This window comes from Streptomyces sp. NPDC056734 (assembly GCF_042790455.1).
Classification (GTDB): Bacteria; Actinomycetota; Actinomycetes; order Streptomycetales; family Streptomycetaceae; genus Streptomyces.
In genome coordinates, this window is record NZ_JBHTZD010000008.1 from 255,551 (window position 1) to 307,691 (window position 52,141).

Here is a 52,141-nt window from a genome sequence, read left to right on the forward strand (position 1 = left end):
CGAGCGCGCGGTCAAGGGCTTCCAGGACAAGCGCGGGCTGCCGCCCACCGGCGAGACGGACACCGTCACCTGGCAGCGGCTGCTGGGCATGACCAAGGAGCCCGGACAGTGGGAGCTGTATCTGATGGGCGGCCAGGAGCCGGACGCGCCCGACCCGCGCTGTCTGACCGGACGGGTGCTGTGCGTCAGCAAGGCCAGCCGCACACTGCGCTGGATGGTGGACGGACGGACCGTCACGACCACCGAGGTGCGGTTCGGCGCGGAGTACACCCCGACCCGCGAAGGTGTCTTCCAGGTCTACTGGAAGTCCCGCGACCATGTGTCGACGCTCTATGACTCCCCTATGCCGTACGCCATGTTCTTCAGCGGCGGCCAGGCCGTCCACTATTCGTCCGACTTCGCCGCCCAGGGCTACGCGGGCGCCTCGCACGGCTGTGTCAACGTCCGGGACGAGAAGCTGATCGCCGACCTGTTCACGCAGGTGAGGAACGGGGACAAGGTCGTCGTCCACTGGTGACGCCGAGGGGGCGGGGGCGGGGCCAGGGGGGGGGAGATGGGGCGCGGACGGGACCGGGGGAACGTGTCCCGCCCGCGCCGAGTGCACGTGCCGCAGGTACGGGGGGAACCCCGGCACTGTGCAAAGGGCCGATGACCAGTCGGCTCACCTACTACTGCGTCACCCGGCCCGAAAGTGTCACACCGTGCGAGAAGAAACTTTTCTCCACCGTGAAATCGCAGGTCAGGGAGGGGGAGGGAGGGGGTTCTCAAGGTTGTGCGGGTCGACCGACAGCGTTGTCAGGGTGACGCTACGGCGATGGGGGCGGGGCTCGTGCCCGAGGCGGGGCTCGTGCCCGAGGCGGGGCTCGTGCCCGAGGCTGACACCGGGGTCGAGGCTGAGGCCGATTCACCGGCGCCGGACTCGCCGCGCCGCTGCTCGGCCTCCCGCTCGATGCCCTGCGCGGCCGGTGACGGCGCGCTGCGGTCGGCTTGCGTGCCCCAGCGGCCGGTTTCTCCGTCACCGTCGGCCTTCTGGGACATACCGACGACACCGTCCGCGCTCTTCGCTTCCTTCGTCTCCTTCACCTCCTTCACCTTCTTCGCTTCCTTCGCCTCCTTTGTTTCCTTCACCTCCTTCTTGTCCTCTTTCTCCTTCTCCTCCTTCTTCTCTTTCTCTTCTTTCGTCTCTTTCGTCTCTTTCGTCTCCTCCTGCTCCGCGCTGCTGTCTCCGGACGGGGTGTCGCTGTCCGGGACGGTGTCCGCCGCGGGGGCGGACGGGGCGGTGGAGGGCCCGCTGCCCGGCTGGGGGTCGGCGTCGGGGTCGCCGGGCGTCGGGGAGGGCGTGGGCGGCGGGGTGCCGGTGGGTGGTTGGGCCGGGACGGTGGCGGCGGGGCCCGGGTCGACCTTGTCGTCGAACGGCGTCGGCAGCACTCCGGTTCCGGCGGCGGCGGTGATGCCGCCGATCATCACGACGGCCAGCGCGGCGGCCAGGCCGAGCCGCAGCTGACGGCCCCGGCGCGGCACCGGATCGCAATCCCCGCGGGCCGCCGTACCGCCCCGGCGCGAACGGCCGCCGATCCGGATGAGCCCGGCGTCGGAGGCGCGCGGGGCGGCGAGATCGCCGGTGAAGGGACAGTCGGCCTCGCCGAGATCGGCGCGCGCTTTGCGGAAGGCGGCCAGCGCCGCGGCCTCGCCGGGGAGTTCGTCGCTGGTCAGAGGGGTGGGCACGGACAGTGAGCCCAGTGCTTGGGCGAGCCGGTCGGCCTGGTCGCGGGCGTCGTCGTCGAGAGCTTCCAGAGGCTCCCCGCGCAGCAGGCGCTCCACCGTTTCGCGGTCCAGCCATCTGAAGTGCTCGTCGGCCATCACATGTCCTTCTGCGTCCGCGATCGCGAATGCGTCACACTCGCGGACGTCACCGCACGATGGTGCGGTTCCCGCTGGGCGGGGAGGGCGTCGAGGGCGGCGGCCGATTCCGGATCGTCGCCGATGAGTTCGGCGAGCCGCTTGAGCCCCCGGTGAGCGGCGGTGCGGACGGCGCCCGCGCGTTTGCCGAGTGTCTCGGCGGCGGTCTTGGCATCGAGTCCCACGACGACCCGCAGGACGACGGCCTCGGCCTGGTCCTGCGGCAGCCGGGCGATGAGGGAGAGGGTGCGGTCGGTGGCGAGGGCCTCGATGGCCTCGCCCGCGGTGTCGGAGTCGGCCGGTCTGCCGGTCAGTTCGGCCTCGTCGCCGCCTATCGCGGGGCGGCGGCCCCGCATACGTATGTGGTCCAGCGCGCGGTTACGGGCTATCCGGGCGGCCCAGCCACGGAACCGGTCGGCGTCCCCGCTGAAGCGTTCCAGATCGCGCGCTATCTGGAGCCATGCCTCGGAGGCCACATCCTCGGCGTCGGGATCGCCGACGAGTGTGCGTATGTATCCGAGCAGCCGCGGGTGCACCGTGCGGTACACAGTCCGGAACGCGGTCTCGTCCCCGTTCTGTGCCGCAAGCACGGAGGCAGTCAGCTCGGCGTCGTCCCCCAGCACACGCGCGCCCTCTCTGCGCCTGGACCCGTGCCGCGCTTGCGGTACGGGTGCTTGCCGTCGTGGTCGGTCGGTGGGTCCCCTGGTCCGTCGCCCCTCTTGGCCTTCGGTGCTCGGCGTTCGGCGCGAATGGCACGTTACGTCTTGAAACCGCTCCCCGTCCATGACCGTAAAAGATGCAACTAACTCGTGACGAGGTGGGGTGTGACAGAAAACGCACCTATGGCGCTGAAGGTAGTACGGGCCGCCGCGCGGCCCGTACCGCGCGACGGCCGGGGCCTCTCCTGTGGGGGGTGGCGGCCTCGGCCGTCTCCGCGGTGTTCACGCCCCGCGGTGTCCACGCCCCGCGGGCTCCCGCGGCCCGGCGTACGCGGAGATACGATCTCCCGTCAGCGGCAGGATGCGTGACGACGACGGCGAAGGTGTGATCTCTGCATGGCGGCCCCCTCCACACCCGGCGAAGCCAGTGCCGCCGGTGCGGCCGAAGCCTCCGGCACCTCCGAAGCCTCCGGCACCTCCGGCGGAGCCCGCACGCCCAAGCCGCGGCGCGATCGCGAGCTGAACCGCCGCAAGCTCCTGGCCGCCGCCCGCGAGGTGTTCGCTGATCGCGGCCTGAAGGCAACCCTGGACGACGTCGCCCGCCAGGCCGGGCTCGGAGTGGGGACGGCCTATCGCCACTTCCCCAACAAGCAGGCCCTGATCGACGAACTCGTCGACGACATGTTTGCGCGGGTCGAGGAGGCCACCCGGGAGGGGGCCGAGGACACCGACGCCTGGCGCGGGCTGACGGTCAGTCTTGAGCGCGTGGCCGAACTACAGGCGCTCGACCGCGGCCTGCGCGAGGTCGTGCTCCAGAGCGACCGGGTGGCGTCGGCGGGGCTGCGGCACCAGGAGCAGATCAGGCGAAACGTCGATTTCGTGGTCGAGCGGGCCAAGGAGCAGGGCGTTCTGCGCGCGGACGCCGAGCCCTGGGACCTGGTCGTGATCCAGCAGATGCTGACCGCGGTGACCGAGCGGAGCGGGGAGCCGGAGCTGTGGCGGCGCTATCTGAGGCTGTTGCTGGACGGGTTGCGAGCAGGGCCCGAGCGCGCGGAACCGCTGCCCGGCGCGGAGTACGGCAAGCGGTTCGACGCGCGGCGAGCGAAGAGGACCGGACCGGCGTCACCGGGCGCTGACGTCCCGGGCCCCTTGGGCGACTGAAGGAAACTCCCCGTGTCCGGCTCCTGACGGCGGCTCCTTCAGCCTTCCGCCCTCACGGCCACGGACCGCACTCACGGCCACGGTCGACCTGATCAACGCGGGCGGAGTCGTCGGCATGCCCGCCTCCGGCCGCACGGCTGTGCGGTCGCACGGCTGTGCGGTCGCACGACCGATCGCCGACACCGCCGCCCCGGCATCCGGGCCCTTGCACGGATACCACCCCGACCGTACGGCTCACCCCGCGTACGGCAGAGGTCGTACGGGCCAGTGACGGTGCCCGGGGGATGTGTGGGTGGGCGGCGGACGACACCTTTGGCAGGTCGAACCCGACGCCATGTGGTGACCCCTCACCTTTCTCCCCGACACATTCCCTTGCGTGCGGACCGGCCGGAATCGCTCGGCGACGGCCCGGCCCGCGAAAGGACAGACCATGCAGCGACCATTGGCCGGCATCGCCGCCGCCCTCCTCCTCGGCGCCACCGCCTGTGGATCCGGCGACTCCGCCGGCTCCGCGCCCGACGGCGACGGCATCACCGAAGTCAACGTCGGAGTCATTCCGATCGTCGACGTGGCCGCCCTCTATCTCGGCGAGCGGGAGGGGATCTACGAGAAGCACGGTCTCGACATCACGATGACCACGGCGCAGGGCGGCTCGGCCATCGTGCCGGGCGTGGTGAGCGGCCAGTTCCAGTTCGGTTTCAGCAACACGACGTCGCTGATGGTCGCGCAGAGCAACGGCGTACAGGTGAAGGCGGTCTCGGGCGGTGTGGCGACCACCGGCGTGGACGGCGAGGACTACGGCGCGCTCGTCGTGAAGGAGGGCGGTTCCCTCAAGTCCGCGAAGGACCTGGAGGGCAGGACGGTTGCCGTCAACACACTCAAGAACATCCTCGACACCTCGGTCCGCGAGTCCGTGCGCAAGGCCGGGGGCGACCCGTCGAAGGTGAAGTTCGTGGAACTGGCCTTCGACCAGATGCCCGCCGCCCTGGAACAGGGCCAGGTGGACGCCGCGATGGCGGTCGAGCCCGCGCTGACCACCATGCTGGACCAGGGGGGTGTGCAGCTCGCGTCACCCTACGTGGACGTGGCCGAGGACCTCACCGTCGCCCTGTACTTCACCTCGCAGGAGTACGCGGAGCGGAACCCCGCGGTGGTGGAGAAGTTCCAGCAGGCCACCGCGGAGGCGCTGGCCTACGCGAACAGCCATCCGGACGAGGTCCGCGACATCGTCTCCACGTACACGGAGATCCCGGCGTCCGTCCTGGCGGAGATGACGCTCCCGAAGTGGCCGGCGGACATCAGCCGGTCCTCGGTGCAGAGGCTGGAGCGACTCGGCGAGCAGGACGGTCTGTTCAAGACCGCCCCCGACCTGGACGAGCTGCTGCCGTGAACCGTCCCCACCTCACCCTCGGGGCGGCTGGGCTCGCGGCCTTCCTCGCCGTCGGCGAGGCCGTGCCACGGCTCGGTCTCGTCAGTACGGACCACTTCCCGCCGCCCAGCAGGATCGCCGGCGCGCTGGGCGGGGAACTCGGCGACGCCGCCTTCTGGTCGGCACTCGGGGACACGCTGACCGGCTGGGTGATCGGCCTGGGGATCGCGTCGGGCGCGGGCATCCTGTGCGGTCTGCTCATCACCCTCGTACCGCTCCTGCGGGACGTGACGGCGTCGACGATCGAGTTCCTGCGCCCCATCCCGTCCGTGGCACTGATCCCGCTGGCGGTGCTGCTGTACGGCTCCGAACTGCGCTCGGTGCTGCTGCTGGTGGTGTACGCGTCGTTCTGGCAGGTGCTCCTCCAGGTGCTGTACGGCGTCCAGGACGTGGACCCCGTCGCCGAGGAGACGGCACGGTCGTACGGGCTCGGGACCTGGGCCCGTATCCGGTACGTCGCCTGGCCGACGGCCCTGCCCTACGTCATGACCGGCATCCGGCTCGCCGCGGCGGTCGCCCTGGTGCTCGCCATCACGGCGGAACTGGTCATCGGGGCACCGGGACTGGGCTCACTGATCGCCGTCGCCCAGGCGTCGCAGGCCGTGCCCGACATGTACGCGCTGATCACGGTGACCGGAATCCTGGGGCTCCTGATCAACCTCGGTGCCCGGACGGTGGAGCGACGGGCCCTGGCCTGGCACCAGTCCGTACGCGGGGAGGCCGTGTCGTGAAGGCCGTGAAGGCGCTGACCCGACATGTGCTGTTCGCGGTGGGCCTGCCGGCGGTGCTGCTGGGACTGTGGTGGGTGGCCTCGGACGGGAGCACCGACCCGTTCTGGCCGCCGCTGCGCACGATCCTGGAGACATTCCCCTCGGTGTGGACCGGCGAGCGCCTGCGCGCCGACCTGGTGCCCAGTGTGCTGCGGCTGACCGGCGGCTATCTGCTCGCGGCCGCCGTGGGCGTGGGCCTGGGCACGCTCATCGGCTCCTACCCCGGGGTGCGGGCCTTCTGCGAGCCCGTGCTGGAGTTTCTGCGGGCCGTGCCGCCCCCGGTGCTGATTCCGGTGATCATGCTGTTCGCGGGCATCGGCGACACCATGAAGATCGTGGTGATCGCGAGCGGCTGCGTCTGGCCGGTCCTGCTCAACACGGTGGAGGGCGTACGGGCGGTCGACCCGGTCATGCTGGATACGGCGCGTTCCTATCACCTCCGCGGTGCCGGGCGGCTGCGCCACCTGGTGCTGCGCTCGGCGAGTCCGCAGATCGTCGCCGGCCTGCGCCAGGCCCTCTCCGTCGGCATCATCCTCATGGTCATCAGCGAGATGTTCGCGGCGAACAACGGCATCGGCTTCACCGTGGTGCAGTTCCAGCGCGGTTTCGCCATCCCCGACATGTGGACCGGGATCCTGCTCCTGGGTCTGCTCGGATTCCTGCTCTCCCTCGCCTTCCGGTTCGCCGAGCGCCGGGTGCTCGGCTGGTACCACGGCCTGCGCGCGTCCACCCGGCGGTCGTGAGTGAACACTGTGAAAGGGCGCACCATGCTCGATGTACATGGCCTGAGGAAGGTCTACCAGGGGTCCGGCCGGCAGGTGGAGGCGGTCCGCGATCTCACCTTCACGGTGCGGGCCGGTGAACTCGTCTGTCTGGTGGGCCCATCGGGCTGCGGCAAGACGACCCTGCTGAAATGCATGGGCGGACTGCTCGAACCGTCCGGGGGACAGGTGCTCCTCGCCGGTGAACCGGTGACCGGGCCACCGCCCGGCATGGCGATCGTCTTCCAGGAGTACGGGCGCAGCCTCTTCCCCTGGATGAAGGTCGGCGACAATGTCGGCCTGCCCCTGAAGCAGAAGGGGATACCGAGGGCGAGGCGCCGGGAGCTGGTCACCGACGCCCTGCGGTCGGTGGGGCTGCCGGACGCCGCCGACGCCTATCCCTGGCAGTTGTCCGGCGGCATGCAGCAGCGCGTGGCGATCGCCCGTGCGCTGGCCTACGAGCCCCGGGTCCTCCTGATGGACGAGCCGTTCGCGGCGGTCGACGCCCAGACCCGGGCCGATCTGGAGGATCTGGTGCGCACCCTGTGGCAGGAGCGCGGGATCACCATCCTGTTCGTCACCCACGACATCGACGAGGCGGTCTACCTCGGCGAGCGGGTGATCGTCCTCTCCGCGTCACCCACCGTCGTACAGGACGAGTTGCGCATCGACCTGCCCGACGAACGCGATCAGCTGCACACCCGTATCGCTCCTCGCTTCACCGAACTGCGGACCCAGGTCTACGAGCAGATCCAGGCGGCGAAGCGAGCCGTCCGGGCGGACCCGTCCAGGACATGGCCCGCAGCAGCCGCACCGGCCGCCGACCGGCATGGTGACCGGGCCGGCTGAGCCCGGTCACCGGTCACCGGCCCCGCCGATCACCGCCGTAGCCGGAGACGAAGTCTCCGTTTTGCCGTAGGGTGACGGCATGAACGACGCCTCGATCCGGGTGGTCCTCGCCGACGATCAAGCTCTGCTGCGCGGCGGATTCCGCATTCTGATCGACACGGCGGACGACCTGGAGGTGGTCGGCGAGGCCGAGACGGGCCGCGAGGCCATCGAGGTCGTCCGCCGCACCACCCCGGATGTGGTGCTGATGGACATCCGCATGCCGGAGCTGGACGGGCTGGCCGCCACCCGGGAGATCGCCTCGGATCCGGCGCTGGACGGCGTCCGCATCGTGATTCTCACGACCTACGAGGTGGACGAGTACATCCTGACGGCCCTGCGGGCGGGGGCCTGCGGCTTTCTGGGGAAGGGGATGCGCCCCGCGGAACTGCCGGAGGCCGTCCGGGTCGCGGCGCGCGGCGAGGCCCTGCTGTCGCCCAAGGCCACCCAGACCTTGATCACGAGGTATCTCGCGCTGCCCGACGGGCCGCCGCCCGCCACGCTCGGGGAACTGGCCGATCTCACCGACCGTGAGCGGGAGATCGTGGCGCTGGTGGCCGAAGGGCTGTCCAATGAGGTGATCGCCGATCACCTGATCATCTCCCGCCAGACCGTCCGCACCCATGTGCACCGCGCCATGGCCAAGCTCGGGGCCCGGAACCGGGCGCAGCTGGTGGTGTTCGCCTATCAGACCGGGCTCGTCCGCCCTGCGTCCGCAGATCGGTGACCAGTAGTCAGTTATTCCGGCCACTCTCCGGTTCAGGGTTCCGTCCGCTGGGCGGGAAGGAACGCGTCCACGCTGAACCGCTCGCGGCCCTCCTCCACGTCGAGGCGACCGCCGACGGACGCCGCCCGTTCACGCAGGCCCAGCAGGCCACGACCGGTGCCCCGGCGTTCCGGGGACGACGCCGGGGAGGACGGCCCCCGGACCACCCCGCGGGTCACCGGGTTGACCACCGTGATCCGGAGCCGGTGTGCGGCGCGGGACAGGCGGACCGTCGCGGTCCGGGGCGTGGCGTACTTGAGCGCGTTCGTCAGTGACTCCTGGATGATGCGGTAGCCGGCCATGCTGACGGCCGGGCTCAGACCGAGGATCTCGCCGCCGTGCTGTACATCGACGGCCAGACCGGCGGCCCGGAAGCCGTCGAGGAGTTCGTCGAGGCGGTCGAGACCGGGCATGGGCTCCGGCGGGCACGGCTCGCCGTCGGGCCGGCGCAGGACGGTCAGCATGGTGCCGAGTTCGGTGAGCGTGGCGCCGCTCGCCGTGATGACGTTCTCGATGGCCGCCTCGGCCGCGTCGGGCTGTCGGCGCAGCAGCTGGGCGGCCACCCCGGCCTGGAAGTTGATCACCGTGATGCTGTGGGCCACGATGTCGTGCAGTTCGCGGGCAAGCCGCAGGCGCTCCTCGGCGACCCGCCGGGACGCCTCCGCCTCCCGGGTCCGCTCAGCACGCGTGGCGCGGTCCTTGATGGCCTGGATGTAGGCGCGGCGACTCCTGACGGCATCACCGATGGCGGTGGCCGCGCCGAGCCAGGCGATCAGGAGGAGGTTGGCCGGGTCGAGGAAATGACGCCCGGTCACCACGAGCGTGACGACCGGGACCACCATCGCGGTGACCGTGCCGACGATCAGCGCGCGGGTGCGCGGGACCGCCACGGCCGCGGAGTACAGGGCCACCAGACAGCACACGATGCCCGGTCCCGGCTCCCCCATCCACAGGAGGGCGACAAGGAAACCGGCGGTTGTCATCGCCAGTGCGGCCAGCGGCAGTCTCCGTCGCACGGTCAGCGGCGCCGCCGAGAACAGGGTGAGCGGCGTCGCGAGCGAAGCCGGGACGCCCTCGCCCAGGAATCCCGGGTGGACGACGGCCGCGCAGACAGCCGCCAGCGACCCGTCGACAAGGAACGGAGTCCCTCCGGCCCGTCTTTTCCCGCGAACCAGCGCGTCCCCACAGTTCACGCCGTTCACCGTACGCGCCACCGCCCCGCCTCGGCCCTACGGCGGCCCACGTAGGCCACGCGGCACGGTACGGCGGACACCGTACGCGCGAGTGACGGCATCCGGGGGACGTGCGAACGGGTTCCCGGACGGCAGTTTGAGCACCCCTGACCCGCGCCCCCGACCCGCACCCCTGACACTCCACCCCAAGAACGGAGATCCAATCTCCGTTTCATGTACAGTAGGCGAACGGAAACGGAGATGCGATCTCCGTTTCTCCGTTTCACTACCGCTGCCCGCGCCGACCCATAGGAGAAACCGTGCTGCCAGCACACGACCAGCCCACCAACCTCGACACCGAACAGCGACGGCAACAGCGACAGGCCCAGCCACGACGCCGGGCGAAGGGCACCGTTCTCACGGCCCTCACCCTGGTCACCGCACTGGCCCTGTCCGCCTGCTCCTCCGACGACTCCTCGGACGACTCGGCCGCCCCGCCCGCCTCGGCGTCACCGTCCTCGTGCCCGACCGCCGAAATGGCCGCACCGCAAGGCGGCGACCTGCCCGAGGGGATGCCGAGCGACATGCCGAGCGACATGCCCGACGGAGCCCAGAGCCTCGGCGAGGCCACCAGCATCAAGGAGACCGACAACAGCACCAGCACGGTCATCGACCCCCAGGGCGCCGCCATCACCTGCGACACCTCTGCGGTCACGACCGTCAACGACCTCACCTACGCCACACCGACCACCGACGGCACCCCGACCGAGCTGAAGCTCGACCTCCAGACGCCCAAGGAGTCCTCCGAGGCCACCCCCCTCGTCGTCTACATCACCGGCGGCGGATGGCAGCGCGCCGAGCGCACCGGCAACCTCGACCAGCGCACCTACGTGACCAACCAGGGCTACGCCGTCGCCAGCATCCAGTACCGCACCACCGTCGACGGCGCCACCTACGCGGACGCCCTGACGGACGTGAAGTCCGCGATCCGCTACCTGCGCGCCAACGCCGACACCTACAACATCGACACCGACCATGTCTTCGTATGGGGCCAGTCGGCCGGCGGCTACCTCGCCTCCATGACCGGCGTCACCAACGGCGACGACACCTATGACGCCGGGGACAATCTCGACCAGAGCAGCGACGTCCAGGGGGTCATCGACGAGTTCGGTCCGGCCAACCTCTCGACGATCGCGGACGACTACGACCAGGCCGCCAAGGACACCAACTACGCGGCCGGCAACGCCGCCGCCCAATGGGTCTACGGTCCCGGCACCACCGAGTCGACCGAGGACTACACCGGTGAGGTCGCCGCCGCCGACCCCGCGACCCACATCTCGTCCGCCACGGCGCCCTTCCTCCTCATGCACGGCAGCGCCGACCCGCTCGTCTCGCCCAGCCAGACGCTGAACCTCTTCAACTCCCTCACGGAAGAGGGCATCGACGCCGAGCGAGTGGTCCTCACCGGAGCGGGCCACGGCGACATGACCTTCGGCCCCGCCGCCACAGCGTCCGAGGGCGGCGAGAGCGTCCTGCCCTGGTCCACCGAGGAGACCATGAGCCACATCACAGGCTTCCTCGCCACCCACACCGGCTGAGCCACCGCCCGTACCGCTAACGCCCCGCCGTGGCGTCCCGGCACAGCAACCGCAGCGACCCGTCCTCGGTGAAACATCGCCGCGCCTCGTCGATCGGGTCCCACAACCGCCCGTCCGGCGTACGGACCCAGTGGTCACCGCCGCTCGCCCACCACTCGCCGCCGGTCTGCCGCACGATCACCTCACCCGCGTACGCGCCTAACCCGCGCAGCACCTGTTCGGCGGCGGCGTACGGGGTGCCCTCCCGGCGCAGTTCGGCGATCAGCCGGTCCGCGCGCCACAGGGACTGTGCGGTGTAGTCGAGGCGCAGCCGGGCGCCCTCGCGCAGCGTGGACACGACGTCGGCGGCCCACCGCACGGGCTTGGCCGCGGCGGAGGGCCGGGGGGAGGCGGCACCGGTACCGCTGTCGGTCTCACTCGAACTCGAACTTGAACTCGAACTGGAACTGGAACTCGTCACATTCACAAGAGCGCTGCGGCCAGGCATTTCGTCACAGCGATCATGGGGCGGGGACCGTAGGGCCCGGGCCTTACGCGTGCCGGGCCCGGCGGGAAACCGCCGCGCGCAGCACCCGCCGTCCCTCCGTGGACACCTCCAGCGCCCGGCGCAGTCCGCCGCCGCCGTGCTGGGAGAGCAGTTCCAGGACGGTGATCTGGCGGCGCAGTTCGGCGGCGACGAGCGGTGACATGACCTCCGTACGGCCCCCGCGGCGGGCGTCGGCCGATGCGCTGCCGTCCCCGGCGGCATCGAGGAGGCGATGGATCCGCAGGGCGGCCACCGAGCAGCCGTCGGCCCAGATCCGGGCGGGGGCGGCGGAGCGTACGGCGGGAGCGGCGGCCAGCATCCGCCGTACCAGGAGCACGGCCTCGTCCACCGTCCCGTCGGCACCCACCCCAGCGGGGTCCGCCACCCCGAGACGCTCACGCGCGATATCCACCAGCCCGCGCCACGCGCCCGCGTCGCCGTCGTCGGCGAGGTTGGACCACAGCGGCCGCAGCACCTCGTCGTCAGCGCCGCCGAGCAGCGGTACGCAGCGATCCAGACAGGCCAGACCGCTGACGGCCAGTCCGCGCTCGTCGGCCTGGGCGATCAGTTCCACAAGGCTCATCCACGCCTCCGGGTCCGGGGCACCGTCCTCACGGAACCCGCACGTCCCCTACTGCGTGCGACCGGCGAGGAGTGTCACAGCGGCCGGTGACGGCATCCGGTCTACGGGGCGTACGGGGCGTACGGGGTGTACGGGACGACGCCCAGCCGGTCCAGCAGCCGGAAGAACAGCGCCTCGGCCAGCGGCTCGGCATCGGAGGCATGAGATGCGTCAGATGCCTCGGAGGCACCGGAGGCATCAGCACCTCCCGCAACACCCCCGCCCGCACCCCTCCCGTCCCCGGCCCCCGCGATGAACACCTCGACCAGATCCCGCGCCCCCACCGTGTGCCCGGCCTCCGCCGCCCAGGCGACCGCCCGCTCGGCGGCGTCACGCGGCTCCAGGAAGTAGTCCTCCAGGGTGAGCCCCTCCGACTCGGCGCCGAGATACCCGGCCATCGCGGCCCGCACCAGACAGCTGCTCCACGCCCCGCTCTCCGGCGCCGCCGCCTCCACCACCACACACGCGCTGTCCATGACGTACCCGAAGAGGGCGGGCGCCCCGCTCTCCAGCGCGAGCGCGTTCATGCTGCCGATCTCGCCGTCCCCGCCCGGGTACTCCCACACCTGCCAGCCGCCGGGCGCCGACCGGTACGGCCGAAGCTCCGAAACCCCCGCCAGCGCCGCGTACTCCCCGAGCGGTCGCTCGCCGCGCCCCACGACGAAGTACCCCCAGTAGCCCATCTCCGGTTCCCCCCGGTCTCGGCCCCGCACACCCGCACGGAACACCGCACAACGGTCGTACGGAATACATCACAGCCGCACACGGCTCCGCAGCCGGATCCGCCAATCCCCGCCCGATCGAACACTCGCGACCCCTCCCCTCCCCACCCCTCCCCGCCCCTCAGCCCAGCCGGTCGGCCAGGGTCCGGAACTCCTGCCAGGTGAGGTCCGGCCGGTCGGGGTCCCACAGTTTCTGGACGGTGGCCCGCAGCGGCATCCGGATACCGGCGGCGACCTGGTCCTGGGTCTGGGCACCCGCGATGTCGCACCACACCGCGAAGGAGCCGCCGAGTATCTGGTCCTCGTAGCGGGCGGCGACGGCACCGGTGCCGCGCAGCACCCGGGGGGTCCACTGCTCGTAGATCCGCTGCCCGGTCGGGTAGACGAAGGTCTGCGGTTCGCCGAGCACGTAGTAGAGGAACTCGTCGTTGTAGTTGAGCACGTCCCGGCCGGTGCGCAGGTACTCCACGGGCTCCCGGGCGCCGATCTCCTTGCCGGTCCAGTACGCGGCGACGATGTCGTCGTCCGGGGTCACCGACGTACCGGCGTAGAAGCCGTCGTTCCAGGCGCGGGGGGTGCGGTCGTGGGTGCGGACGGTGGCGGCGCGGTCGTTCAGCCAGCCGGTGGCGAGATCGGCGACGGTCCCGCCGGGCCCGTACTCGGCTCGCGCGGCGGTCGCCAGGCCCGGGTAGGACGCCTCGGGGTCGGACACGGTCAGCGCCCGGTACTCGTCACCCCCCAGATGCCACTGCCCGCCCGGGAACAGCCCGGCGTACTCGTCGAGCAGTTCGTCGATGAGGACCACCGCGTCCGGATTGGCGATGTCCACCGCGCCCGTCGCCGCCACCCCGCTCGCGTTGCGCAGTTGCAGATCGGGATGGGCCGCCAGCACCGCGCCGAGATGCCCCGGCGAGTCGATCTCCGGTACGACGGTGATGTGCCGGCTCTCCGCCAGCGCGACGATCTCACGCACTTGTGCCGTGGTCAGATGGTCCTTGGACACGATCTCCGGGTGGGTGTCCGACGCGATCCTGAAGCCCTGGTCGTCGGAGAAGTGCAGGCCCAGTTCATTGAACTTCAGATCGCCGAGTTCCCGTATCCGGTCCTCGATCCAGTCCGCGGTGAACGGCTTGCGCGCGATGTCCAGCATGAACCCGCGCCGAGGCTTGGCCGGCTCGTCCCGCACGACGCCCTCCGGCGCCGTACCACCGCCCGCCACCTCCTGCTTCAGCGTCCGCGTCCCGTAGAACACGCCCGCCTCCCCCGGCCCGCTGATCACCACCCGTCCCCCGCCCACGGTCATCGCGTACGACTCCGGGTTCGCCCCCTCCTCGCCGCCGAGCGCCAGCCGTACGTCCCCGGCGCGCACATCCGTCCGCTCCCCGGCGTACGTCAGTCCCAGCTCACCGGCGAGCAACTGTCCCTCGTCGGCCAGCGCGGCATCGTCGACCACGACGCGGTAGCCGCTCGCGGGCTGCCAGCCGGGCCCGCGGGCCGCGGTGTGGGAGCGCACGGCGGGTATGGTCCGCGGCGCCTGGGACAGCGCGTAGGTGCGCGACGGGGTGGGACTCGGGCTGGGGCTGGGCTCCGCGCTGGGGGTGACCTGGGCGGACGCGCCCGTACCGGCCGGGTGGTCGTCGCCCCCGGTGGCCCACAGTCCGACGCCGACGCCGAGGACGACCACGGCAGCCGCGATCAGCAGCGCCCTGCGCCGCACGATCCGCTCCGTCTCCGCCGGTTCCCGGCTCTGCTGCTCGCCCACACCGTCAACGTAATGCCGACCGGTCCCCCGTACGTTCTGAAACTCTTCCGTCCGAGTGAAATTCGGATAACCGTCGGACGCCGGATGACCACTCTCGATAGCGTGACGGCACCTCTTTCCCCCGCCCGTCCCGCCCCATCCCTCTGCCGACATACGACGTGACACGCCTCCTTCCCGAGCAGACCCGCCCCGCGCCGGCCACGCCCGCCACGCCGACCGCGCTCCAGCGCTTCAACAGCGCACCGGCCCCCGAGGCGCGCCGCACCCTGCTGACCTGCCTGCGCAGCCCGCGCTGGGCCGAGCGGATCACCGCCCACCGCCCCTACCCCGACCTGGACTCCCTGCGCGCCGCGTCGGACGAGGCCGCCTACGACCTGACCTGGCCCGAACTGGCGGAGGCCCTGACAGGCGAGTCCCTCCCGCCCCTGCCGGACGACACCTACTCCGCCGCCCACACCGCCCTGGACGCGGCCCACGCCGCGTACGCCTCCCGCTTCGGCCATGTGTTCGTCATATGCCTGGACGACGTCCCCCCGAACGAATCCCTGAATCACACCCTCACCGCCCTCCGATCACGTTTGACGAACGATGAGGAGGACGAACGAACAGCGACAGCAGAGGAACTCCGACGACTGGCCAGGGGACGGCTGACCCGCGTTCTTTAGGGGCGCGGGGAACTGCGCGACCAGCCACCACGGCGCCGCACCCGGCAAATCACAACAACCCCACCCCTAGTAGCCGCAATCCCCCATCCGCGTGCCACTTTGATCACACAGCCACACCCCCGCTAAGCGGCAAGCGCAACCGTGGATACCATGCGGGGGGCCGGTGGACCGTACCCGGCCGGGCCCGACCGACAGCACAAGCCGGCGCGGCTCCAACCCCCGCTCCCGGAGGACTTCCGTGCCGGCTGGAACGCTGTACCGCGGCCGGGAAGGAATGTGGTCATGGGTGGCTCATCGAGTCACCGGCGTCCTCATCTTCTTCTTCCTGTTCGTACACGTGCTGGACACCGCTCTCGTACGTGTCTCCCCCGAGGCCTACGACGACGTCGTGGCCACGTACAAGACGCCGATCGTCGCCGTGCTGGAGTACGGCCTCGTCGCCGCCATCCTCTTCCACGCGCTCAACGGCCTGCGTGTCATCGCCGTCGACTTCTGGTCCCAGGGCGCGCGCTATCAGAAGCAGCTGCTCTGGACGGTCGTGGGCATCTGGGTGGTGCTGATGCTCGGGGCGATCTACCCCGTCCTCGGCCACGCCGCTCGTGAAGTGTTCGGGAGCTGACGCGCATGTCCACGACTGAGAACCTCGCCTCCGGGATCGGTCCCGTCGAGAGCGCGCCCGTCTACACGGTCGACAACCCCGCGCCGCTCATCGAGCCGCCGCGGCAGCGCACCAGGAAGACCCCGCGTTCCACGCGCGGCAACTTCGAAATGGCCGCCTGGCTGTTCATGCGGCTGTCCGGTGTCGTGCTGGTCGTCCTGGTCATCGGCCATCTGCTGATCCAGCTGGTGCTGGACGGCGGTGTCTCCAAGATCGGCTTCGCCTTCGTGGCGGGCCGCTGGGCGTCCCCGTTCTGGCAGGTCTGGGACCTGCTGATGCTGTGGCTCGCGATGCTGCACGGCACCAACGGTCTGCGCGTGATCATCAACGACTACGCGGAGCGCGCCGGCACACGGCTGTGGCTCAAGGGCCTGCTGTACACCGCCACGGTGTTCACCATCCTGCTGGGCACGCTGGTGATCTTCACCTTCGACCCGAACATCCGCTAGGCACGGGGTTACGAGACTCATGAAGATCCACAAGTACGACACCGTCATCGTCGGCGCCGGTGGCGCGGGCATGCGCGCCGCCATCGAGTCGACCAAGCGCAGCCGCACCGCCGTGCTGACCAAGCTCTACCCCACCCGCTCCCACACGGGCGCCGCGCAGGGCGGCATGGCCGCCGCGCTGGCCAATGTGGAGGAGGACAATTGGGAGTGGCACACCTTCGACACGGTCAAGGGCGGTGACTACCTGGTCGACCAGGACGCCGCCGAGATCCTGGCGAAGGAGGCCATCGACTCGGTCCTCGACCTGGAGAAGATGGGCCTGCCGTTCAACCGCACCCCGAACGGCACCATCGACCAGCGCCGCTTCGGCGGGCACTCCCGCAACCACGGCGAGGCACCGGTACGCCGCTCCTGCTACGCGGCCGACCGCACCGGCCACATGATCCTCCAGACGCTGTACCAGAACTGTGTGAAGGAGGGCGTGGAGTTCTTCAACGAGTTCTACGTCCTGGACCAGCTGATCACCGAGGTCGACGGCGTCCAGCGGTCGGCGGGCGTGGTGGCCTACGAACTGGCCACCGGCGAGATCCATGTCTTCCAGGCGAAGGCCGTGATCTACGCGTCCGGCGGCTGCGGCAAGTTCTTCAAGGTGACGTCGAACGCGCACACGCTGACCGGCGACGGCCAGGCGGCCGTGTACCGGCGCGGGCTGCCGCTGGAGGACATGGAGTTCTTCCAGTTCCACCCGACCGGCATCTGGCGCATGGGCATCCTGCTGACGGAGGGCGCCCGCGGTGAGGGCGGCATCCTGCGCAACAAGGACGGCGAGCGCTTCATGGAGAAGTACGCGCCGGTCATGAAGGACCTGGCGTCCCGTGACGTCGTCTCGCGGTCCATCTACACGGAGATCCGCGAGGGGCGCGGCTGCGGTCCCGAGGGCGACCACGTCTACCTCGACCTCACGCACCTGCCGCCGGAGCAGCTGGACGCCAAGCTGCCCGACATCACCGAGTTCGCGCGGACCTACCTGGGCATCGAGCCGTACACCGACCCGATCCCGATCCAGCCCACCGCGCACTACGCGATGGGCGGCATCCCGACCAATGTCGAGGGCGAGGTGCTGTCCGACAACACCACCGTCGTCCCCGGTCTGTACGCGGCCGGTGAGGTCGCCTGTGTGTCGGTGCACGGCGCCAACCGGCTGGGCACCAACTCCCTGCTCGACATCAACGTGTTCGGGCGCCGGGCCGGGATCGCGGCGGCGGAGTACAGCCAGCGGGCCGACTACGTGGAGCTGCCGGAGAACCCGGAGTCGGTCGTGGTCGCGCAGATCGAGCGGCTGCGCACCTCCACCGGCACCGAGCGGGTCGCGGAACTGCGCCGTGAACTCCAGGAGACGATGGACGCCAACGTCATGGTGTTCCGCACCGAGCAGACCATCAAGACGGCGGTCGAGAAGATCGCGGAGCTGCGCGAGCGCTACCGCAATGTCTCGATCCAGGACAAGGGCAAGCGGTTCAACACGGACCTGCTGGAGGCCATCGAGCTGGGCAACCTGCTGGACCTGGCCGAGGTCATGGCGGTCTCGGCACTGGCCCGCAAGGAGTCGCGCGGCGGTCACTACCGCGAGGACTACCCCAACCGCGACGACATCAACTTCATGCGCCACACCATGGCGTACCGCGAGGTGGGCGCCGACGGAACCGAGTCGATCCGTCTCGATTACAAGCCGGTCGTCCAGACCCGCTACCAGCCGATGGAGCGTAAGTACTGATGGCAACCCCCGTTCTGGACAAGGTGGAGGCGGAGGCCGCGGCGTCGCCGTACATCACGGTCACCTTCCGCGTCCGCCGGTTCAACCCCGAGATCTCGGCCGAGGCGACCTGGGAAGACTTCCAGCTGGAGATCGACCCCAAGGAACGCGTCCTCGACGGTCTGCACAAGATCAAGTGGGACATCGACGGCACGCTGACCTTCCGCCGCTCCTGTGCGCACGGCATCTGCGGCTCGGACGCCATGCGGATCAACGGCAAGAACCGGCTGGCCTGCAAGACGCTGATCAAGGACCTCAGCCCGGACAAGCCGATCACGGTCGAGCCCATCAAGGGCCTGACGGTCCTGAAGGACCTGGTCGTGGACATGGAGCCGTTCTTCCAGGCGTACCGGGACGTGATGCCGTTCCTGATCACCAAGGAGACCAACGAGCCGACCCGCGAGCGCTACCAGTCCGCCGCGGACCGTGAGCGGTTCGACGACACCACGAAGTGCATCCTGTGCGCGGCCTGCACCTCCTCGTGCCCGGTGTTCTGGAACGACGGCCAGTACTTCGGCCCGGCCGCCATCGTCAACGCCCACCGCTTCATCTTCGACTCGCGTGACGAGGCGGGCGAGCAGCGCCTGGAGATCCTCAACGACCGCGACGGCGTGTGGCGCTGCCGCACCACCTTCAACTGCACGGACGCCTGCCCGCGCGGCATCGAGGTGACGAAGGCGATCGCCGAGGTGAAGAAGGCGCTGATCACCCGGCGGTTCTGACCGTCGCACCGGCCTTTTTCCGAGGGTCCTGCTCCCCGCCGTCGTGAGGGTTCTGTTCCCCCGCTGTCCTGGGGGAGCAGGACCCTTCGGCATGTCCGCCGTCGCTACAGCTGGCTCAGGATCGTCGGGTCGGTGATCTCCGTGTCCGCCGCCAGCATCATCGCCTTGCTGAGGATCACCGCGAGCATCCGGTCGCCCTCGTACGGCAGATAGCCGGCCTGCGCCCCGGCGGTGCCGCCGCCGGACTTCGGGACGATGCACAGGTACTGGTCGTGCGGTGTCATCAGGATGTTGCCCGAGCCGAGGTGGATCTTGTACGTGTGGCGCTCGCCCTCGACATGCAGAAAGCGGCCCTCCAGCCGGCAGCGGCCGGCTATCGCGAGCCGGGGTATCAGCCGCTCCAGGAGGATCCGGCGGGTCTGCGCGCTCTGGCTGAGTTCACCGAAGCCGTACGACGTCCAGTACTCGCGGTAGCGGCCCTCGGGTCCGCCGTCCTGCCAGGTCGGGTCATTGCCGACGCTGGCGACGCCGACGAACAGGTCGACGTCCCGCAGGACTTCCGACAGCACCAGGGGCGGGATCCCGGACAGGGGCAGGGCCTCGACGGGATCGGCGCCGTCGCCCAGCCACATCCCGTACTCGCCGCCGCAGCAGTGCGCCCAGTTCCCCGGCGCGTCGATCGGGTAGAAGCGGACCTGGTCGGTGCGCAGCCGCAGGAAGCTGCCGGACTCGGTGGTGTCGACGCCGTACTCCCGGCCGTCGCCCTCGATCCAGTACTCCGCGCGCAGTCCCCATTCCGGCAGTTCCCGGACGGCGGGCGGGGCCTGGTCGTCGACGCACAGCCGCAGCTTGTTGCTCCAGCCCCGGACGGCGGCCAGGGAGTGGAACTGGTGCTGGCGCAGGATGTGCGCGGCGAACCGGTTGGAGTAGGTGCCGGTGGCGCGCTCGGCGTCGGTGAGGAGGTAGACCTCGCGGTGGGCCTGCTTGAACGGCTGGGTGATGCCGTGCCGCTCCAGCCAGTCGCGCCAGGCGACGATCCGCGCCGGTTCATGGTCGACCGGGTGCCATACGGTCACCTCGCGGCCCTCGGTCACCGGGGTGCCGGCGAGGGTGCGCAGCTCGCCGTCGGCGAATCCGACGGTCGTGTTCCCGTCGATGGTCCAGAGCAGGCGCCGGGCCAGGGTGCCGACCAGGGGGTGGTCCAGGTAGCGCTCGCGCCAGGCGGCGTACGGCCAGCTGCGGCGGGCCAGGAACTGGCGGTCCAGGCGCTCGCTCTGCGCCGAGAGCATCTTGTCGATGTCCTTGACCGCCGCCTTCAGCTCCTTCAGCTCGTCGGCGTGGTCGCGGCGGACGGCGGCGGGGACGCCCTTGACGGTCTTACCGGATGCGTTGGACCAGGTCAGGGTGGCCTTGGCACCGTGCACCGCGAGGACGGCGGTGGCCTCGCCCAGCCGGTGTTCGGCGCGGCCGACGTCGGTCAGGCCGTAGGCCGGGACGGCGAGTTCCTCGATCTCCTCGCGGCTGAGGCCGAGCGCCTGCGCGCGGGTGTCCAACGCGGCGTCCACCAGCTTGAGGGTGCCCTTGTAGGTGACGCGGGTGGCGAGTCGGGCCAGCTCGGCGAGGGCCGCCTCGTGCTCGATCCGGGCGAGGGCGTTGACGGCGGCGTTGGCGACCTTGGGGTTGACGGGGCCGACGCCGGGGACCCGGCGGAGGGAGATCTCCACGAGGGCGCCCAGGGTGCGGGCGGTGAGGGGGGCGTGGGAGGTATCAGTGGCGTCGGCTGCGCCCTCGGTCGGCAGGAACGACACCAGCCAGATCAGCCCCCGCAGCGCGGTCGCGTTGTACGGGTCGAAGGTGGCGGCGGGGTCGTTCCCGTACTGCCCCGGTTGCAGGGGCGCCGTGCGGGGACGGCCCATCAGGGACAGCCAGTCCAGCAGCCGTGCGCGCGCCTCGTCCGCGCCCACGGCGTCGATCAGTGTCCGCCCCGCGCGCTCCCACTTGGTGGAGGGGCGGGCGGAGTGCGCGGTGATGGCGTGGGCGAGCAGCCGCCGCCAGTTTTCGCCCTTGCCCTCCTTAGCCGCCTTATCCGCCTTGTCTGACGCCGCGAGTTCCTCCAGGTCCGCCAGGGCCCGGTCCGCCCATGCCTCGCCGGGGTTGAGCACCGGGGCGGTCGGGGCGATGCGCTCCACCAGGGGGGCCAGCTCCGCGCCGCCGTACCACATCGTCAGCTGTGAGCGGCGGATCAGGGCGACGAACAGGCCCGGCAGCGCGCGTCCCTCGTCCAGCTCGGCCTCGGCGAGCAGGATCAGATCGGCGGTGTCGTAGCTCATCTCCTGCACGGCGGCCAGCGCCATGAGGGCCTCGCGGGTGTCCCGGGACGACTCGCTCACCAGGTCCGTGATGTCGAGGTTGGCGAACAGGATCGCGATGCGGCGCGGGTCGGACGAACCCCGCTCCGCCTCCTGGTAGCGGGCGGCGAGGCGGCGCACGAGTCCGCCCCGGAAGGACCGGTCGCTCCAGCGGACGGCGTCGATGACCTGACGGGCCGTCCTCCAGTCGTCCGCGATCACCTCGGCGAGGGCGAGCAGCTCGGGCACCAGCCCGTCGAGCTGCCCGTCGGCGATCAGCTTCAGGCTGGGGGCGGCCTCGTCGGCGTACCGCTCGGGTGTGCCGGTCATCAGCCACCCACCAGGGCGACGAGCTTCAGGAAGGTGACCTCGGTGCCGAGCGCCAGGTCGATCTCCTCGTCCGGGTCGGTGACCTGGCGGTCCCCCACCAGCACCAGGAACCCATTGCCCGCGAACGCCGTCAGCGCCAGCTCCGACTGGGCCTCGGGGTCTATCCGGCGGGGTGTGCGCAGCGCGTAGCCGTTGATCACGCGCTCGGTGTCCGTGGGCTGCACCAGGCCCCGGAACACCGCGGGCGTCCGCGCGTTGAACTCGGCCACCTCCTGGAACACCCGGCGCCGGATCAGCTCACGCACGGTGAGCCGCTCCTCGGCGATCTCCAGTCCCCAGGACGCCGAGCGGTCCCCTGTCGTCGTCTCGTCGACGAACGTCACCATTCCCATGCCGACGACAGTACGGGCCACCACTGACAATGCCGGGCTGCGGCCGATCATCGGCCTACTCTGACGGTATGTCAGACAACCAGTCGTACGAACTGCTCGGCTTCGACAACGTCCTGCTCCCCGTCGGGGACCTCGGCGAGGCGGTGGCCTTCTACGAACGCGCCGGATTCGCGGTCGGGTTCCGCTTCGACGAGGCCGGGATCGCGCTGCTCAAGGTCGGCGCCGAGGCGCCCGGCATCCTGCTGCGGCACGAGGAGGGGGTGGGGCACCGGCCACCACCGTGGCCGTCGGCGCGGGTGTGGCTGGAGGTGCCGGACGCCCGCGCCGCCGCCGAACGGCTCGCGGGGGCGGGCATCGCCCCGCTCGACCCGCCGTTCCCGGTGGCCACCGGCTGGACGGTCGAGATCGGCGACCCGTGGGGGAACGTGCTCGGCTTCACCGACTACTCCAAGCGGCCCGGGCTGGGGCGTACGGCGTCGGCCCACGCGGCGGCGTCCTGAGCCCTCGGTGAGCGGACCGCGCCGGTGACGGCCACCCGACTCCGGTCTACGACCGGCCCGCTTCCGGGTGCTCCGTCCGCTGGTCAGAGAGGTGCATGAGCTGTTCACGGACTTCTTGCCGGGGATGACGAAGGCGGGGGGAACCCGTTCGGGTGAACGGCCCCGGAACGGGACAGAGGGCTTGCCGCCTGTCTACGATGATGCTCTCGATACCAGCCCACAGGAGGCACGCGATGTCCGCAGCATCCATCGAGCGGCCCCACGGAGACCGTCCGCTGACCGCCGAGGCCAACCGCCTCATGGACCGCCTTCCGGGGTACCGCGTCGAGATCATCGGAGGCAAGCTCCTCGTGACCCCGCCACCGGACGGCGCGCACGCCCGCGCCCTGACCAAGCTCATGCGTCCCTTCATCGCAGCAGGTCTGGACGACAACGAGACGAACGTGTTGCAGGGAATCGGCCTGTGGCTTCCCACCGGCACCGAGGACTACGCCATCCCCGATCTCGTCGTGGTCGACTCAGACTTCGAGGACCACTTCGCCGAGAACAACAGCTACGACCCCGTCTGCTTCCGTCTGGTCCTGGAGGTCACCTCCAGCAACTACCGGAGCGACCTGCGCGACAAGGTGAAGGCGTACGCCCTCTCCAAGATCCCGGTCTACGTCATCCTCGACCGCAAACACCAGCGCCTGCACGTCCTGACCAACCCGACCGGCGACGACTACGAGAGCCACCGCCCGTACTCCCCCGGCGAGATGGCCACCCTGCCCGGCTCCATCGGCGCTGACATCACACTCGACGTCGACGCCCTCCTCAAAGCCGGTCAGTCCCGCGCCCGTTGACCACGCCCGGTCAGATCCAGTCGAGCCGCCACAGCCGGAACACCCCGGTGCCGTCCACCAGGTCCTGCCCGCCGGCCACCGCCTCGTCGGTCACCACGTACTCCTTGCGCTGCCACAGCGGGATCACCGGTACGTCACCGGCGACGGCGTCCTGGAGGTCGCTGAAGGCGTCGGCGGCGCGGGCCCGGTCGGCGTACTGCTGGCCCTCCTTGATCAGCCGGTCCACGGTCTCGCTGCTGTAGCCGGTGTTCATCGAGGAGCCCGTGCCGACGAGCGGGGCGCCGAAGGTGTCCGGATCGGGATAGTCGGCCACCCAGCCGACGGCGTACGCGTCGAGTTCACCGGCGGCCCAGCGCTCCTGGAACTCGCTCCACTCGTACCCCTTGACCGTCACCTCGAAGAGCCCGTCGGCCTCCAGCTGCCGTTTCAGCTCGGCGGCCTCCTCGGCGGCGGCGCCCCGTCCCTGGCCGTAGGAGAGGGTGAAGCGGACGGGGAGGGAGACGCCCGCCTCGGTGAGCAGTTCCCGGGCCTTGTCGGCGTCCTGGGCGGGGTACTGGTCGAAGAAGGACGTGGTGTGGCCGGTGATCCCGGCCGGGATCAGCGAGTACAGCGCGTCGACCGTGCCCTGGTACACGTCGGCCGCCAGCTTCTCCCGGTTGATCAGCCAGGCGAGCGCCTGCCGCACCTGTACGTCGCCCAGCGGCGCGTCCTCGCGGGTGTTGAGGTACAGATTGCGGGTCTCGGAGCTGTCCGCCTCGGAGACCCGCTGGTCGGGATCGCTGGCGGAGAGCCCGGCGAGGGTCTCCGGGGGCAGCTGGCGGGTGGCGACCTGGACCTGCCGGGCCTGGTAGGCGCGTTCCAGGGCGGCGGAGTCGGTGTAGTAGCGCAGCTCGATGGGGCGGCCGGAGCCGTCCACCGCGCCCCGGTAGCCGGTGTTCGGCGTGAGGACCGCGCTCTTGTCCTTCGTGTACGACGTCAGCAGATAGGGCCCGGTGCCGTCGGCGCCGGGTTCGGTGCGCAGGGCGTTCGCCGGGTACGTGGTGGAGTCGACGATGGCGGCCGCGCCGGTGGCCAGCCGGTACGGGAAGGTGGCGTCGGACGCGGAGAGGCGGAAGGTGACCGTGTTCTCGCGCGTGCTGACCGCCTCCAGCGTGTCGAAGAGGGACGCGGGGCCGACGTCGGAGTTGATCCTCTGCACCCGCTCGATGGAGAACTTCACATCGTCGGCCGTCATCTCCCGGCCGCTCGGGAAGGTCAGGCCCGAGCGCAGCTCACAGCTGTAGGTGCGCAGACCGGAGTCGGTGAAGGCGCAGCTCTCGGCCGCGTCGGGCACGGGCGCGGTGCCGCCGGGGTCGAAGGTCAGCAGTGACTGGAAGACATTGCTGAACAACGCCCAGGACCCGGCGTCGTAGGCGCCGGCCGGGTCGAGCGAGGTGACCGTGTCGGTGGTGCCGACGGTGATCGCCTCGCCGTGGTCGGCCCCCGACGGCACCAGTTGCCAGGCCGCCGCTCCGGCCGCCGCCAGCACCAGTGTCCCCGCGAGTATCCGCATCCGGACGGATCGCACCGCCAGCCCTCCCCAGGCCCCAGCGAAGCCACCTCAGCCGGTGGCTCGGCCACCCAATCACAGCGGTTTCCGGCAGGGGAAGGGCCTTTTGCCGACCATGGGAGAAAGTTGAAGAAGGGCAGGTTACCGGCGTGTTTCGGCCACTCCTGCCGACGGTTCCCCCGGCTTCAGGCTTGCCCGGACGCCAGCTCGATCACCGTGATGTCCGACTCGGCGCCGACGCGGGTCGGCGGGCCCCAGGCGCCCGCGCCCCGGGTCACGTACAACTGCGTGTCGCCGTACTGCTCCAGGCCCGCCACGGTCGGGTTCGCCAGCTCGGCGAGGAAGTTGCCGGGCCAGAGCTGGCCGCCGTGGGTGTGGCCGGAGAGCTGGAGGTCGACGCCATGGTCGACGGCATCATGGATCTGCACCGGCTGATGTGCGAGCAGCACACACGCGCGGTTCCGGTCGCGGTCACCGAGGGCCTGCGCGAAGTCCGGTCCCTGGCCCTCGCTCTCCCCGGCCACGTCGTTGACGCCCGCGAGGTCGAAGTGGGGCAGTTCGGTACGGGCGTTCTCCAGCGGGTTCATGCCCAACCTGCGTACTTCCTCGACCCACTGCTCCGCGCCGGAGAAGTACTCGTGGTTGCCGGTGACGAAGTGCGTGCCGTGGCGTGCCTTGAGCCCGGCGAGCGGGGCGGCGGCCGGGCCGAGGTCCTTGACGTTGCCGTCGACCAGGTCACCGACCACCGCGATCAGGTCGGGCTGGGTGGAGTTGATCGTGTCCACGACCCGCTGGGCGAAGCCCCGGCCCAGCACCGGGCTCAGATGGATGTCGCTGACGACCGCGATCCGGAAGCCGTGCGCCGCGCGCGGGAGCTTGGCGAGCGGCACGGTGACCCGCTTGACACCGGGGCCGTTCAGGACGCTGTACGTGCCGTAGCCGACGGTCCCGACGGCCGCCGCGGCGGCGGCACCGGCCACCACGCGGGAGACGAACAGGCGCCGGGAGGGCGCGGCCACGAGACGCTGGGACGGCGTGTCGCCGGTGTGTCGTGGCGTGTCGCCGGAGTGTCGCAGTGTGTCGCCGGGGTGGCCCTGCGTGTCATCCGTAGGGGCAGGGGGCGCGGGGGGTGTCCCGGCGGGCCGCTCGGCGGGCGTCGCCGTGGCGGGCACCGGCCGGGTCTCGCGCGCGGCGGCGGGCACGGCGGGCTTGCGCCGCTCCAGATACCGGCGCAGCAGCGGCCGTACGACCTCGCCCAGGAGGAGGGCGAGCAGCAGATAGAGCGACAGCGGGAGCCACAAGAAGCCCGGCCAGGCCAGGATCTGCTGGGCCACGAACGGGGCACCGGTGCGCTCGGCGACCAGGGCGCCGATGGCCACGGCCCAGCCGCCCGCTATCAGTAAGACGCCGCCCCGGCGCACCCAGCCGGGACCACTCGTCGTGTCGCGGAACAGGCGGCGCCACAGATACCAGTTCGCCGCCACCAGGATGCCCACGACGGCGAGCATGAAGACGAAGACCACGCTGTTGTTTTCCCTTGCTGTGCGGCGCTTCTGGGGAGGCGCTGGGGTGAGGCGGTTGGTGAGGCGGTTCTCGCTGGGGCCCTGTGGTGAGGCGCTCCCTATGACGTGCGACGCAGTGCCCGCACTCCACGCAACCCGATGCCACCGACGACCGTCCCCCATACGAAGGAGACGATCGCCAGGGTCAGGTGTACCCAGAAGTACGCCGTGGGCCGGCCGTCGTCGAACGCGAGCCCGCTGCCGTCGTTGATCAAATTCTTGACGAAAGTGACCCAGATGATCCAGCTCCACACCCCGAAGGCGAGCAGGAACCAGGAGACGGGGCGGCTCAGTGTCATACCTTCAGTATCACCGCCGGGTGTCCGAATCCATGCCCGGGGTCGGGAGCGGGGTGGGAGGTCCACAGGTCGCGCATGTACGTTCTCGGTCGTGTCCGCTCCCCAGCAGACCGTCAGGCGCAGCCTGTTGGTCACTTCTGCCGCATTTTTGACGATTTCGCTGACCGCGCCCGTGGCGTTCGCGGCACCGGACCCATCAAACAGTCCGTCGACGACCCCGTCGACCACACCCTCGACGACTCCCTCCGGCACCCCGTCGACGACTTCGTCAGGCACCCCGTCGACGACTCCCTCCGCGACCCCTCCGGCGGACATGTCGACGGTCGGCGGTGAGCGGCTCGGGCAGCCCGGTACGCAGGTCGAGCTGGCGCCCGGTGTCCCGGTGATCCCCAAGGACGTCACCGCGCGGTCGTGGATCGTGGCGGACGCCGAGTCCGGCGAGGTGCTCGCGGCGCACAATGCGCACTGGCGGCTGGCCCCGGCGAGCACCCTGAAGATGCTGTTCGCGGACACCCTGCTGCCGCAGTTCCCCAAGGACCAGGAACACAAGGTCGTCCCGTCGGATCTGGCGGGCGTCGGGGTGGGCTCCAGCATGGTCGGCATCAAGGAGGACGAGACCTACACCGTCCACGACCTGTGGCTCGGCGTCTTCCTGCGCTCCGGCAACGACGCGGTGCATGTGCTGTCCGCGATGAACGACGGTGTGGAGAACACCGTCCAGGAGATGAACGACCACGCCGAGGAACTCCAGGCGCTCGACACCAACGTGGTCAGCCCGGACGGCTACGACGCCCCCGGCCAGGTCTCCTCCGCGTACGACCTCACCCTGTTCGCCCGTTCCGGGTTGCAGAAGAAGGACTTCCGCGAGTACTCCTCGACGGCGACCGCCCAGTTCCCTGGCGAGACGAAGACGGACGACAAGGGCAAGACGACCCGGGAGTCCTTCGAGATCCAGAACACCAACCGGCTGCTGACCGGCGACTACGGCCTGCCCCAGTACGACGGCATAGCGGGCGTCAAGAACGGCAACACGACGAACGCGGGCGCCACCTTCACCGGGGTCGCCGAGCGCGATGGCCGGGTGCTGCTGGTCACCGTCATGAACCCGGAGAAGGACGAGACCAACCAGGTCTACACGGAGACCGCGCAGCTGTTCGACTGGGGCTTCGAGGCGGCGGGCAAGGTCGAGCCGGTCGGTGAACTCGTCGCCCCGAAGGGCGCGGAGCCCCAGCCCGGCGCCACCGCCTCCGACGCCGGGGGCGAGGCCGGGGGCGCCGGAAACACCCCGGGCGACCCGGTGGCAGCCGACGTCACGCAGAACGCCTCCGACGGCATCGGCGTCGCCCTGGGCATAACCGGCGCGGTGCTGCTCCTCCTGGCCACCGCGGCCTTCCTGGTCAACCGCCGCTGGCCCCTCCCGGACCTGGTACGCCGCCGGAAGTGACGCCGGGGTGGGATCGGCCGGGTCGGGTGCGGCAGGTACGCCGCCGAGGGTGACTCCCGGCGCCGGGGGCTCCCGATTCCGGGGGCTCCCGATTCCGGGGGCTCCCGATTCCGTAGGGCCCCCCGGCCACTACTCCCTCTTGCCCCCACCCGCCCCTTCCGGCCCTCGCCCTTCCTGCTCCTCCTGCCCCTCCTGCTCCTCCTGCCCCTCCCGCTCCTCCTGCCTCTCCTGCCCCTCCGGCGCCGCCCGCTCCCCCGGCCCGGCGGGCCCCTCGGACAGCTCGCGCCGGACCGGCTCGCCCGCCCCCGCAGCGCCTCCCGGCCTCGCCCGCGCCCCCGCCTCCCGTGACTCCCCTGACTCCCCCAGCCCATCCGCTCCCCGCGCCTCGCGCGTCTCCACCCGCGCCCCCTCCACTTCCTCCACTCCCTCCACCCCCTCCGCCTCCCCGTTACGCGTAGCCGTCCACGCGGCGCAGAAGAGGACGAGTTTCGCGGTGAAGTTGATCCACAGGAGCAGGGCGACGGGGACGCCGAACGCGCCGTACATGCTCTTCGCGGCCACGCCCTGGATATAGCCGCTGAGCAGCAGCTTCAGCAGTTCGAAACCGACCGCGCCGATCAGCGCGGCCTCGATCAGGCGGCGGCGCCGGGGCTCCACTCCGGGCAGCAGGGTGAGGACGTACAGGAGGACGAGGAAATCCGTGAGGACGGCGACGGCGAACGCGGCGGTCCGCAGCAGCACGCTGCCCCAGCCGCCCTCGTCGATGCCGAGGTGCCGGACGATCCAGTCGACCAGCGCGGAGGCGACGGTCGAGGCGGCGAGGGTGACCAGCAGCGCGCCGCCGAGGCCGAGCAGTACGCCCGCGTCCTTGCCCTTGCGCAGGAAGGGGTTCTCCTCGGGGTCCGGCAGCTCCCACACCGCGCGCAGACAGTCGCGCACCGAGCTGACCCAGCCGATGCCGGTGAACAGCAGCACGGCACCGGCGATGAGCCCGACGGTTCCGGCGTTGTCGACCAGGCCGCCGATGTCGAGCTGGTCGGAGATGCCGGGCACCTGGTCGGCGATCTTCTCCTCCAGCTCGGCGCGCTGACTGGTACTGAGCGTCAGGGCGGCCACCGCGGCGACCACGGTCAGCAGCGGGAACAGCGCGATGAAACTGATGAACGTCATCGCGGCGGCCAGGCGCGTCCACTTCACGCGGTCCAGACGTTCGTACGACGACCACGCGTGCGTGGTCATCAGGCGCGCGACGAGCGGCCCGACGATTGGGAGCCTTTTCAGCCAGTCCATGATCCGACTCTGCCCCCGTTGCGGGTGACCGATGTCCGAGCGCGCCGAGAAGAAGACCCGCAAACTCCGTCAATATAGAGCGACATACCACTAATCACCCATTTCGGGGAGAGGTGTCGCGGTTCGCTGCGTCGACCAACTGAACTCCGTCATACAGGGCGATACGGTCACCGACATGTCTGCCGACACCGCTCTCGTCCCCGTTCCCCGGAGCCTCCTGAAGGACGCCCCCGACCTGCCCCGGACCCTGCTCGTCCTCGGCGGTACGTCCGAGATCGCGCTGGCCACCGCCCGCCGTCTGATCGCCCGCCGCACGCGTACCGTGTGGCTCGCCGGACGCCGCTCCCCGGCCCTGGAGGAGGCGGCGCGGGAGCTGCGCGCGCTGGGCGCGGACGTCCGTACCGTCCCCTTCGACGCCCTCGACCCCGGCGCCCACGAGGATGTGCTCGGCAAGGTCTTCGCGGAGGACACCGTCGACATGGTGCTGCTCGCCTTCGGCGTCCTGGGCGATCAGGCCCGCGACGAACGCGAACCCGTCGACGCGGTGCGCGTCGTCCAGACCAACTTCTCCGGCGCCGTCTCGGCGGGCCTGGTCAGCGCCCGCGCGCTCCAGGACCAGGGCCGCGGCTCCCTGGTGGTGCTCTCCTCGGTCGCCGGGGAGCGCGCCCGCCGCTCGGACTTCATCTACGGCTCCAGCAAGGCGGGCCTGGACGTCTTCACCCAGGGCCTGGGCGACGCCCTGTACGGCACCGGCGTGCACGTCATGGTCGTACGCCCCGGCTTCGTCCGTACGAGGTCCACCTCCGCGCGGGAGGAGATCCCCCCGGCGACCACCCCCGAGGCCGTGGCCACCGCCATCGAACTGGGCCTGCGCCGCCGCTCGGAGACCGTGTGGGTGCCGGGTGTGCTGCGCGTGATGATGTCGGCGCTGCGGCACCTGCCGAGGGCGGCTTTCAGGAGACTGCCGCTCTGACACGCCGCGCGCTCAGTGCGCCGGCAGCGACCCCCGCTCGGCCGGCGCGGACGCCTGCGGCGGTACCACCGGCGTGCCGAAGGCGAACTCGCGGAGCTTGCGCCACACGCCGTCGGCACCCTGCTCGTAGAGGGCGAAGCCGGTGCAGGGCCACTTGGCCTCGTAGCCGGACAGCTCCTCGTAGGCGCGGTCCATGGCGGCCTCGTCGATGCCGTGGGCGACCGTGACATGCGGGTGGTAGGGGAACTGAAGCTCGCGCGCGACGGGCCCGGAGGCGTCACGGACCTGCTTCTGGAGCCAGGTGCAGACCTCGGCGCCCTCGACGACCTGGACATAGACGACCGGCGAGAGCGGCCGGAAGGTGCCGGTGCCGGACAGCCGCATCGGGAAGGGGCGCCCGGTCTGGGCCACCTGGACCAGATGCGCCTCGATCGCCGGGAGCAGCGCGGCGTCCGCCTCGGTCGGCGGCAGCAGGGTGACATGGGTGGGAATGCCGTGCGCCGCGGGGTCGCCGAAGCCCGCGCGCCGCTGCTGGAGCAGGCTGCCGTGGGGCTCCGGGACCGCGATCGACACACCGATCGTTACGGTCCCCACGTCGTCTCCTGTCGTCGTGTCGGTCACATCTGTGCGGGTCGCCCGGCGGGGGCTCTACGCGCGCGGGTGGCCGCTCACGCGGCCATCCGGCTATCGACTGTACGACCACGGCCGGGCTCTGGGCAGGCGCAGGCATGGTGATATGCAGCGCTGTGCGGTGGTACGGGGCACACGACCCGGCTCCCGGGCCTTCGGTCAGCGCTTCGCCGGCAGGAAACCCACCCGGTCGTACGCGTTTGCGAGGGTCTCGGCGGCCACCGCGCGGGCCTTCTCGGCGCCCTTGGCCAGGATCGAGTCGAGCGTCTCGGAGTCGTCCAGATACTGCTGGGTGCGCTCCCGGAACGGCGTGACGAACTCGACCATCACCTCGGCGAGGTCGGTCTTGAGCGCGCCGTAGCCCTTGCCGTCGTACTTCTTCTCCAGTTCCTCGATGCCCGCGCCGGTGAGGGTCGAGTAGATGGAGAGGAGATTGCTGACGCCCGGCTTGTCGGCGGCGTCGTAGCGGATCACGGTGTCGGTGTCGGTGACCGCGCTCTTGACCTTCTTGGCGGTGGCCTTGGGGTCGTCGAGCAGATTGATCAGGCCCTTCGGCGTGGACGCCGACTTGCTCATCTTGACCGACGGGTCCTGAAGGTCGTAGATCTTCGCCGTCTCCTTGAGGATGTACGGCTCGGGGACCGTGAAGGTCGCGCCGAAGCGACCATTGAAGCGCTCGGCGAGATCACGGGTCAGCTCGATGTGCTGGCGCTGGTCCTCACCGACCGGCACCTCGTTGGCCTGGTACAGCAGGATGTCCGCGACCTGGAGGATCGGGTACGTGAACAGACCGACCGACGCGCGGTCGGCGCCCTGCCTGGCGGACTTGTCCTTGAACTGGGTCATACGGGACGCTTCGCCGAAACCGGTCAGGCAGTTCATGACCCACGCCAGCTGGGCGTGCTCGGGGACATGGCTCTGGACGAAGAGCGTGCAGCGCTCGGGGTCGAGACCGGCGGCGAGCAGCTGGGCGACGGCCAGGCGGGTGTTGTCCCGCAGTTCCTTCGGGTCCTGCGGGATCGTGATCGCGTGCAGGTCCACGACCATGTAGAACGCGTCGTGGGTCTCCTGGAGCGCCACCCACTGGCGCACCGCGCCGAGGTAGTTGCCGAGGTGGAACGAGCCTGCGGTGGGCTGGATCCCGGAGAGCACGCGGGGACTGTCAGAGGCCATGCTCACCATTCTCTCAGGTGCCCGGCACCGATCCGGAACGGACCGCGACGCCACGACGGCGGCACTTCCGGGGCCTCGCGCCCTGGCTGCTGTCCTCGTCGCCGATGAGACGAGGAACACAGTGCCTCCGAGGAGCACCGCCCCTGAGCCCCCCACCCCCCACCCCACCCCACCTGCCCGGCGCCCGGACCGGACGCACCGACCGAACCGAGCAGACCGGGCAGACCGGGCAGACCGAGCAGACCGACCGGGCCCTCAGCCCAGGTCGATCTCGGGGTAAAGGGGGAACGCGGCGACGAGATCGGTGGCGCGGCGCGAGATCTCGTCGGCGATCTTCGGGTCCAGGATGTGCTGGGCCTTGGAGGGGGCGCCCTTGCCGGTGGTGCCGGGTTCGGTGGTGGACAGGACCCGGTCGATGAGGGCGGCGACCTCGTCCATCTCGGCGGTGCCCAGGCCACGGGTGGTCAGGGCGGGGGTGCCGACCCGGATGCCGGAGGTGTACCAGGCTCCATTGGGGTCGGAAGGGATGGCGTTGCGGTTGGTGACGATGCCGGAGGAGAGAAGGGCCGCTTCCGCCTGGCGGCCGGTGAGGCCGTAGGAGGTGGCGACGTCGATCAGATTGAGGTGGTTGTCGGTGCCGCCGGTGACCAGGGTGGCGCCGCGGCGCAGCAGGCCCTCGGCGAGGGCGCGGGAGTTGTCGACGATGCGCTGGGCGTAGTCACGGAAGGAGGGCTGACGGGCCTCGGCGAGGGCGACGGCCTTGGCGGCCATGACATGCGGGAGCGGGCCGCCGAGGACCATGGGGCAGCCGCGGTCGACCTGGTCCTTCAGGGAGTCGTCGCACAGGACCATGCCGCCGCGCGGGCCGCGCAGTGACTTGTGGGTCGTGGTGGTGACGATCTGGGCGTGCGGTACCGGGTCGAAGTCGCCGGTGAGGACCTTGCCGGCGACCAGGCCCGCGAAGTGGGCCATGTCGACCATCAGGGTCGCGCCGACCTCGTCGGCGATCTCCCGCATGATGCGGAAGTTCACCAGCCGGGGGTAGGCGGAGTACCCGGCGACGATGATCAGGGGCTTGAACTCGCGGGCGGAGGCGCGCAGGGCCTCGTAGTCGAGGAGCCCGGAGACGGGGTCGGTGCCGTAGGAGCGCTGGTCGAACATCTTGCCGGAGATGTTCGGGCGGAAGCCGTGGGTGAGGTGACCGCCGGCGTCGAGGGACATGCCGAGCATGCGCTGGTTGCCGAAGGCGTGGCGGAGTTCGGACCAGTCGGCCTCGGTGAGGTCGTTGACCTGGCGGGCACCGGCCTTCTCCAGGAAGGGCGCCTCCACCCGGTCGGCGAGCACGGCCCAGAAGGCGACGAGGTTGGCGTCGATGCCGGAGTGCGGCTGGACGTAGGCGTGCCGGGCGCCGAAGAGTTCGCGGGCGTGTTCGGCGGCGAGGGACTCGACGGTGTCGACATTGCGGCAGCCGGCGTAGAAGCGGCGGCCGACGGTGCCTTCGGCGTACTTGTCGCTGAACCAGTTGCCCATGGCGAGGAGGGTGGCCGGGGAGGCGTAGTTCTCGGAGGCGATCAGCTTGAGCATCTCGCGCTGGTCGTGGACCTCCTGGCCGATCGCGTCGGCGACCCGGGGCTCGACGGCCCGGATCACATCGAGGGCGGCGCGGAACGCGGTGGATTCGGTGGAGAGGGGCTGCTGATCGGACATCTCGGCCTCCGGGTGGCGTGGCTCGACGCGGTCACGGTTCGGCCCAGGCGCACGGCACTCGCTCATCAGGTCCACGGCGGCGGTGCACCGCAGCGGGTCCTGCTGGAGCCGCTCCCCGATGGTCGGTCCCATCCCAGCGCGCCAGTCACGGCTCGCCGTCAGCCTACCGGCGGCAAAGACCCGGCGGGCCGTCACGTCCACCATGCGGGCGAGGGCGGCGAGCCCCAGGGAGGGTCGCGGAGGGCGCGGCGGGCGCCGGACGGTTCTCAAGGGGTGGGGCGTGGCCGACGATTCCGATAGGAGCCGAGGTAGGAGCCGAGGTCAGTCTTCCGGAGGTCCGCATGTCCCCGTCGTCCCCGCAGTCACCGTCATCCTCACCCTCGTCCCCCTCACCCTCGTCCCCCTCCCCCACGGAAACCCTCATCGCCGCCGCCGAGGAGCACACCGCGCACAACTACCACCCGCTGCCCGTGGTGGTGGCCACCGCCGAGGGCGCGTGGATGACGGATGTGGAGGGCCGGCGCTATCTGGATCTGCTGGCCGGGTATTCGGCGCTCAACTTCGGGCACGGCAACCGGCGGCTGATCGAGGCGGCGAAGGCCCAGCTGGGGCGGGTGACGCTGACCTCGCGGGCGTTCTACCACGACCGGTTCGCGGCGTTCTGCGGGGAGCTGGCTGAGCTGTGCGGGATGGAGCTGGTGCTGCCGATGAACACCGGCTCGGAGGCGGTGGAGACGGCGGTGAAGACGGCACGGAAGTGGGGGTACCGGGTGAAGGGGGTGCCGTGGGAGATGGCGAAGATCGTGGTGGCGGCGAACAACTTCCACGGGCGTACGACGACGATCATCAGCTTCTCGACGGACCGGGAGGCGCGGGCGGACTTCGGGCCGTACACGCCGGGGTTCGAGATCGTGCCGTACGGAGATCTGGCGGCGATGCGCAGCGCGCTGACGGAGAACTCGGTGGCGGTGCTGCTGGAGCCGATCCAGGGGGAGGCGGGGGTGCTGGTGCCGCCGGCGGGGTATCTGGCGGCGGTGCGGGAGCTGACGCGGGAGCGGGGGGTGCTGTTCGTCGCGGACGAGATCCAGTCGGGGCTGGGGCGGACGGGGAAGACCTTCGCGTGTGAGCACGAGGGCGTGGTGCCGGACATGTATGTGCTGGGCAAGGCGCTGGGCGGGGGGATCGTGCCGGTGTCGGCGGTGGTGTCGAGCGCCGAGGTGCTGGGGGTGTTCCGGCCCGGGGAGCACGGGTCGACGTTCGGCGGGAATCCGCTGGCGTGCGCGGTGGCGCTGGAGGTGATCGCGATGCTGCGGTCGGGGGAGTTCCAGGCGCGGGCGGCCGAGCTGGGCACCTATCTGCACCGCGAGCTGGCCGCGCTGGCCGAGGGCGGCCGCGTCACGGCGGTACGGGGGCGCGGTCTGTGGGCGGGCGTGGACATCGCGCCGGAGCACGGCACGGGGCGGGAGGTGTCGCAGAAGCTGATGGATCGGGGGGTGCTGGTGAAGGACACCCATGGGTCGACGATCCGGATCGCACCACCGCTGGTGATCAGCGAGGAGGATCTGGAGTGGGGGTTGCATCAGTTGCGGGGGGTGTTGGGGGCCTGAGGACAGTTACGGGGGGGGTGTTGGGGGCCTGAGGACGCTTGAAGAGGCGGGGTGGCGGCCCCGACACCACCCCCGTGACGTCGGCGCCGCCGCCCCGAGCCGCCCCCGGTCAGCCCCCTCGGCCCGCCCCCGGTCAACCCCCGGTCAGCCCCCTCAAGGCAACGCCCGGCACAACGCCTCCAGCGCCTCCGCCCACCCATGATCCGGCGGCGTCGCGTACCCCACCACCAGCGCGTCCATCGAGCGGGCGGGCGCGTCGGGATGCCGGAACCGCGACAGCCCGTGCACCGACAGCCCCTGCCACGCGGCGGCCCGGATCACCGCCTCCTCCGTCCCGGGCGGCAACCGCAGTACGGCGTGCAGCCCGGCGGCGATCCCGGTCACCGTCACCTCGGGCGCGCGGGCGGTGAGCGCGGCGACCAGCGCGTCCCGGCGCCGCCGGTAACGCGTCCGGGCGGCGCGCACATGACGGTCGTAGCCCCCGGAGACGATGAACTCGGCGAGCGTGAGCTGTTCGACGACCCCCGTGGCGCTGCTGCCGAGGGCGTCCGTCACCTCGCTGACCAGGTCCGGCGGCAGCACCAGCCAGCCCAGCCGCAGCCCGGGGGCGAGCGACTTGCTGGCGGTGCCGAGATACACCACATGGTCCGGCCCGAGGTCCTGCAAAGCACCGACCGGCTGCCGGTCGTACCGGAACTCGCCGTCGTAGTCGTCCTCCAGCACCAGCCCGCCGGTCCGCCGCGCCCAGTCGACCAGGGCCGCGCGCCGCTCGGGCAGCAGCGCGAGTCCGAGCGGGAAGGAGTGCGCGGGGGTGGTCAGTACAGCGCCGGGGACCGGCAGTTCATCGACCGGGACGACCGTGCCGAGGCGGTCGAACGGCATCGGGCGGACCGTCAGACCGGCCCGCTCGACCAGATTCCAGTGCACGTCGAGGCCGTACGCCTCCACGGCCAGCGCGTCCAGCCCCCGCCTGCGCAGCACCCGCGCCAGCAGGCCGAGGCCGTGGGCGAAGCCGGAGCAGATCACGATCCGCCCCGGGTCGGCCCGGACGCCCCGGGCGCGGGCGAGGTAACCGGCGAGGGCGGTGCGCAGCTCGGGACGGCCGCGCGGATCGCCGTAGCCGAAGGCGTCGTTGGGGGCGGCGGCCAGTGCGCGGCGGGCGGCCTTGAGCCAGGCGGCGCGCGGGAAGGAGCCGAGGTCGGGGGAGCCGGGCTCCAGGTCGTGGACAGGGCGGCCGGGGGTACGCGGGACGGCCGCCCGGCGGACGACGGGCGCGCTCGGCGGACGCTCGGCGACCCGCGTGCCGGACCCCTGCCGCGCGGTGAGCCAGCCCTCGGCGACCAGATCGGCGTACGCGTCGGCGACGGTGTTGCGGGCGATCCCCAGATCCCCGGCGAGCGTACGACTGGACGGCAGCCGGGTGCCGGGCGCCAGCCGACCGGTCCGCACGGCCTCGCGCAGGGCGTCGGTCAGCCCCCGGCGCAGCCCGCCACCGGAGGGCGCCACATGCAGATCGATCCCGAGCCCGCCGGGAACCGGCCCGGCGGCCCCCGGCGACTCCCCAGAATTGGCCCAGCCATTCTCCATGAAAATGGACCATACCCCCGGGCCGGATCCTCCGTAGGGTCAAGCACATGACCACACAGAAGCCCCCCGCAGAGCCCGAAACCGAGCCCGAAACTCCCCGCTACGCCCCCGAGGTACCACCCCGCCTGAAGATGGCGGAACACGCCCCTGAGGTCTACAAGGCCATGATCCGGCTCGACACCGCCGCCAAGCAGGGCCTGGACCCCACCCTGTACGAGCTGGTGAAGATCCGCGCCTCGCAGCTCAACCACTGCGCCTTCTGCCTGGACATGCACACCAAGGACGCCCTCGCGGCCGGGGAGAGCGTGGAGCGGATCATCCAGCTCAGCGCCTGGGAGGAGTCCCGCCACTTCTACACCGAGAAGGAACTCGCGGCGATCGAGCTGACCGAGGCGATCACGGTCCTCACCGACGGTTTCGTGCCGGACGAGGTGTACGAGCGGGCCGCCAAGCTGTTCGAGGAGCCGGAGCTGGCGCAGCTGATCGCCGCGATCACGGTGATCAACGCCTGGAACCGGTTCGGCGTGACCAGCCGGATGACCCCGGGCCACTACCACCCGGCCGGGTCCAGGTGACGCCCCGTACCACCGCGCTGGACGCGGGCGTCCGTACGGCGATGCAGTCGGTCAGCGCCGCCGCCAAGCGCGGCCTGGGGGACCCGGCGCTCGCCGAACTGGTCCAGATCCGGGCCTCGCAGCTCAACCACTGCGCGTTCTGCCTGGACATGCACCTCACCCTCGCCCGCAAACAGGGGGTCGGCGAACGGCAGCTCGATCTGCTGGCCGCGTGGGAGGAGGCGGGGGAGGCGTTCGACGCGCGCGAGCGGGCGGCGCTGGCGCTGACCGAGTCGATCACCGTCCTCACCGACGGCTACGTACCGGACAAGGTGTACGAGGAGGCGTCCCGCCACTTCGACGCCCCGGGCCTCGCCCATCTCATCGCCCTGATCACGGCAATCAACAGCTGGAACCGCCTGATGGCCAGCCGCCGCATCCCACCGGGCAGCACGAACTGGTGAGCCCCGAGCGCCCTCACCCGCAGCTCCCGCCCGGCTCGCAGAACCACTCCACGCCGGTCGCCACCAGCTCCAGCTCGTCCTCCCGGCCGTCCGAGTCCCGCCCATAGGCGGCGATCGCGTACCGCCCGCCGTCCGGCGCCGTGAACCGGGCGTCCACCACATGCCAGGTCCCCATGTCCGGCTCCCCCCGGATGGAGTCGGCCAGGTATGCGAGCCGCGCGCCCGTCACCCGGTCGGAGACCAGCTCGTCGTACGAGAGTTCCCGGAAACCGGACGGCTTGAGGGTGTCCGGCGACAGGAACAGCTCGAAGGACTCGTACGCCGACGCCTCCTCGACCTCGAACACCTGGACCCGCTGGTCCCCCTCCGGGGAGCGGAAGTTGACGACGTCCATGCCGTACTGGGAGGGCACGGCCTCCCGCGACCAGCCCTCGGGCACGGCGATCCGGAACCCCTGCGGGTCATCGACGGCCTCGTACCCGAAGGGCGGCGCGGTCGTCTCGGCCCCGGTCACCGTCTCACTCGGCGAGGCAGAGGCAGAGGCAGAGCCAGGGGCAGAGGCAGAGGCGGAGCCAGAAACAGAGGGCCCGTCCGGCGAATCCGAAGGCAGGACATTGCTCACACCCGGCGACACAGGGACGGAGACGCTCCCGCCGGGGTCGTCCCGCAGCTGTACGAGGACGAGAGCCACCGTCGCCCCCACAACCGCCGCCGCGACGACCACCACCGCCCACACCCGGGGCGGCTGACGCCAGGAGCCGGAGGCCGGGGCGGTGGCCGGGGCGGTGGCCGGGGCGGGCGGAACGGGGACCCTCCAGGTCTGATCCCCCGCCCCCTCACTGATCCCACCCTCACTCCCGGTGGACGGCATCCCCGCCGGTCGAGGCGGTGGAGGCGGCGTCACCTGCGCCGCCCGCTCCGCTCCGACCTCCCAGCGCTGCGTCTCCTCGTTCCAGTACCGCTCCCCGGAATTCATCCCCCGCCCCTCCCCCTCGGCCCCCTCACAACAACCCCGCCACCGCCGTCGCCACCGCACCCGCCGACGCCAGCAGGCTCATCAGCGCCTCGGAGTCGGTGAGCAGTTGCCGCAGCCGCTCCAGCCGGGTCCGGCCCACGCCCCCGGTGCGGTCGATCTCCTCCTCCGCACCGGCGAGTTCCCCGTCCAGCTCCGCCGTACGGTCGTCCGCGCGGACCCGGGTCAGATCGGCGCGCAATTCCCGTACCGCCGCGAGCAGTTCGGCCACGGCCGGATCGACGCGCGGGGCGCCGCCCGTGCCGTGGTGGCTCTCGGCGCGCGCGTGGCTGCCGATCGCGAACGTGCTGCCGGACACATCGCCGATCCTGACGGTCGGCTCGCCCTCAGTCGTCATCGTCCCCGGATCCCTTCTTGACGGTGGAGTGGGCCTGCGCCTGGTCACCGACAGCGAACGTGCTGTCGTTGACGGAGTCGATGTGGACGCCGCCGTTGCTGATGTTCACGACCTTCTGCACGAACTCGCCGGTCTGATAGCCGTGCGCGGCGAGCGCGGTTTTCACGCCGTTCGCGATCCGGTCCTGGATGCTCTGGAGATAGCGGTCGACGTCCATCTGCTGGAAGAGCGATCCGGCGCGGGCCGCGCCCAGCTCGCGCACGGACGCCGCAGGCCCTTCGGGCAGCGCCCCGCCGTGCCCGGCGGTGAGCAGCTCCCAGCCGTGGGCAACGCCCTGGAACAGGTTGAGCACCGACCGCACGGCCGACACCGGCACCTGCCCGACTGCCCAGGTGGCCTTGCCGAAGCCACTGTTGTTGCGGAAGCGATGGGCCGCACGGTCGCTGTCCTTGAAGTCGGCGCGGATCGGCTGGAGGACGTGCGGGGCGATCTCCAGCATCAGCATCCGGCCCTGGGTGTGGACCCGTACGAAGACGGTGACCACGAGTTCCTCCTCCCAGCCACCGACCCGCACCCGCAGGAAGTGCCGGCGCTTCTCGCCGCCCTCCTCCACCGCGCGGGCCCGGTGCCGTGCGAAGTCATCCGGCCCGTAGGGGGCGTCCGCGCGCCGCCCGAGCCCCTCGGCGGGCAGGAACACGCACTCGTCGATCTCCAGCCAGCGCAGCCGGTCGCGCACTCCGTCGCCCGCGTGCTCGGCGGACTGCCGCAACCCCGCGAGCAGCGGATGGATGGCGTCGAGAACGGTCCGGTTGCTCAGCGGCTGCGCCTTCTTCGCATCCGTCGGACGCAGTTCGACGGCGAGCACCCAGGTGTCGTACGCGGCGCCCGCCCCGCAGAACGGATGGGCCTCGTGGTACATGATCAGCGGCTTGTGCTGCTCCAGCCGGATACGGTCCTTGAGGCGCTGGAACCGCTGTCCCTCGGCGCTCTCCGCCGGGTCGGACATCGCGTCCGGGAACCGTCCCGGCGCCAGTTCGGCCCCGAGCGCGCGGGCGAACTGACCGCGCTGGGCACCGCTGCACAGCGCCACGCCGATGAACAGCACCAGCGCCAGCCACGCCGGGAGCGGCTCGACGATCTCCCCGATCAACCGAACGCGACCAGGAGGGTGATCACCAGGAGGGCGGCGAAGACGATCCGCCCGACCCAGCGCAACGCGAACGCGGCGAGCCGGCGCGGCGCCGGGGGACGGTCGGCGTTCCCGCGCACCGCGTCACTCAGCGCGAGCACCACGCCGGGCGCCAGGTACAGGGCGAGCAGTCCCCGCGTCACCACCAGGCCGATGATCCACAGCCCGACGATCGCCCCGGCCCAGGCCAGTTCCAGGCGGCGGGCGCGCAGGGCGTGGGCGAGGATGCGGGCGGCATCATGGCCGAGGGAGGGCGCGGCGATCCGCTGTTCGTTGAGATACAGCTCCTCGATGACCCGGTCGCGGAAGGCGGCGTCGAGATAGCTTCCGGCGCACAGCAGCCGGGTGGCCTCGCTGGCATGCGGCGGCGTCGGTGGCGTGGGCGGGATGGGAAGAGAAGGCACGGTAACGGTACTCACACGGCTCCCCCGAGGTGTGAATTGCCCCTGTGTAAAAGCGGGTTGAGGAAACTCACAGCATAGGGGGACTCGGGCGTCCGCACCGGAAAACGCCGTAGCGCCCAACGCCGCCAAGGGGCGCGGGGAACTGCGCGACCAGCCCCCACGCCCCCGCGGACGACGTCGTCGGGACCGTCAGATCAGCCCAAGCCCCCGGACAGCGTCCCGCTCCTCCGCCAGCTCCTTCACCGACGCGTCGATCCGCGCCCGCGAGAAGTCGTTGATCTCCAGCCCCTGGACGATCTCGTACACCCCGTCCTTGCAGGTCACGGGGAAGGACGAGATGAGCCCCTCGGCCACGCCGTACGACCCGTCGGACGGAATGCCCATCGACACCCAGTCACCCTCGTCCGTGCCGTTGACCCAGCTGTGGACGTGGTCGATGGCGGCGTTGGCGGCGGAGGCCGCCGAGGACGCGCCCCGGGCCTCGATGATCGCGGCACCGCGCTTGGCGACGGTCGGGATGAACTCGTCGGCCAGCCACGCCTCGTCGTTGACGACCTCGGCCGCGTTCTTGCCGGCGAGGGTCGCGTGGAAGATGTCCGGGTACTGCGTCGCGGAGTGGTTGCCCCAGATCGTCAGCTTCTTGATCTCGGAGACCGGCGTGCCCGTCTTCTTCGCCAGCTGGGTGAGCGCGCGGTTGTGGTCGAGGCGGGTCATCGCGGTGAACCGCTCGGCCGGTACGTCGGGCGCGGCGGCCTGCGCGATCAGCGCGTTGGTGTTGGCCGGGTTGCCCACCACCAGCACCTTGATGTCGTCGGCCGCGTGGTCGTTGATGGCCTTGCCCTGGGGCTTGAAGATGCCGCCGTTGGCCGAGAGCAGGTCACCGCGCTCCATGCCCTTGGTACGCGGCCGGGCACCCACCAGCAGTGCCACGTTGGCCCCGTCGAAGGCGACGTTCGGGTCGTCCGTGATGTCGATGCCCTGGAGCAGCGGGAACGCGCTGTCGTCCAGCTCCATCGCCGTGCCCTCGGCGGCCTTGAGCGCCGGGGTGATCTCCAGCAGACGCAGCCTGACCGGCACGTCCGCGCCGAGCAGCTGGCCGGAGGCGATGCGGAAGAGCAGGGCGTAACCGATCTGGCCGGCCGCGCCGGTGACGGTGACGTTCACGGGAGTGCGGGTCATGGCGTTCTCCGTATGACAGCTGGCGGTGGGGCGTCCCTGCCCCGGGCGGATGATCGATCTCTTCATATCAAGACAGATCCAGCCGTCAGGCTATCGCGCATTGGTCAACAGGGACCGTCCGGGTGCTGTGGCCGACACCACAGCACCCGACAACCGGCTCGCGGAGCCACAAGAGGGGACCCACAGGAGGAAGGAGAAAAGGAGAAGAGGGGCGGCCGTCCGTCCGGGAGGGGGGGACGGGACGGCCGCCCGGGGTGGGATGCCGTTGCCGGATCCCGTGGGGGTACCGTCCGCATTCCCGGCCTCCCGACGGCCATACCTCCCCCCGCATCACTCGTACGGGTGAATCCGGCGAATCCCTGCCGCCGCGCTACTGCGTGCACCCCTGCTGCCCGGCCACCAGCGTCGCGCAGGCGACCGCCTCGGCCTCGCTCTTCACCGCGACCATCGGGGTGTACGCGCTGGTGTCCCCGGCCTCGGTGATGGCGCCGACCTGCTTGCCGCTGTCGGCGCTGACCTCGATCTCGTCGCCCTGGGCCGCCAGGGAGATACGGCCCCAAGCGGCCTGGCAGATCTCGCTGTAGCGGACCTCGACGGTGGAGGTGCCGACCACGGCGGTCGCGGCGGTGATCACCAGATCGCCGCTGCACCCCATCGCCTCGGCGTCCTTGCCGGTGCAGCTCGCGCCGCTGCACTCCACACCCGGCGGCAGTTCGACGCTGGTGCTCGGGGTGGGGGTGGGCGTCGGATCGGCGCCCTCGTTCGCGGTGTCGCCGTCCCTGGTCAGGAAGAACGCCGCCCCGACCACGACCAGCACCCCGACGACCCCCGCGAGGAACATCGCGGTACGCCGCTTGCCCCCGCCGGGTCCGGAATCCCGCCGGTCCGGCGGGCCACCGCCCGGCCCGGAGGCACCGACACCGGCGGGGGAGACTCCCGGCCGCAGCCACCCGTCCACCGAGGGCGTCCCCGACGACGGCGTTGACGAGGGGGTTGACGACGGCGTTCCGGATGCCGGCCCCGCAGCAGCGCCCGGACGCGACGGCCCTTGGTAGCCAGCGAGCCTCCAGGAGTTGGCGGAATCAGCGGACTCCCTGGAATCGGTGGAATCCACACCCGAGGACGGCCCGCGTGAAGGCCCAGACGGCCCAGACAGCCCGGAAGGCCCAGCCGACCTCGACGCCCCCCACGACCCCGAACCCCCCGAAGCCCCCGAAGCCCTCGAAGACTCCGAATCCCGGGGACGCACCCCCGCCGAATCCCGGGCCCCCGTCGGCTGCTGCGGCACCGTCGGCGCCACCCCGGCCCGTCCGGCGCCCCCCGGCGACCCCGCCGGTCCCGACCCCGCCGGTCGCGCACCTCCCGGCGTCGCAGCCGTGCCGCCCCCGCCCCTGCGCCCGGCCTTCCCCTTGCCGGGCGGGGCGCCGAACTCGCTCAGCGCGGCGCGGGCCTGGGAGATCCGGATGGCCTCCATCGTCATGTCGTGCCGCATCTCCGAACGGCTCCAGGCCCGCTCGGCCAGCTCCCACATGGTCGTCAGATGGACCGGATTGGTCCCCGTGACCTCCGCGAGCGCGACGATCGCACCCTTGGGCGCCAGCAGCCGGCCGTTGAGATACCGCTCCCAGGACGTCTTGCTGTAGCCCGTGCGGTCGGCGACGGCGGCGACATTCAGACCACTGCGGTCCACCAGCCGACGCAGCTGGCTGGTGAACTCCCTGATCTGTGGATCGAGTTCATCGGGCAGTGCCTTCCAGCGAGGCATTGCTTCCCCCCTCTTCCCCCCGGTACGTCTTCCCCCCGGTGCGTGCTGATGGTTCCCCCGCGTTGTTTACCGCGTTGTTGTTTGCCGCGTTGTTGTCTACCGCGTTGTTTCCCGCTTTGCTCCCCGCGCGGAGTGCCATTTCCGCCGAGCCCTGGTCTGGCTACCCACAGGGATGCGCCGGATCAGGATCTCAGTTTCCCGGGGTGGGGGCGCACGGGAGCGCGGGACCTGCGGGCATGCACCGTCGCACGCCTCATCACATTAACCCGTAAGCAGATTAGCTTTCCGACGCGCGGACACCGTAGCGGAACGGTCACTTCCGTGCCACAGCACCCGGACAGCCGTTGAATCGGCCGTTCCTCCTGCGTAAACGTGGGTAACGGCGGCGGCCCGTCCTCCATCGGGGGTGAGGACGGGCCGCCGTTCTTCCGTGCACGCGCCGCGCGGGGCTACTGATCCACCGTGAAATGCAGGGTGTCCTTGATGAACGGGATCTCCAGCCACGGCCTGGGCTGCACCATCAGCGCCAGCACCACGATCGACAGCCCCAGCACGCCGTACGTGACGACGTCGGTGAAGCGGGAGCGTACGGCGAGCATGCCGACGCCCGGCAGTACGAACCGCAGGACCGCGCCCGCCAGCAGCGCGGCACCGATCAGCAGCAGGCCGACGCGGAACACATCGAGGGCGGTCAGCAGCAGACCGAGGCCGACCAGGGACAGCACGGTCAGCATCGGCCACTGGCGGGCGGGCGCGGGCGCGTCCAGGGAGGCGGCCCGGCCGCCGCCCTCGGGCCGGGCGGTGTCCCGGGTGAACAGGGGGAAGCGCCGGGTGGTCCGGACCGGCCGTCCCTCGGCATCGGGCGCGCTGACCGCGTCGGTCACCGCGAGATCGTCCTCCGTCGCAACGGCGTCGGTGCGCTGCTCCTCGGTCCTGCCGTCAGCCGACACTGCGCTCCGCCGCCTCGACCACGTTGACCAGCAGCTGGGCCCGGGTCATCGGCCCGACCCCGCCCGGGTTCGGGGAGACGAAACCGGCCACCTCGGCGACGTCCGGGTGCACATCGCCGACGATCTTGCCCTCGGCGCTGCGCGACACCCCGACATCGAGGACGGCCGCGCCCGGCTTGACGTCCTCGGCGCGCACCAGATGCGCGGACCCGGCGGCGGCGACGATGATGTCCGCGCGCTTGAGGTGGGAGGAGAGGTCGCGGGTGCCGGTGTGGCACTGGGTGACCGTCGCGTTCTCGCTGCGGCGGGTCAGCAGCAGCGGCATCGGGCGGCCGATCGTCACGCCCCGGCCGACGACCACCACCTCGGCGCCCTTGATCTCCACGCCGTAGCGGCGCAGCAGGGTGAGGATGCCGTTGGGGGTGCAGGGCAGCGGGGCCGGTTCGTTCAGGACGAGGCGCCCGAGGTTCATGGGGTGCAGGCCATCGGCGTCCTTGTCCGGGTCCATCAGCTCCAGGACGCGGTTCTCGTCGATGCCCTTGGGCAGCGGGAGTTGCACGATGTAACCGGTGCACGCCGGGTCGTCGTTCAGCTCGCGGACGGCCGCCTCGATCTCCTCCTGCGTCGCCGTGGCGGGCAGCTCACGCTGGATCGAGGCGATGCCGACCTCGGCGCAGTCGCGGTGCTTACCCGCGACGTACTTACGGCTGCCGGGGTCGTCCCCGACCAGGATCGTGCCGAGGCCGGGCGTGACACCCTTCTCCTTCAGGGCCGCCACGCGGACGGACAGATCGGACTTGATCGCGGCTGCGGTGGCCTTGCCATCGAGAATCTGGGCGGTCATGGCCCCATCCTCCCGGATGACCGGGCCCCGGTTCCAATCCGGGCACGTGACGCCCGTCCCATCCCGATTCCCATCCCGTTCCTCCCAAGATCGGTGATGTTGCACTTGCACAACACCTCCCGCCCGTGGCTGGACAATCCCGCGATGGCTGAAGAACGATGTACAGCACAGTGCCGCGGGCAGTACCGGGGGGACGAACCGCTTTCTGTACCTCCGTTCCTCCGCAATGTGCCGCGCGTCGTCCCCGCATCTGCGACAACGGAGGAACCCCCGCCATGAGTTTCGGCGACCAGAACAACCCCTACGGCGCCCCTCAGGGCGGACAGCAGCCGTATGGCCAGCAGCCGCCCAACCAGGGGTACGGCTACCCGCAGGCGCCGCCCGTCAGCCCGTACGGGGATGGCGCCCCCGCGATGACCAAGATGCCCGGCACGGTGAACACCGCCCGCATCCTGCTCTGGGTGATCACCGGCCTCCAGGTCATCGGTGTCAGCCTCTACGCCTTCGCCGCGGTGAACGCCGACAGCGAGACCTTCGGGGGCTTCGGGAGCGTCCCGACCGGCGTCATCTGGGGCATCACCTTCCTGGCGCTGGTCTGGCTGGTGTGGGCGGCGTACCTGGCCACGAAGGTCAGCAGCGGCGGCAACGGTACGCGGGTCACGCTTCTGGTCTTCGGCATCCTGACGGCCGTCTTCGCGCTCATCTTCACCGTCGTCGGCATCGTGCACATCGTGCTCGGCATCCTGATAGCCGTGTTCGCGGGCAACGCCAACGGCAAGGCGTGGTTCAACCGGCCGCGCTAGTCGCTCCGCGAGGGTCAGGAATGGGCCGTCTTCGTCACGCCTTCACGGCGGTGACGAAGGCGGCCCAGGCGTTTGTGGAGAGGAGGAGGGTGGGGCCTTCGGGGACTTTGGAGTCGCGGACGGGGGTGACGCTGGGGAGGTTGGTGGCCACTTCGACGCAGTCGCCGCCGCCATCGTTGCTGTAGCGGCTCTTGCGCCAAGCGGCACGGCTCAGGTCATTCCTCCTGCTGGGCTTCATGTCTGTACGTCCTCGCTGCGTCTGCCAACAGTTCCAGGGACGCCTCCGGTGACAGCGCGACGGCCCTGAGCAAATCGTATCTACGACGGTACTGGGCCACGTTAGCCGGATAGTCGACGAGGTGTCCGGTCCAGTCGCCCTCCGTGTACACCGTCGGCGGAGCATCGCCAAAGGTCATGATCTTGGCCATGCCATAGGCGAGCGGATGCCACGGGGTCGTTTCCGGAACAACTTGGAAAATACTCCGCGTAGACCGCATCACGTCGAGGATGTGCTCCACCTGTTCGCCCATCACTGCCGCTGGAAGTGGGCTCTTCCGGATGACCGACTCATTGACGATGCCCCAATAGGTGGGCCGGTCATCACGGGTCCACAACTCCGCCCGCTTCAAACGTGCGTGGACACGCTGCTCCACGTCTTCCGGTGCCGCCTCGGGGTCCCCGTACGACATCCGCCCCCGGTAGTACGCTCCGGTCTGCAAAAGCCCTGGGACGGTGAAGGGTCCCCACTCCTCCAGCGTCAGCGCCTGCTTCTCCATGTCAGGGATATCCGCGTAGTACCACGCGTGCCCCACCTGCCGGGCCTTGGCCGCGTCTTCACAACGCCGCTCGAAAAACCCGTCCGTCCCCAGCTTCTTGTCCACATGCCGGGCCAGATCGAGCGGCATCCGGCGCTCGCCCCGTTCGATCTGACTCAGAAACGAGATCGCCCGGTAGCTCCCCTCCATCAGTTGTTCCAGTGTCAGACCCGCTTGCTCCCTCTTGAAGCGCAATTCGGCGCCGTAGAAGGAGGGGACGCTCAACGAGGCGTCCGGGTCCTTTTTTGCGGGCACAACTCATCACCGCCGTTTCTCAGTTGCTCATGCGCAGCAGAAACCTCTTCCACGGTACTCACGTTGGCGTCACTCTGTGAGGGATTCGTCACACCCTGCACACGGAGGCGTACCCCCCATGACCCCCCACCACGAGATCGACGTCCACGTAGAAGACCTGCGCGCGGCCTTAAAGGCCCACGGCATCACGCTGCCCTCGCTCGGTCTGGATCTACCGGCGTTCGCAGGCTCGGGGATGCCCCTGGTGTCACTCGGCAACTGCAACACCGCCACCGCCCAGGCCCTCGTCAAGGTCTTGCGGGAGGCGAGGGCGGAGTGATCGGCGAACTCACGGCCGAGGAGACCATGACGCTCGCGTTCGTCGCGGATCGCGAGCTGGTGTCCGAGGCGCGGCAGGCGGTCCGGATCTACCTGGGCAGGCCCTGCCCCGACGTACAGCTGTGCCTCAGCGAGCTGCTGGCCAATGTGATCCGGCACGTCGGTGAGGGCACGCCCGTGACCGTGCGGCTGACGCGGGCGGCTGACGGCCGTACCCGACTGGAGGTCACGGACTCCGGACCGCCCGCCGTCCTGGTCGCACGAAACCCCGGCCGGTACGAAGAGACCGGCCGGGGCCTGATGCTGCTCGACGCGATCGCCGAGCGGTGGGGCATGGTCGGGGAGACGGACGGCAAGACGGTCTGGTGCGAACTGGCCGCCGACGAACCGCCCGACACTCCCTGAGGTTTCCTGAGAGAGCGGCGGTCAGTGGAAGAAGTGCCGGGTCCCCGTGAAGTACATCGTCACGCCGGCCTTCTTCGCCGCCTCCACGACCTGCTCGTCCCGGACCGAACCGCCCGGCTGGACCACGGCCTTGACCCCGGCGTCGGTCAGGATCTCCAGGCCGTCCGGGAAGGGGAAGAACGCGTCGGAGGCGGCGTACGCCCCCTGCGCGCGGTCGGCGCCCGCGCGCTCGACGGCGAGCTTCGCGGAGTCGACCCGGTTGACCTGGCCCATGCCGACGCCGACGGAGGCACCGTCCTTGGCAAGGAGGATGGCGTTGGACTTGACCGCGCGGCACGCCTTCCAGGCGAAGGCGAGTTCGCGCAGCTCGGCGGGGGTCAGGGCCTCGCCGGTGGCCAGGGTCCAGTGCGCCGGGTCGTCGCCGTCGGCCTGGAGGCGGTCGGTGACCTGGAGCAGCGCGCCGCCGTCGATGGCCTTGACCTCGACGGGGTTGGCGGGGGCGCCGGGCGCGGTGAGGACCCGGATGTTCTTCTTGCGGGAGAGGGCCTCCAGCGCGCCGTCCTCGTAACCGGGCGCCACGATGACCTCGGTGAAGATCTCCGCGACCTGCTCGGCCATCTCCTTGCTGACCGGCCGGTTGACGGCGATCACGCCGCCGAACGCGGACAGCGGGTCACAGGCGTGCGCCTTGCGGTGCGCCTCGGCGACATCCGCGCCGATCGCGATCCCGCACGGGTTGGCGTGCTTGATGATCGCGACGCAGGGCTCGTCGTGGTCGTAGGCGGCCCGGCGGGCGGCGTCCGTGTCCGTGTAGTTGTTGTACGACATCTCCTTGCCGTGGAGCTGCTCCGCGCGGGCGAGGCCGCCGCCCGCCGGGTCGACGTACAGGGCGGCGGGCTGGTGCGGGTTCTCGCCGTAGCGCAGCGTGTTCTCGCGCTCCCAGGTGGCGCCGAGGAAGTCGGGGAACGGGGAGTCGTCGACGGGCGCGTACTCGCTGGCGAACCAGCTCGCCACGGCCACGTCGTAGGCGGCCGTGTGCTGGAACGCCTCGGCGGCCAGCCGCTTGCGGGTGCGCAGGTCGAAGCCGCCCGAGCCGACGGCGGCGAGGACGTCCGCGTAGCGGGCGGGGCTGGTGACGACGGCGACGGAGGGGTGGTTCTTGGCGGCGGCGCGAACCATGGAGGGGCCGCCGATGTCGATCTGCTCGACGCATTCGTCGGGGGACGCGCCGGAGGCGACCGTCTCGCGGAACGGGTAGAGGTTCACGACGACCAGGTCGAAGGGCTCCACGCCCAGCTCGGTGAGCTGCTCGCGGTGGGTGGCGAGGCGCAGGTCGGCGAGGATGCCCGCGTGCACCTTGGGGTGCAGGGTCTTGACCCGGCCGTCCAGGCACTCGGGGAAGCCGGTCAGCTCCTCGACCTTGGTGACGGGGACGCCGGTCGCGGCGATCTTCGCGGCCGTGGAACCGGTCGACACGAGCTGGACCCCGGCGGCGTGCAGCCCCTGGGCCAGCTCTTCCAGGCCGGTCTTGTCGTACACGCTGACCAGGGCGCGGCGGATGGCCCGCTTGCCGTTGCTCTCGGCGGTCACTGGATAACTACCTTTCGTCCCTCGATGCGATAGCCGTTGCGGGCGAGCCGCCCCACGACATCGACGAGCAGCCTTCGCTCGACTTCCTTGATGCGCTCGTGCAGCGCGCTCTCGTCGTCCTCGTCCCGGATCTCGACCACGCCCTGGGCGATGATCGGGCCGGTGTCGACGCCGTCGTCGACGAAGTGGACGGTGCAGCCGGTGACCCTGGCGCCGTACGCGAGCGCGTCACGGACGCCGTGGGCGCCGGGAAAACTGGGCAGCAGGGCCGGGTGCGTGTTCACCAGCCGCCCGCCGAAGCGGGCCAGGAACTCCTTGCCGACGATCTTCATGAAACCGGCGGACACCACGAGGTCGGGTTCGTGGGCGGCGACCGCCTCGGCGAGGGCGGCGTCCCACTCCTCGCGGGTCGCGTAGTCCTTCACCCTGCGCACGAAGGTCGGCAGCCCGGCCCGCTCGGCACGCGCCAGCCCCTCGACGCCGGTACGGTCCGCGCCGACGGCCACGATCTCGGCGCCGTAGCGCGTGACGCCGGTCTCGGCGATGGCGTCGAGCAGCGCCTGAAGGTTGGTGCCGGATCCGGAGACCAGCACGACAAGGCGCTTGACACGCTCGGCCACGGCTCGGCCCTTTCTGGAGGTACGTCGATGTCCTGGTCCTGGTCCTAGATGTCCTGGTCCTGGTCCTATGAGGGCCGGCCAGGTGTTTGTGCGTTCGCGTCTATGCGTTCGCGTTTGTGCGTTCGTACGAATGCTTCGCGCCCTCGGATACGGGGAAGCCTACGAAGCGGCCGACCGTCAGCAACGATACCGGCACACCGGACAGCCCCCACGGGACGGGGGCGTGGCCGGAAGGTAGCGTCTGGGGGAGCCGGGTCGGGAACGTGCGTGGCGAGCGAAGCGTTTCATTAGGTGATGGCCCGGTCACCGACCGCCAGCCGTACCCACCGAGCCGCAACCGCAAGGTTTCAACCACCAAGGGATGACGCTCACTTGATGCCGGACCGCAGCCTGAGACCCCTCATGCCGACCCCGCTGCCGGAGCGGGGAGGGCGGCGCAGCGGTGTGCTGCTGCGGGACCGCCCCTCGTCGGCGCCGGACGCCTCGTCCGGGCGGACCGGTTCCGGGCACTCCGGGAACCCTGGCGGTTCCGGGCAGGAGGACAATCCCTTCGCGCCGCCGCCGGAGGGGAGCCCCGACCGCCCCTGGCAGCCACGCCGCCCGGACGGCGCCGCGGGCCCGCCCGGTAATGGGAACGGCTCCTCCGGTTCCTCTGGCTCCTCCGGTTCTTCCGGTTCTTCCGGTTCTCCGGATGACGGTTCGCGTGGTGGGGAGGGGGGTGGTGGTCCGGTCTGGGGCAGTGGGTGGAGCGACCAGCAGCCCGGCCGCTCCTCGGGGGGCGGCTTCGGCGATCGCCCCGGCGGCAGGCCCGACGGCCCCACCGGCCCCGGCGGCGGCCCCACTCCACGCTGGGACCCGACCGACCCCGCCCAGCGCCGTGCGCGGTACGCACTGCTCGGCGGCATGTGGGCCTTCTTCTTCGCCCTCTTCGCCTGGCCGTACGTGGCGCTGATGCTCGGCGCGCTCGCCCTGTACTGGGGCATCAGCGCGCTGAACACCAAGCCGCGTACGCCGGACCCGGACACTCCGGCCCCGAAGCAGCCGACCGGCGGACGGCCGCAGACCACGGCGGCGGTGAGCGGCATCGTGGCGGCGTCCCTGGCGATCGTCCTGGTCGGCGCCACCTTCGTGGCTCAGCTGGTGTACAGCGACTACTACACGTGCCGCAGCGACGCCCTCACCAATGAGCAGCGGCAGTCCTGTGACCAGCTGCTGCCGGAGCAGTTGCGGGACGTGCTGGGGCAGGGTTAGCCGACGCCGGTTCCCGCGCCCTCGGTGTGTCCGAGGGCGCGGCGCTGCGTCCGGAGCCGCCAGCCTCGTACGACCAGGGCGGTCGGGAGG

Annotated in this window: 50 protein-coding genes and 3 pseudogenes (1 of these 53 only partly in view); 25 read left to right on the plus strand and 28 right to left on the minus strand. The window is 70.8% G+C overall.

What is annotated here, in order from left to right; all coding sequences use genetic code 11:
* Positions 1-517: the 3' portion of a L,D-transpeptidase family protein gene (locus ACFRFC_RS14910; protein WP_382680506.1), read on the plus strand. It extends 335 nt beyond the left edge of the window; only the last 517 of its 852 coding nucleotides appear in the window; the start codon falls outside the window, past its left edge; it ends in the stop codon at positions 515-517.
* A gap of 278 nt (positions 518-795) precedes the next feature.
* Here ACFRFC_RS14910 and ACFRFC_RS14915 read toward each other — a convergent pair whose 3' ends face one another.
* Positions 796-1,860: a hypothetical protein gene (locus ACFRFC_RS14915; RefSeq protein ID WP_383112620.1), complete on the minus strand. Its 1,065-nt coding sequence runs from the start codon at positions 1,858-1,860 to the stop codon at positions 796-798.
* Entirely contained in the window at positions 1,860-2,522 is a 663-nt protein-coding gene (locus ACFRFC_RS14920; protein ID WP_382680504.1) for an RNA polymerase sigma factor, read from the minus strand. Before ACFRFC_RS14920 ends, ACFRFC_RS14915 begins: the two co-directional genes overlap by 1 nt.
* A gap of 432 nt (positions 2,523-2,954) precedes the next feature.
* Here ACFRFC_RS14920 and ACFRFC_RS14925 point away from each other — a divergent pair, with 432 nt between their 5' ends.
* From ACFRFC_RS14925 to ACFRFC_RS14950, 6 genes are all read left to right on the plus strand, one after another.
* Positions 2,955-3,719 carry a TetR/AcrR family transcriptional regulator gene (locus ACFRFC_RS14925; protein WP_382680503.1) on the plus strand — a complete coding sequence of 255 codons (765 nt, stop codon included), beginning with the start codon at positions 2,955-2,957 and terminating at the stop codon, positions 3,717-3,719.
* 430 nt (positions 3,720-4,149) lie between these two features.
* The gene (locus ACFRFC_RS14930) at positions 4,150-5,109 is read left to right on the plus strand and encodes an ABC transporter substrate-binding protein (protein WP_382680502.1); all 960 of its coding nucleotides are present in this window, start codon (positions 4,150-4,152) and stop codon (positions 5,107-5,109) included.
* Positions 5,106-5,879, plus strand: a complete 774-nt coding sequence (locus tag ACFRFC_RS14935) for an ABC transporter permease (protein ID WP_382680501.1) — start codon at positions 5,106-5,108, stop codon at positions 5,877-5,879. Before ACFRFC_RS14930 ends, ACFRFC_RS14935 begins: the two co-directional genes overlap by 4 nt.
* Before the next feature lie 5 nt (positions 5,880-5,884).
* Positions 5,885-6,661, plus strand: coding sequence for an ABC transporter permease (locus ACFRFC_RS14940; protein WP_382680627.1), 777 nt, complete (start codon positions 5,885-5,887; stop codon positions 6,659-6,661).
* 24 nt (positions 6,662-6,685) lie between these two features.
* The gene (locus tag ACFRFC_RS14945) at positions 6,686-7,528 is read left to right on the plus strand and encodes an ABC transporter ATP-binding protein (RefSeq protein WP_382680500.1); all 843 of its coding nucleotides are present in this window, start codon (positions 6,686-6,688) and stop codon (positions 7,526-7,528) included.
* Positions 7,529-7,607: 79 nt separating this feature from the next.
* On the plus strand, positions 7,608-8,294 hold the full coding sequence (locus ACFRFC_RS14950) for a response regulator (protein WP_382680499.1): 687 nt from the start codon (positions 7,608-7,610) through the stop codon (positions 8,292-8,294).
* Between the two features lie 32 nt (positions 8,295-8,326).
* Here ACFRFC_RS14950 and ACFRFC_RS14955 read toward each other — a convergent pair whose 3' ends face one another.
* The gene (locus ACFRFC_RS14955; protein ID WP_382680498.1) at positions 8,327-9,526 is read right to left on the minus strand and encodes a sensor histidine kinase; all 1,200 of its coding nucleotides are present in this window, start codon (positions 9,524-9,526) and stop codon (positions 8,327-8,329) included.
* Positions 9,527-9,825: 299 nt separating this feature from the next.
* On the opposite strand from ACFRFC_RS14955, the gene ACFRFC_RS14960 reads away from it, so the two are divergent.
* On the plus strand, positions 9,826-11,103 hold the full coding sequence (locus ACFRFC_RS14960) for a prolyl oligopeptidase family serine peptidase (RefSeq protein ID WP_382680497.1): 1,278 nt from the start codon (positions 9,826-9,828) through the stop codon (positions 11,101-11,103).
* A 16-nt stretch (positions 11,104-11,119) separates the two neighbouring features.
* Here the strand turns inward: ACFRFC_RS14960 and ACFRFC_RS14965 are convergent, their stop codons facing one another.
* The 4 genes from ACFRFC_RS14965 to ACFRFC_RS14980 all read right to left on the minus strand — a co-directional run bounded on the left by ACFRFC_RS14965 (position 11,120) and on the right by ACFRFC_RS14980 (position 14,693).
* Positions 11,120-11,461 carry a hypothetical protein gene (locus ACFRFC_RS14965; RefSeq protein ID WP_382680626.1) on the minus strand — a complete coding sequence of 114 codons (342 nt, stop codon included), beginning with the start codon at positions 11,459-11,461 and terminating at the stop codon, positions 11,120-11,122.
* A 172-nt stretch (positions 11,462-11,633) separates the two neighbouring features.
* Positions 11,634-12,212, minus strand: a complete 579-nt coding sequence (locus ACFRFC_RS14970; RefSeq protein ID WP_382680496.1) for a hypothetical protein — start codon at positions 12,210-12,212, stop codon at positions 11,634-11,636.
* A 101-nt stretch (positions 12,213-12,313) separates the two neighbouring features.
* On the minus strand, positions 12,314-12,934 hold the full coding sequence (locus ACFRFC_RS14975; protein WP_382680495.1) for a hypothetical protein: 621 nt from the start codon (positions 12,932-12,934) through the stop codon (positions 12,314-12,316).
* 160 nt (positions 12,935-13,094) lie between these two features.
* Positions 13,095-14,693, minus strand: coding sequence for a glycoside hydrolase family 20 protein (locus tag ACFRFC_RS14980; protein ID WP_382680625.1), 1,599 nt, complete (start codon positions 14,691-14,693; stop codon positions 13,095-13,097).
* A 200-nt stretch (positions 14,694-14,893) separates the two neighbouring features.
* Between ACFRFC_RS14980 and ACFRFC_RS14985 the strand changes: the two are divergent.
* The 5 genes and pseudogenes from ACFRFC_RS14985 to ACFRFC_RS15005 all read left to right on the plus strand — a co-directional run.
* Positions 14,894-15,397 (plus strand): annotated as a pseudogene (locus ACFRFC_RS14985) (2-oxo-4-hydroxy-4-carboxy-5-ureidoimidazoline decarboxylase); the annotation flags it as partial.
* Between the two features lie 241 nt (positions 15,398-15,638).
* Positions 15,639-16,019, plus strand: a complete 381-nt coding sequence (gene sdhC, locus ACFRFC_RS14990; RefSeq protein ID WP_382680494.1) for a succinate dehydrogenase, cytochrome b556 subunit — start codon at positions 15,639-15,641, stop codon at positions 16,017-16,019.
* A 5-nt stretch (positions 16,020-16,024) separates the two neighbouring features.
* Positions 16,025-16,507, plus strand: coding sequence for a succinate dehydrogenase hydrophobic membrane anchor subunit (locus tag ACFRFC_RS14995; RefSeq protein ID WP_382680493.1), 483 nt, complete (start codon positions 16,025-16,027; stop codon positions 16,505-16,507).
* A gap of 19 nt (positions 16,508-16,526) precedes the next feature.
* Positions 16,527-18,281, plus strand: a complete 1,755-nt coding sequence (gene sdhA, locus ACFRFC_RS15000) for a succinate dehydrogenase flavoprotein subunit (protein ID WP_382680492.1) — start codon at positions 16,527-16,529, stop codon at positions 18,279-18,281.
* On the plus strand, positions 18,281-19,042 hold the full coding sequence (locus ACFRFC_RS15005; protein ID WP_382680491.1) for a succinate dehydrogenase iron-sulfur subunit: 762 nt from the start codon (positions 18,281-18,283) through the stop codon (positions 19,040-19,042). The genes sdhA and ACFRFC_RS15005 overlap by 1 nt, the downstream gene beginning before the upstream one ends.
* 104 nt (positions 19,043-19,146) lie before the next feature.
* Here the strand turns inward: ACFRFC_RS15005 and ACFRFC_RS15010 are convergent, their stop codons facing one another.
* Together ACFRFC_RS15010 and ACFRFC_RS15015 are read right to left on the minus strand one after the other, a co-directional pair.
* Positions 19,147-21,720 carry a DUF4132 domain-containing protein gene (locus ACFRFC_RS15010; RefSeq protein ID WP_382680490.1) on the minus strand — a complete coding sequence of 858 codons (2,574 nt, stop codon included), beginning with the start codon at positions 21,718-21,720 and terminating at the stop codon, positions 19,147-19,149.
* A complete protein-coding gene (locus ACFRFC_RS15015) occupies positions 21,720-22,112 on the minus strand; it encodes a hypothetical protein (protein ID WP_382680489.1) in 393 nt (130 codons plus the stop codon). Before ACFRFC_RS15015 ends, ACFRFC_RS15010 begins: the two co-directional genes overlap by 1 nt.
* A 68-nt stretch (positions 22,113-22,180) precedes the next feature.
* On the opposite strand from ACFRFC_RS15015, the gene ACFRFC_RS15020 reads away from it, so the two are divergent.
* The 3 genes and pseudogenes from ACFRFC_RS15020 (at position 22,181) to ACFRFC_RS15030 (ending at position 23,454) form a co-directional block, all read left to right on the plus strand.
* Positions 22,181-22,612: a VOC family protein gene (locus tag ACFRFC_RS15020; protein ID WP_382680488.1), complete on the plus strand. Its 432-nt coding sequence runs from the start codon at positions 22,181-22,183 to the stop codon at positions 22,610-22,612.
* Between the two features lie 43 nt (positions 22,613-22,655).
* A pseudogene (locus ACFRFC_RS15025) lies at positions 22,656-22,745 on the plus strand (TetR/AcrR family transcriptional regulator); the annotation flags it as partial.
* Positions 22,746-22,845: 100 nt separating this feature from the next.
* Positions 22,846-23,454: a Uma2 family endonuclease gene (locus tag ACFRFC_RS15030; RefSeq protein WP_382680487.1), complete on the plus strand. Its 609-nt coding sequence runs from the start codon at positions 22,846-22,848 to the stop codon at positions 23,452-23,454.
* A gap of 10 nt (positions 23,455-23,464) precedes the next feature.
* On the opposite strand, the gene ACFRFC_RS15035 is transcribed toward ACFRFC_RS15030, so the two are convergent.
* The 3 genes from ACFRFC_RS15035 to ACFRFC_RS15045 form a co-directional block, all read right to left on the minus strand.
* Positions 23,465-25,006 (minus strand): ABC transporter substrate-binding protein, encoded by a 1,542-nt coding sequence (locus ACFRFC_RS15035; RefSeq protein ID WP_382680624.1) that lies wholly within the window; start codon positions 25,004-25,006, stop codon positions 23,465-23,467.
* A 182-nt stretch (positions 25,007-25,188) separates the two neighbouring features.
* Positions 25,189-26,511, minus strand: coding sequence for a metallophosphoesterase (locus tag ACFRFC_RS15040; protein WP_382680623.1), 1,323 nt, complete (start codon positions 26,509-26,511; stop codon positions 25,189-25,191).
* Between the two features lie 113 nt (positions 26,512-26,624).
* The gene (locus tag ACFRFC_RS15045) at positions 26,625-26,864 is read right to left on the minus strand and encodes an SCO4848 family membrane protein (RefSeq protein ID WP_382680486.1); all 240 of its coding nucleotides are present in this window, start codon (positions 26,862-26,864) and stop codon (positions 26,625-26,627) included.
* Between the two features lie 91 nt (positions 26,865-26,955).
* Here ACFRFC_RS15045 and ACFRFC_RS15050 point away from each other — a divergent pair, with 91 nt between their 5' ends.
* Entirely contained in the window at positions 26,956-28,308 is a 1,353-nt protein-coding gene (locus ACFRFC_RS15050) for a D-alanyl-D-alanine carboxypeptidase family protein (RefSeq protein WP_382680485.1), read from the plus strand.
* A gap of 129 nt (positions 28,309-28,437) precedes the next feature.
* On the opposite strand, the gene ACFRFC_RS15055 is transcribed toward ACFRFC_RS15050, so the two are convergent.
* Positions 28,438-29,598: a YihY/virulence factor BrkB family protein gene (locus ACFRFC_RS15055; RefSeq protein WP_382680484.1), complete on the minus strand. Its 1,161-nt coding sequence runs from the start codon at positions 29,596-29,598 to the stop codon at positions 28,438-28,440.
* Positions 29,599-29,815: 217 nt separating this feature from the next.
* On the opposite strand from ACFRFC_RS15055, the gene ACFRFC_RS15060 reads away from it, so the two are divergent.
* Complete coding sequence (locus tag ACFRFC_RS15060) at positions 29,816-30,571, plus strand: SDR family NAD(P)-dependent oxidoreductase (RefSeq protein WP_382680622.1); 756 nt, start codon at positions 29,816-29,818, stop codon at positions 30,569-30,571.
* 12 nt (positions 30,572-30,583) lie between these two features.
* Here ACFRFC_RS15060 and ACFRFC_RS15065 read toward each other — a convergent pair whose 3' ends face one another.
* From ACFRFC_RS15065 to ACFRFC_RS15075, 3 genes are all read right to left on the minus strand, one after another.
* Positions 30,584-31,165 carry a 2'-5' RNA ligase family protein gene (locus ACFRFC_RS15065; protein WP_382680483.1) on the minus strand — a complete coding sequence of 194 codons (582 nt, stop codon included), beginning with the start codon at positions 31,163-31,165 and terminating at the stop codon, positions 30,584-30,586.
* A gap of 195 nt (positions 31,166-31,360) precedes the next feature.
* Positions 31,361-32,374: a tryptophan--tRNA ligase gene (trpS, locus tag ACFRFC_RS15070; protein ID WP_382680482.1), complete on the minus strand. Its 1,014-nt coding sequence runs from the start codon at positions 32,372-32,374 to the stop codon at positions 31,361-31,363.
* 255 nt (positions 32,375-32,629) lie between these two features.
* Positions 32,630-34,081 (minus strand): glycine hydroxymethyltransferase, encoded by a 1,452-nt coding sequence (locus ACFRFC_RS15075; RefSeq protein ID WP_382680621.1) that lies wholly within the window; start codon positions 34,079-34,081, stop codon positions 32,630-32,632.
* 341 nt (positions 34,082-34,422) lie between these two features.
* Here ACFRFC_RS15075 and rocD point away from each other — a divergent pair, with 341 nt between their 5' ends.
* Positions 34,423-35,688, plus strand: coding sequence for an ornithine--oxo-acid transaminase (gene rocD, locus ACFRFC_RS15080; protein WP_382680481.1), 1,266 nt, complete (start codon positions 34,423-34,425; stop codon positions 35,686-35,688).
* A 153-nt stretch (positions 35,689-35,841) separates the two neighbouring features.
* On the opposite strand, the gene ACFRFC_RS15085 is transcribed toward rocD, so the two are convergent.
* Positions 35,842-37,275 carry a PLP-dependent aminotransferase family protein gene (locus ACFRFC_RS15085; protein WP_382680480.1) on the minus strand — a complete coding sequence of 478 codons (1,434 nt, stop codon included), beginning with the start codon at positions 37,273-37,275 and terminating at the stop codon, positions 35,842-35,844.
* A 47-nt stretch (positions 37,276-37,322) separates the two neighbouring features.
* Between ACFRFC_RS15085 and ACFRFC_RS15090 the strand changes: the two genes are divergently transcribed.
* Together ACFRFC_RS15090 and ACFRFC_RS15095 are read left to right on the plus strand one after the other, a co-directional pair.
* The gene (locus ACFRFC_RS15090; protein ID WP_382680479.1) at positions 37,323-37,850 is read left to right on the plus strand and encodes a carboxymuconolactone decarboxylase family protein; all 528 of its coding nucleotides are present in this window, start codon (positions 37,323-37,325) and stop codon (positions 37,848-37,850) included.
* Positions 37,847-38,293: a carboxymuconolactone decarboxylase family protein gene (locus ACFRFC_RS15095; RefSeq protein ID WP_382680478.1), complete on the plus strand. Its 447-nt coding sequence runs from the start codon at positions 37,847-37,849 to the stop codon at positions 38,291-38,293. Before ACFRFC_RS15090 ends, ACFRFC_RS15095 begins: the two co-directional genes overlap by 4 nt.
* Positions 38,294-38,306: 13 nt before the next feature.
* On the opposite strand, the gene ACFRFC_RS15100 is transcribed toward ACFRFC_RS15095, so the two are convergent.
* The 7 genes and pseudogenes from ACFRFC_RS15100 to ACFRFC_RS15130 form a co-directional block, all read right to left on the minus strand.
* The gene (locus ACFRFC_RS15100; protein ID WP_382680477.1) at positions 38,307-38,807 is read right to left on the minus strand and encodes a hypothetical protein; all 501 of its coding nucleotides are present in this window, start codon (positions 38,805-38,807) and stop codon (positions 38,307-38,309) included.
* A 487-nt stretch (positions 38,808-39,294) separates the two neighbouring features.
* Complete coding sequence (locus tag ACFRFC_RS15105; protein ID WP_382680476.1) at positions 39,295-39,663, minus strand: hypothetical protein; 369 nt, start codon at positions 39,661-39,663, stop codon at positions 39,295-39,297.
* Positions 39,653-41,271 (minus strand): annotated as a pseudogene (locus tag ACFRFC_RS15110) (hypothetical protein). Before ACFRFC_RS15110 ends, ACFRFC_RS15105 begins: the two are co-directional and overlap by 11 nt.
* Before the next feature lie 174 nt (positions 41,272-41,445).
* On the minus strand, positions 41,446-42,435 hold the full coding sequence (locus tag ACFRFC_RS15115; protein ID WP_382680475.1) for a malate dehydrogenase: 990 nt from the start codon (positions 42,433-42,435) through the stop codon (positions 41,446-41,448).
* A gap of 370 nt (positions 42,436-42,805) precedes the next feature.
* Complete coding sequence (locus ACFRFC_RS15120; RefSeq protein WP_382680474.1) at positions 42,806-44,200, minus strand: DUF2690 domain-containing protein; 1,395 nt, start codon at positions 44,198-44,200, stop codon at positions 42,806-42,808.
* A gap of 449 nt (positions 44,201-44,649) precedes the next feature.
* Complete coding sequence (locus tag ACFRFC_RS15125; protein ID WP_382680620.1) at positions 44,650-45,084, minus strand: DUF3017 domain-containing protein; 435 nt, start codon at positions 45,082-45,084, stop codon at positions 44,650-44,652.
* A gap of 55 nt (positions 45,085-45,139) precedes the next feature.
* The gene (locus tag ACFRFC_RS15130) at positions 45,140-45,994 is read right to left on the minus strand and encodes a bifunctional methylenetetrahydrofolate dehydrogenase/methenyltetrahydrofolate cyclohydrolase (protein ID WP_382680473.1); all 855 of its coding nucleotides are present in this window, start codon (positions 45,992-45,994) and stop codon (positions 45,140-45,142) included.
* 275 nt (positions 45,995-46,269) lie between these two features.
* On the opposite strand from ACFRFC_RS15130, the gene ACFRFC_RS15135 reads away from it, so the two are divergent.
* A complete protein-coding gene (locus ACFRFC_RS15135; RefSeq protein WP_382680472.1) occupies positions 46,270-46,797 on the plus strand; it encodes a hypothetical protein in 528 nt (175 codons plus the stop codon).
* A gap of 34 nt (positions 46,798-46,831) precedes the next feature.
* Here ACFRFC_RS15135 and ACFRFC_RS15140 read toward each other — a convergent pair whose 3' ends face one another.
* Both ACFRFC_RS15140 and ACFRFC_RS15145 read right to left on the minus strand, forming a co-directional pair.
* Positions 46,832-47,035 carry a DUF397 domain-containing protein gene (locus ACFRFC_RS15140; protein WP_382680471.1) on the minus strand — a complete coding sequence of 68 codons (204 nt, stop codon included), beginning with the start codon at positions 47,033-47,035 and terminating at the stop codon, positions 46,832-46,834.
* Positions 47,013-47,867, minus strand: coding sequence for a helix-turn-helix domain-containing protein (locus ACFRFC_RS15145; RefSeq protein WP_382680470.1), 855 nt, complete (start codon positions 47,865-47,867; stop codon positions 47,013-47,015). Before ACFRFC_RS15145 ends, ACFRFC_RS15140 begins: the two co-directional genes overlap by 23 nt.
* Positions 47,868-47,985: 118 nt before the next feature.
* Between ACFRFC_RS15145 and ACFRFC_RS15150 the strand changes: the two genes are divergently transcribed.
* Together ACFRFC_RS15150 and ACFRFC_RS15155 are read left to right on the plus strand one after the other, a co-directional pair.
* A complete protein-coding gene (locus ACFRFC_RS15150; RefSeq protein ID WP_382680469.1) occupies positions 47,986-48,186 on the plus strand; it encodes a hypothetical protein in 201 nt (66 codons plus the stop codon).
* A complete protein-coding gene (locus tag ACFRFC_RS15155; RefSeq protein WP_382680468.1) occupies positions 48,183-48,590 on the plus strand; it encodes an ATP-binding protein in 408 nt (135 codons plus the stop codon). The genes ACFRFC_RS15150 and ACFRFC_RS15155 overlap by 4 nt, the downstream gene beginning before the upstream one ends.
* A gap of 21 nt (positions 48,591-48,611) precedes the next feature.
* Here ACFRFC_RS15155 and purH read toward each other — a convergent pair whose 3' ends face one another.
* Positions 48,612-50,180, minus strand: a complete 1,569-nt coding sequence (purH, locus tag ACFRFC_RS15160) for a bifunctional phosphoribosylaminoimidazolecarboxamide formyltransferase/IMP cyclohydrolase (RefSeq protein WP_382680467.1) — start codon at positions 50,178-50,180, stop codon at positions 48,612-48,614.
* On the minus strand, positions 50,177-50,800 hold the full coding sequence (purN, locus tag ACFRFC_RS15165; protein ID WP_382680466.1) for a phosphoribosylglycinamide formyltransferase: 624 nt from the start codon (positions 50,798-50,800) through the stop codon (positions 50,177-50,179). Before purN ends, purH begins: the two co-directional genes overlap by 4 nt.
* A gap of 375 nt (positions 50,801-51,175) precedes the next feature.
* On the opposite strand from purN, the gene ACFRFC_RS15170 reads away from it, so the two are divergent.
* A complete protein-coding gene (locus tag ACFRFC_RS15170; RefSeq protein WP_382680465.1) occupies positions 51,176-52,051 on the plus strand; it encodes a hypothetical protein in 876 nt (291 codons plus the stop codon).
* Positions 52,052-52,141 lie beyond the last annotated feature (90 nt).

Excerpts from the sequence above, each read along its gene's own strand:
- ACFRFC_RS14970 (WP_382680496.1), bottom strand. The coding sequence starts at position 12,212 with ATGAGCCTTGTGGAACTGATCGCCCAGGCCGACGAGCGCGGACTGGCC.
- ACFRFC_RS15130 (WP_382680473.1), bottom strand. The coding sequence starts at position 45,994 with ATGACCGCCCAGATTCTCGATGGCAAGGCCACCGCAGCCGCGATCAAG.
- ACFRFC_RS15055 (WP_382680484.1), bottom strand. The coding sequence starts at position 29,598 with ATGGACTGGCTGAAAAGGCTCCCAATCGTCGGGCCGCTCGTCGCGCGC.
- ACFRFC_RS14950 (WP_382680499.1), top strand. The coding sequence starts at position 7,608 with ATGAACGACGCCTCGATCCGGGTGGTCCTCGCCGACGATCAAGCTCTG.
- ACFRFC_RS14975 (WP_382680495.1), bottom strand. The coding sequence starts at position 12,934 with ATGGGCTACTGGGGGTACTTCGTCGTGGGGCGCGGCGAGCGACCGCTC.
- ACFRFC_RS15105 (WP_382680476.1), bottom strand. The coding sequence starts at position 39,663 with ATGACGACTGAGGGCGAGCCGACCGTCAGGATCGGCGATGTGTCCGGC.
- ACFRFC_RS15010 (WP_382680490.1), bottom strand. The coding sequence starts at position 21,720 with ATGACCGGCACACCCGAGCGGTACGCCGACGAGGCCGCCCCCAGCCTG.
- ACFRFC_RS15170 (WP_382680465.1), top strand. The coding sequence starts at position 51,176 with ATGCCGGACCGCAGCCTGAGACCCCTCATGCCGACCCCGCTGCCGGAG.
- ACFRFC_RS15005 (WP_382680491.1), top strand. The coding sequence starts at position 18,281 with ATGGCAACCCCCGTTCTGGACAAGGTGGAGGCGGAGGCCGCGGCGTCG.
- ACFRFC_RS15085 (WP_382680480.1), bottom strand. The coding sequence starts at position 37,275 with ATGGAGAATGGCTGGGCCAATTCTGGGGAGTCGCCGGGGGCCGCCGGG.
- ACFRFC_RS14915 (WP_383112620.1), bottom strand. The coding sequence starts at position 1,860 with ATGGCCGACGAGCACTTCAGATGGCTGGACCGCGAAACGGTGGAGCGC.
- ACFRFC_RS15030 (WP_382680487.1), top strand. The coding sequence starts at position 22,846 with ATGTCCGCAGCATCCATCGAGCGGCCCCACGGAGACCGTCCGCTGACC.
- ACFRFC_RS15045 (WP_382680486.1), bottom strand. The coding sequence starts at position 26,864 with ATGACACTGAGCCGCCCCGTCTCCTGGTTCCTGCTCGCCTTCGGGGTG.
- ACFRFC_RS15150 (WP_382680469.1), top strand. The coding sequence starts at position 47,986 with ATGACCCCCCACCACGAGATCGACGTCCACGTAGAAGACCTGCGCGCG.
- ACFRFC_RS14925 (WP_382680503.1), top strand. The coding sequence starts at position 2,955 with ATGGCGGCCCCCTCCACACCCGGCGAAGCCAGTGCCGCCGGTGCGGCC.
- sdhA (WP_382680492.1), top strand. The coding sequence starts at position 16,527 with ATGAAGATCCACAAGTACGACACCGTCATCGTCGGCGCCGGTGGCGCG.
- ACFRFC_RS14945 (WP_382680500.1), top strand. The coding sequence starts at position 6,686 with ATGCTCGATGTACATGGCCTGAGGAAGGTCTACCAGGGGTCCGGCCGG.
- ACFRFC_RS15035 (WP_382680624.1), bottom strand. The coding sequence starts at position 25,006 with ATGCGGATACTCGCGGGGACACTGGTGCTGGCGGCGGCCGGAGCGGCG.
- trpS (WP_382680482.1), bottom strand. The coding sequence starts at position 32,374 with ATGGCCTCTGACAGTCCCCGCGTGCTCTCCGGGATCCAGCCCACCGCA.
- ACFRFC_RS15120 (WP_382680474.1), bottom strand. The coding sequence starts at position 44,200 with ATGCCTCGCTGGAAGGCACTGCCCGATGAACTCGATCCACAGATCAGG.
- ACFRFC_RS14930 (WP_382680502.1), top strand. The coding sequence starts at position 4,150 with ATGCAGCGACCATTGGCCGGCATCGCCGCCGCCCTCCTCCTCGGCGCC.
- ACFRFC_RS15090 (WP_382680479.1), top strand. The coding sequence starts at position 37,323 with ATGACCACACAGAAGCCCCCCGCAGAGCCCGAAACCGAGCCCGAAACT.
- ACFRFC_RS15020 (WP_382680488.1), top strand. The coding sequence starts at position 22,181 with ATGTCAGACAACCAGTCGTACGAACTGCTCGGCTTCGACAACGTCCTG.
- ACFRFC_RS15015 (WP_382680489.1), bottom strand. The coding sequence starts at position 22,112 with ATGGGAATGGTGACGTTCGTCGACGAGACGACGACAGGGGACCGCTCG.
- ACFRFC_RS15135 (WP_382680472.1), top strand. The coding sequence starts at position 46,270 with ATGAGTTTCGGCGACCAGAACAACCCCTACGGCGCCCCTCAGGGCGGA.
- ACFRFC_RS15140 (WP_382680471.1), bottom strand. The coding sequence starts at position 47,035 with ATGAAGCCCAGCAGGAGGAATGACCTGAGCCGTGCCGCTTGGCGCAAG.
- ACFRFC_RS14995 (WP_382680493.1), top strand. The coding sequence starts at position 16,025 with ATGTCCACGACTGAGAACCTCGCCTCCGGGATCGGTCCCGTCGAGAGC.
- ACFRFC_RS15115 (WP_382680475.1), bottom strand. The coding sequence starts at position 42,435 with ATGACCCGCACTCCCGTGAACGTCACCGTCACCGGCGCGGCCGGCCAG.
- ACFRFC_RS15040 (WP_382680623.1), bottom strand. The coding sequence starts at position 26,511 with ATGCTCGCCGTCGTGGGCATCCTGGTGGCGGCGAACTGGTATCTGTGG.
- rocD (WP_382680481.1), top strand. The coding sequence starts at position 34,423 with ATGTCCCCGTCGTCCCCGCAGTCACCGTCATCCTCACCCTCGTCCCCC.
- ACFRFC_RS15075 (WP_382680621.1), bottom strand. The coding sequence starts at position 34,081 with ATGTCCGATCAGCAGCCCCTCTCCACCGAATCCACCGCGTTCCGCGCC.